Source organism: Nocardia sp. BMG51109 (assembly GCF_000526215.1).
GTDB lineage: Bacteria > Actinomycetota > Actinomycetes > Mycobacteriales > Mycobacteriaceae > Nocardia.
This window is the reverse complement of sequence record NZ_JAFQ01000004.1, coordinates 7,919,250-7,975,454: the sequence shown is the minus strand read 5'-3', so window position 1 is coordinate 7,975,454 and position 56,205 is coordinate 7,919,250. Positions and strand designations below refer to the sequence as shown.

The following is a 56,205-nucleotide window of genomic DNA, read 5'->3' as shown; positions in this document are numbered from 1 at the left end:
CGGCGGATCTTCCGCTCGCCGATGCCGGCGTGCGGCGCACCGTGCTACCCGGCGGGCTGCGGGTCGTGACCGAACACGTGCCGGGTGTGCGGTCGGCGTCGGTCGGCGTGTGGGTCGGTGTCGGTTCGCGCGACGAGGGCCCGACGGTGGCCGGTGCGGCGCACTTTCTCGAGCATCTGCTGTTCAAGCAGACCCCGACCCGGTCCGCGCTGGCCATCGCCCAGGCCATGGACGCGGTCGGGGGCGAGCTGAACGCGTTCACCGCGAAGGAACAGACCTGCTACTACGCGCACGTGCTGGACGAGGACCTGCCGCTGGCGGTGGATCTGGTGTCGGATGTGGTGCTCAACGGGCTGTGCCGGGCCGAGGACGTGAGCGTGGAGCGCCAGGTGGTGCTCGAGGAGATCTCGATGCGCGACGACGATCCCGAGGACATGGTCGGCGACGCCTTCCTCACCGCGCTGTTCGGCGATCATCCGATCGGGCGGCCGGTGATCGGCACGGTGGAATCGGTCGAGGGGATGACCGCGGCGCAGCTGCGCGGCTTCCATCTGCGCCGGTACCGTCCGGACCGGATGGTCGTCGCGGTGGCGGGCAATGTCGAACACGAGCACACGGTGGAGCTGATCCACCGCGCCTTCGCCGGCCGGCTGGACCCGGCGCGGGATCCGGCGCCGCGGCGCGAGGGGCATTTCCGGATGCGGACGCCGCCGCGGCTGCACCGCATCTACCGCGACAGCGAGCAGGCGCATCTGGTGTTCGGGGTGCGGGCGTTCGGGCGGCACGAGGGCGAGCGGCGCTGGCCGCTGTCGGTGCTGAACACGGTGCTCGGCGGCGGCCTGAGTTCCCGGCTGTTCCAGCGCATCCGGGAGGAGCGCGGCCTGGCCTACGCGGTGTACTCCAGCGTCGACACCTTCGCCGACACCGGCGCGTTCTCGGTGTATCTGGGCTGCCAGCCCGAAAACCTCGGACAGGTCGCGGGTTTGGCGCGCGGCGTGCTGGAAGAGGTTGCGGCGGGCGGCATCACCGACGCCGAATGCGCGCGGGCGAAGGGGTCGCTGCGCGGCGGGCTGGTGCTGGGCCTGGAGGATTCCGGCTCGCGGATGAACCGCATCGGCCGCAGCGAACTCAGCTACGGCAATCACCGCAGCGTATCGGACACCCTGGCGCGCATCGACGCGGTCACCACCGAGGAGGTCTCGGCCGTCGCGCGCAGGTTGCTGGCGCGGCCGATGGCGGTGTCGGTGGCGGGCCCGTATCGCCGGACCAGGGATCTGCCGTCGGCGGTGCGGCGGATGGTGGGCGACTGAGCGGTCGGCGAGCGCCGCGCCCGCGTGGAACCGGGCGCGGCGCCGGCCGATCACCCACCGGCCGTGGCGAATCCGCGTCCCGCGCGCCGGACCGACGGGTTGTGGCTCCGCTCAGGTCGGCGCCGGCGGGGTGGCTTCCGTGGATCCGGTTGCGGGGATGGGGGTTTCGTGGACCGACAGCCAGGAGTAGAGCTGGCCGTCGGTGCGCAGGACGGCGGTGACGCGGCGGCGGGTCACCGTGTCCCCGAGGTGATTCTCGGCCACGAACCGGGCGACGACGAGCCTCGGTGCGCGGACGATCTCCTCGACGTCGGTGATCTCGATCGACAGGCCGGGCTGCGCGTTGCCGGCCGACCACAGGCCGGCCAGCAGGGTGTCGCGGTCCACGGCGTCACCGGTGGTCACCACCGAGGAGAAATCGTCGGCCAGGGCGTTGGCGAAGCGGTCGAAGACCTTGGGGGGTGCGGCCGATCCCAGCCATTCGGCCAGGTCCGAGTGCAGTTCGACGACGACGTCGGTCAGTTCGGAGAGCGGTGACATCGGCCGGTGGTGTCAGTGCTCCGGCTCGGCCCGATTGGCCGCGCCCACAATGGCATTCAGCAGGCCGGGGAGTTCCCGCTCGACCTCGTCGGCCCGCAGCCGGGCGTAGGTGTGGCCGTCCTCGACGATCTTCTCGGTGAGCCCGGCCTGGCGCAGCGTCTTGAGGTGGTGGGTCGCGGTCGACTTGTTGATCGTGTCGTAGAGCAGCCCGCAACGGACCGCGGTGCCGGCATTGGCGAGCCGGCGCACCATCTCGAGGCGCACCGGATCGTGCAGCGCGTCGAGCACGGCCTGCACCGAGCCGACCGGATGCGCCTCCACGACTCGTTTGGTGTCGGTCATGATCTTCCTCACGGACGGTTTGATAGAAATCAAACCGAGGTTACGGTTGTTGAGTTCGATCGCAATCAAACCTACCCGATGGAGAGGGAACGATGGCAGCGACCGTGGCTGTTTCCCCGATCGAGCGCAGGACGCAACCCTGGGCTTACGCGTTGATCCTCGTGGCCAGCGGCGTCGCGCTCGGCGTGTCCGGCGCGCCGGCCCCGCTGTACGGCCTGTACCAGCAGCAATGGCATTTCTCGTCGCTGACCACGACCCTCGTGTTCGCGGTGTACGCGGTGGCCGCGCTGGGCGCGGTCCTGGTGTCCGGGAAGATCTCGGACGTGGTCGGCCGCAAGCCGGTGCTGCTCGGCGCGTTCGCCACGATGGTCGCCGGGCTGGTGGTGTTCCTGCTGGCCGACAACGTCGCGATGCTGCTGCTGGCCCGCGCGCTGCACGGCATCGCGGTCGGCGCGACCGTGGTGTCCGGCGCGGCCGCGCTGCTGGATCTGCGGCCCCGCAACGGCGCGCGGTCCGGGCAGCTGACGGGTGTGGCGTTCAATTTCGGTATGGCCGTGGCGATTCTGGGCTCGGCCCTGCTGGCGCAGTATGTGCCGCACCCGCTGCGCACGCCCTACGTGGTGATCACGATCCTGTGCCTGCTCATCGCGGGCGGCGTGGTGGCGATGCGGGAGACCCACACCAAGCGCGTCGCCGGCCCGATCCGGATCGCCAGACCGGCCGTGCCGCAGGAGATTCGCGCCGATTTCTGGTTCTCCGCGCTGGGGGTGATGGCGGCCTGGTCGGTGCTGGGCGTGCTGCTGTCGCTGTATCCGACGCTGGCGTCCGAGCAGACCGGGGTGCACAACCTGGTGTTCGGCGGGGCGGTGGTCGCCTCCACCGCGACCGCGGGCGCGCTGGCGCAGCTGTTCGCCACCCGTATTCCGGCCCGGTACGCGGCGATCGGCGGTGACACCGGCATGGCCGTCGCGCTGTTGCTGACGATTCCGGCGCTGGCCACCCACAGCTGGGTCGTGGTGCTGGTGGCGGGCGTGCTGCTCGGCGGCACCTTCGGCCTCGGCTTCGGCGGGTCGCTGCGGCATCTGGCCGACGTTGTGCCGCAACACAAGCGGGGCGAGACCATGTCGGCGTACTACCTGCTCGCCTACACGGCGATGGCGTTGCCGACGATTCTGGCGGGCTGGGCGGCGACCACCTGGGGGATGGGGACGGTGTTCCCGTGGTTCGTGTCGGTGGTCGCGCTGGCGTGCCTGGTGGCGGCGGGAATCGGGGTGCGGGGCGGCCGGGTGCGCGCCTGACGGTTCGCCGGTAGGTCGCGGCGTATTTGCCAAATCCGTCCACGCGGTGGCGAAAGCGGTGATGGGACAACGGAACTCCAGGTGGCCATGCGTTACCGCTGCTAACCGGATAACATTCGGCTATGCGTCATCGGGGGTGGTTCGGCGAACGGCTGAGCCGCAGGGTACAGCGGTCGGCGCTGCTGCTGTCGGTGGTGGCCGCGGTACTCGGTGGTCTGGCCGTCGCCGCGCTCACCTGGTGGTTGCTGTGGTGGCTGCTGGGTGCCAAGTCGGAGACGCCGAATCAGGTCGATCTCACGAAGATTGCCCTGTCGGTGACGGCCGGCATCGGCGGGGCCGTGGCCCTGGTCGTCGCGTATCGGCGGCAACGTGATTCCGAGCGGGCCCGGTTCGCGGAACTGTTCGGGGCGGCCGCGCGACAGCTCGGCGATGCCGACGTGGCGGTGCGGATCGCCGGGGTGTACGCGATGGCCGGTGTCGCGGACGAGTTCCGGGCCCCGGCGCGGCGGCAGCAGTGCATCGATGTGCTCTGCGGATATCTGCGGCTGCCGTATGAGCCGGACGCGGGTTCGAACCATCTCGTCTCGCGCATCGAGGAGGCGGCCTCGCAGCCGAAGGTCGAGCTGCACTACCAGTTTCGGCAGAACGATCGCGAGGTGCGGCGCGCCATCGTCGACGTGATCGTCGCGCATCTGCGCCCGTCGGCGGAGGTCTCGTGGTCGGACCGGGATTTCGACTTCGCCGACGCCGTGCTCGAGGACGCGGATTTCCGGTACGCGGTATTCGCCGGGGAACGCGCCTATTTCGCGCGATCGGTGTTCACCGGATCGCGCGCCACCACGTTCGAGTTCGCGAAGTTCGCCGCGCGCTACGTGTCGTTTCGCAAGGCGGTGTTCCGGGGCCGGGCCGCGTACTTCCGGCAGGTCGAATTCGCCCCGCGTGCCGGCGGCGGCAGTGAAGAACGCGGGACGGGCACGACATTCGAAGAGTCCCTGTTCGAGTCGCCGGTCTACTTCGACGATGCCACGTTCGGCGGTCGCAGTACGCGATTCACGAGCGCCACCTTCTCCGGCGGGAAGACCGGCTTCGCCGGCGTTCGCTTCGATGCCGAAACGACCGCCTTCGACGCTGTCACCTTCGACGGCGCCGGGGTCGGCTTCGACAACACGGACTTCGCCGGTACCCGAATCTCGTTCGCCGGTGCGCGGTTCTATTCCGCCCGCACCACCTTCGACGGCGCGAAACTGGGCGGTAAGCCGCGCTGGCGCCGGACCGGCACCGAGACGGTCGATTTCACCGGTGCCGAGTTCCACGGCACGGTCTCCTTCACCGGCGCCCGTTTCGAGGGCGCCGGCACCGACTTCTCGTCCGGCGACTTCTTCGGCGACATCTCCTTCCGTCGAACGAAATTCGCCGCCCGCGAAACCCGTTTCGACAATCCCCGGGCCTGGGTGGGCGTGGCCGTGGACTGGGACGAGGACCCCCTCCGCAGACCGGCCCACCTCTCCCCGCAGGCATGGCCCCCGATTCCGGCGGAACCACCGCCGGTGCCGACGGATTGACTCGCGGCCGGGCGCTCGCGAGTAGGCGGCGAGCGGCGGCGGGATCCTGGGGCTACCCGGACGGCGCCTGCACGAGGACCTCGCTGGTGAATCCCGTGACGAGTTCGGAATTCGGGCCGAACGCCACAGCGCGTGGTGCCGCGGGGGCCACACACAGTCGGTGAATGCGGTGGCGTGCACGGCAATCGAGGACCGCCCGGTCACGATCACCAGCAGCCCGGACGACACCTCAGGGTGCGGCCGAACGCCGTCCGGTGGTCGGTTGCCTGGAAGCGCGCGGCGTCGATGGCGAGTAGTTGGCGGCGCACACCCGGGGAAGATGCCGGTGGTCTGCCGCCGAGGACCGGTAGATGGATCGGATCAGGCGCCCGGATTCGGTGCCGGCGGCGTGCAGCGCGGCGAGCAGCGCGGTCGGTTCGGCGTGGACCAGGTAGTCGACGTCGGTGATCAGGTCATCGATGGCGCCGGCCGCCGCGGCGTGGGTGGCCGCGTGGGCGAGGCTGTAGGGATGAGCACGGGCCCAGTCGCGGCGGCCGTCGGCGGCAGCGGGGACCCGTGATCGCAGCACGTGCAGGAAGTCGGCATGGATGCGGGCGGGGTCGGTGTCCGTGCGCAGGTGTTCGGCGAGAGCGTGGTGGTAGAGCCGGTAGGCCGAGCGCCCGGCCTCGCCTTCGGCCGGAACCGTTGTCCATCGGAGGGCACCCGTAGGCGATCGGCGTCGCCGCCTGTCCCGAGCCGAATGCGGCGCCGGACGAGAGGATCCGCCCGCCCGCGGACCGTCGGGGTGACCTTCCTGTCCCTCCCCGCCCACGTGGCCGAAGTCATGGTGCACCGTACCGGTGCGGCCGCGCCACATCCCGGCGGTCGATCAGGCGTCGACGACCGCTGCGCGGGCCGTCGGCGGCGCGCGCGGTCGGGCCGGTGTCAGTGCTTGTGTCCCACGGTGATCACGTCGGGAATCAACCAGCGCGGGAGCGGCCGGATGATCGGGCGCTGCTCGTGGACCTCGAATCCCGCCTCGCGCACCATGTTTCGCACCTCAGTGGGGGACGGCGCGTGGTAGGGGCTGCGGATGTCGCGGGTGATCCGCCGGAACCCGCGCGCCAAGGGGCCGGTCGGGTTCATGGTGGAGACGGCGAGCAGGCCGCCCGGGGCGAGTACGCGGGCGAACTCGGTGAGCGCGGCGGGCTGATCGAAGAAATGGAACGCGCTGGTGGTGACCACCGCGTCGAGGGTCTCGTCGCCGAACGGCAGGCGTTCGGCGGGTGCCTGGAGCCAGGTCGCGCGGGTCGAGCGGGCGCGTGCCTGCGCCAGCATGCCGGGGGAGGCGTCGATCCCGAACACCCGATCCGGTGTCAGCTCGCGTTCGATACGGGTGGTGAGAATGCCGGTGCCGCAACCGATGTCGGCAATCCGGCGGGACTCGGCCGCGCGTAGCTCGGCGATCACCTGGTCCTGCGGCGCGCGGTAGATCGCGTGCTGTAGCAGGGGGCTGTCGTAGCCGCGGGCGATCAGGCCGAAGGAGTCGGTGATGAAGCGGTTGAGCCCGCGGGTCGGGGATGTCGTCATGGCTCGCCTCGTCGGAGGGTCGGTTCAGCGGAGATTATGCCCCGGTCGGCCGCGCGGCGCGACGGTCCGGATCCGTGCCGCGCGGGCAGGCGGTAGCGTCGGGTGAATGAGGATTCGTGGTGCTGTCCTGGAGCGAATCGGTGATCCGGCGCCGTACGCCGAGTCCGGGCCGCTGGCCGTCGACGAGCTGGATCTCGGCGAACCAGGCGCCGGGGAGTTGCTCGTGCGGATCGAGGCGGCCGGTCTGTGCCACTCGGACCTGTCGGTCGTCGACGGGAACCGGGTGCGGCCGGTGCCGATGTTGCTCGGGCACGAGGCGGCCGGGCGCGTGGAGCGGGTCGGTCCCGGCGGCAGCGACATCGCGGTCGGGCAGCGGATCGCGATGACCTTCCTGCCGCGCTGCGGCGACTGCGCGGGCTGCGCCACCGACGGCCGCACCCCGTGCGTGCCGGGCAGCGCCGCCAACAACGCCGGGGAACTGCTCGGCGGCGGGCGGCGGCTGTCGCGGGGCGGCGACGCGGTACACCATCACCTCGGCGTCTCCGGCTTCGCCACGCACGCGGTGGTGGACCGGCGCTCGGTGGTGCCCGTCGACGACGACGTGCCGCCCGAGGTGGCGGCCGTGCTGGGCTGCGCGGTGCTGACCGGCGGTGGGGCGCTGCTGAATTCGGCGCGGCCGGGCGCGGGTGATCGCATCATGGTCGTCGGCCTGGGCGGCGTGGGCATGGCAGCGGTGCTGGTGGCGGCGTCGCTGCGCAAGGAACTCGGCAGTGCGGTGATCGCCGTCGACACGCTGCCCGAAAAGCTCTCGCTGGCAACCGAACTCGGTGCCGATCAGACCTACACACCGGCGCAGGTCGCGGAGCGGGGGATCCTGGCCGACGTCGTGGTCGAGGCCGCCGGCAACGTCCGGGCGTTCGAGACCGCCGTATCGGCCACCGGTCCCGGTGGCACCACCGTGACCGTCGGCCTGCCCAATCCCGAAGCGCGGGCGAGTATTTCCCCTCTCGGCCTGGTGGCGCAGGGGCGTTCCATCGTCGGCAGCTACCTCGGCTCGGCCGTACCCGGCCGCGACATTCCGGAATACCTCCGGATGTGGCGCGAGGGCCGGTTGCCGGTCGAGCGCCTGGTGTCCTCGCGCATCCGGCTCGACGACATCAACGGTGCCATGGACGAACTGGCGGCGGGGCACGGGCTGCGCCAGGTCATCGTGTTCGACTGAGCGGGTCTGCCCACCGGCCGGTTACCCCGCCCGCACACAACCGGTGACCTGGTGTATTGCCAATTCTGACTACTTTGACTAGATTGGTCATCGGGAGGTGGTGCCGGTGACCGGAGATCCGGAGGTCGAGCGGGGGAATCATCGGCCGGGCAATCTGGCCGAGTTCTTCGCCGAATCGCCGCTTCGAGGTTCGGGGCTGGTGATCGAGCGCGAGCGCACTGTGTCCTGCAATCGAGACTATTTCGACGACCTGGATGACCTGGACGAGCAGTGAGCGATTCGAGCGTGTGATGGCGGAAAAGTCAGCCGACAGTGACGAGCAGCCGGGCCGAATGGATATCGCGTGGCCGTTGGCGGAGGCCAAGGCTCGGCTGTCCGAGCTGATCGACACGGTGGAAAGGGAGGGGCCACAAGTGATCAGCAAGCATGGGCGGGAGGTCGCCGTCGTCGTCGCGGTGGACGAGTGGCGGCGGAAGGCGCATCGGAAGGGGAATCTCGCCGAGTTCTTCGCCGAATCGCCGTTGCGGGGTGCCGATCTGGAGATCGAGCGCGCCGATGTCCGCCTGCGGGATATCGAGCTGTGAGGAACTATCTGCTCGATACGGTAGCGGTTTCCGAGTGGATGAAGGCCCGGCCCGACGCGGGCCTCGAGCGGTGGCAGGCGTCCGCAGACGAGGACAGACTCCATCTCAGCGTGATGACCCTTGCGGAGATCCGCAAGGGTGTCGAGCTGATGACGGAGTCGCGGCGTCGGAATCGGTTGACCGAGTGGTTGACCGGCCCGCTCGTCGATCGGTTCTCGGGGCGCGTCCTCCCGGTCGATACCGCCGTAGCCGACGCATGGGGACGCCTGGTGGCACGGGCGCGATCGAACGGAACCTCCGTGGCGGATGTCGACGCGCTGATCGCGGCGACAGCAAAGGTGCACAACCTGACGGTCGTGACGCGCAACGTCAGGCACTTCGAGCCGATGGGGGTGCCGGTGGTCGATCCGTGGGGCCAGTAGGCTCACCGGAGACGGTCGAACAGCATGTGAGGAGTTCAGGGTGACGGCGAACCGGATCCGGGTGGGTGTGCTCGGTGCGCACGGCAGGGTCGGGCAGGCGATCTGCGCGGCCGTCGAGGCGGCCGACGATCTGGAACTGGTCGCGCAGGTCGACAAGGACGACGAGCTGACGGCGTTCGCCGAGGCCGGCGCCCAGGCGGTCGTCGACTTCACCCATCCCGATGTGGTGATGCCGAACCTGCGATGGCTGGTGGAGCACGGTATTCACGCCGTGGTCGGCACCACCGGATTCGACGAGGCCCGGCTGGGCGAGGTGCGCGGCTGGCTGGCCGGGAAACCGGAGGTCGGGGTGCTGATCGCGCCGAACTTCGCGATCGGTGCGGTGCTGTCCATGCGGTTCGCCGAGCAGGCCGCGCGGTGGTTCGAGTCGGCGGAGGTCATCGAGCTGCATCATCCGAACAAGGCCGACGCGCCGTCGGGGACGGCGTACCGGACGGCCGGCGTCATCGCCGAGGCCCGCAAGGCGGCGGGCGCCGGCCCGAGCCCCGATGCCACCACCACCGAGCTGGACGGTGCCCGCGGCGCGAGCGTCGACGGGGTGCGGGTGCACTCCGTGCGGCTGGCCGGCCTCGTCGCGCATCAGGAGGTGCTGTTCGGAACCCAGGGGGAGACGCTGACCATCCGGCACGATTCGCTGGACCGCTCGTCCTTCGCGCCGGGTGTCCTGCTCGGCGTGCGGCAGATCGGCACCCGCCCGGGCCTCACGGTCGGCCTCGATCCGCTGCTGGACCTGTGAGCGGGCACCCGGGCAGATCGCTTGCGGCACAGACATTGTCGGGTGGGCGGGCGTCGTGAGCGAGCTTGCGAGCGAACCAATGACACAGCGCGCCTCGCGCACGGTGGCGGCGAGCGCCGGCGAGGTGACATCGTGAGCGGTGATGACACCCGGCGCCAGGTGCTCGTCAAGGTCGCCTTCGTCGCCTTCCTGGTCCTGGCGCTGGCCTTCTACTTCGTGCTGCTCGGCCGGATCGCGATCGAGCTGATCGGGTCCGGCGAGGTCGCGGCCGTGGCCATAGGAATCGGCGTGCTGATCCTGCCGATCCTCGGTGTCTGGATCGTCGCCACCAGCCTGCGGGCCGCCCTCGCCCACCAGCGGCTCGCCCGGCGCATGCACGAGGAAGGCAACGAACTCGACGTCTCCGACCTGCCGCGCCGCCCGTCCGGCCGCATCGAGAAGGCCGCCGCCGAGGCCCTGTTCGAGGAGGTCCGCAAGGAATGGGAGGCGGACCCCGAGAACTGGCGCACCAACTACCGAGCCGCCCGCGCCTACGACTACGCCGGCGACCGCACCCGCGCCCGCGAGTCCATGCGCCGGGCCGTGGCCCTGGAACGCCTGGAGCGCCAGGGATAGCGTGCGGTGAACGTGTCACGCCGCCCGATCGATACGATCCCGGCGGCGAGTACGTCCGCCGCCGGGTGCCGGAACTCGCGCATCTGCCGGGGCGCGCGGGTGCACCGCCCGTGGCGGGCCGGGTGCCGGCGGAGGTGTATCCGGCGCCGCTGGTCGAGCGCAACGGAATGTGAGCGCGGCGGTATGTGACAGCGGCGCACCGGCTTAACATGACCGCATGACATCGGACCTGTTCGCGGGCGTTCCCGTGCGCGACTACGCGAGATCGGCCTCCTGGTACGAGAGGTTCCTGGGTGCCCCGCCGTCGTTCCTGCCCAACGACATCGAGGCGGTGTGGCAGCTCGGCGAGCATCAGTACGTCTACATCGTCGTGCGGCCCGAGGACGCCGGGCACGCCGTCCATCTGCTGTTCGTGGACGATTTCGACACCCGGCTCGCCGAGATCGCCGAGCGGGGGCTGGAACCCGCCGAGCGCGAGACCCTCGACAACGGCGCGCGCAAGGCGATCTTCCGCGACCCGGACGGCAATTCGTTCGAATTCGGCGGCGGCCCGGCCTGATCGGACACGACGAACCCGCTTCGGTGGCCGCGCATCACCCGTGACGTACCGAGATTCCGCCGGACGTCTCGGTCTCCGGTGCAGCGGGACGTGCGGTCGACTCCGGCGCCGGTACTCAGTGCGGCGGATGCACTTTCGCCCAGTGCTCGGCGATATCGATGCGCCGGGCCAGCCACACCTTGTCGTGCGACTGCACGTAGTCGAGGAAACGGCCGAGTGCCGCCGCTCGCGCCGGGCGGCCCGCCAGACGGCAGTGCAGTCCCACCGACAGCATCTTCGGCGATCCCGCCGCGCCCTCGGCGTAGAGCAGGTCGAAGGCGTCCTTGAGATAGCCGAAGAACTCGTCGCCGTTGGCGAAGCCGGCGGGGGAGGAGAACCGCATGTCGTTGGCCTCCAACGTGTACGGCACCACCAGGTGGTCCCGGCCCCGCACCGTGACCCAGTACGGCAGGTCGTCGGCGTAGGAGTCGGCGTCGTAGGTGAAGCCGCCGTGTTCGACGACCAGCTCGCGGGTCTGCGGCGAATCGCGGCCGGTGTACCAGCCGCGCGGCGGCTCACCGAACAACTTGGTGATGATCCGCACCGCCTCGGCCATGTGCTGCCGCTCGGTCTCCGCGTCGACCATCTGATAGGAGAGCCAGCGTAGGCCGTGACAGGCGATCTCGTAGTCCAGCCGCCGGAACGCCGCCACCGCCTCCGGGTTACGTTCCAGCGCACGGGCGATGGCGAAGACGGTCAGCGGAATGCCGCGAGATTCGAACGCCCGCAGCACCCGCCACAACCCGGCCCGCGAACCGTACTCGTACAGCGTCTCCATGCTCATGTGCCGGTTCGGAAACGCCTGTGCCGGAACGATATCGGAGAGGAACGTCTCCGAGCCCTCGTCGCCGTCGAGGACGCAGTTCTCGCCGCCCTCCTCGTAGTTGAGCACGAACTGCACCGCGATGCGGGCCTCGCCGGGCCAGTGCGGGTGCGGCGGAGTGGGGCCGTAACCGACCATGTCGCGCGGGTACACGTCGAAGTCGCTCACCAGGGTGCCATCCCTGCTGCATCGAACAGCCCATCGCCGCACAGGGGTTGACTCAGGAAGCTCATGGTGTGTCCTTTCGAGGCATGTGGGGTCCTCCCCGGTGACGCTCCGCCGGTGCAGGACCGGATGGGAGCAGTCCGTGGTTACGCAGGCTGCCGCCGCCGAGCCCGTCGCTCGTGCCGCGGACCCGACCGCTCACGCCGTACCGGCGAGCGCGCCGGATCGACTGCCGCGCCGGAGGTTTCGTCCGGGCACGGTCACTCATGCCCGTCGCGCAACTGGTCCAGCGCCTCGTCGGCGAGGGCGCCGAACACCGGCTCGGCCCGTAGCGCGTCCCGGGCGGCGTCGGTCAGCGTCCCGAAGACCCGCAGCCGCGCGAACCCGCCGTCCGGGTACACGTCGAGCCGCACCTCGGTCACCGGTTCGGTCACCTCGACGGGGAACCGGTGCCGGGTGTCGGGCAACAGTTCGGTGCGCGCGAGCAGTTCGACCTCGCCGCCGTCGGCGCGGATGCCGGTCAGCCGCGCCGCGCCCGGGCTGTTGAACAGGAAGTAGGAGGTGTCGATCTCGACCATCGTGAGCACGCCCTCGCCGGCCAGCCGCACCCGCACCCAGTCGTTGCCGCCGCCGCGCCGCCGCGCGGTCTCCCAGCCCTCGCCCATGATCCGCGGACGGTCGGGCAGCAGCAGATTCTGCGGCGACGAGTAGAAGCGATCGGAGCAGTCCACCACGCGGCCGCCGTTCTCCAGCCCGGCCAGATCGAACGGGCCCGAATCGAGCCAGCGCAGATCGGGTTTCGCCTCGCCGTGCACGCGCAGGCGCGCCACGCCGCCGTCCGGGAACATGCGCAGCCGCACGTGGGTGAAGCGTTGCTCGGAATCGGCCGGAAAGGCGTTGGCGGTGTCGCCGTCGACCTTGGCGCGGCCGACGATCGTGGTCCAGCCGGTCGCGGCCGCGACCCGGTCGGCGGTCGGGTAGCCCGCGAGCGCGATCGCCTCCACCGACACCTCGGGCGGATAGTTGCCCTTGAACCACGCGGTATCGACGACCACGCCCCGGATGACGCCGGGCGCGCCGAGCCGCACGATCGCCGCGTCGCAGTCGTCGGCGGCGGGCGCGGCGCCACCGGGCCGTCGCCGTCGCCGCGTCTCCCAGCCGTCGTAGACCTTGCCCTTGTGACCGAAGGTCTCGGTCGAGAAGGTCGGCGCCTCCGGCCGGATCAGGTTCTCCTTCTCCGCGAACGACTCGTCGTCGGCCCAGACGACGGCGCCGCCCAGCGAGCGCACGGCGAGATCGGGCAGGAGGGTGAATTCGGCGGGCACAACGCTGTCCGAATCGCTTCCGGTACTCACAGTGTCGGTAGTTTCCTTTCTCTCAACTGGGTGAGGACGTCGACGGTGGCGGCCGGGGCCGTCGCCGTGACGTCGTCGGGTTCGAAGGCGCCGCAGTCGAGTCCGCGCAGCACGACCGTGGCCAGCGCCTGCGCGGTGGCCGGTTCGTCGACCACGGCGCCGCCCCGGCGTCGCAGGTAGCGGTCGATGCGCGGCGCGGCGGCGGCCAGCGCGCCGCGGAAGAAGGCGAACGTGGCCAGCCAGCGGGTGACCAGGTGTCCGGGATGCATGTCCCAGCCCTGGTAGTAGCCGTGTTCCAGCGACCGCGTGACCAGCCGGAAGTGCCGCGACACTGCCGCGGCGACCTCGGCGTCGGTGCCGACCGGCGCCACCTGGGTGGAGCCGTCGCACACCCAGACCCCGGTCTGCGCGGCCGCGGCCTGCATCACCGCCTTGGCGTGATCGGCGACCGGATGCTCCAGCGACTGGAACTGCGGGGCGATCCCGCACGCGGCGCTGTAATCGTAGGTGCCGTAATGCAATCCGCTGCATCGGCCGGCGGCGCGGTGGATCGCCCGCGCCACGGTGGCGGAGCCGTCGGCCGCCACCACCGCCTGCGGGCTCTCGATCTGTAACTCGAAACGTAAAGCACCGGAAGGCAATCCGTGTGCCGACTCGAGCGCCTCGCACAGTCCCACCGCGATGTCCACCTGCTCGGCGGCGCGAATCTTCGGCACCGTGAACACGAAACCGTGCGGCACGCCCCCGGCGCCCTCGAGGACCCGTTCCAGCGTGCCGATCGCGCGGCGGTGCTCGGCGCCGGTCAGGCCCTTGATCCGGATGCCGCGAGAGAACACCTCCGCGGGCAGTGCCGCGAGAACCTGCCCGGCGCGCAGCGCGTCCCGGTCCTCGGCCTCGTCGCCCCGGGTGCCGTAGCCGTCCTCGAAGTCCAGCCGCAGGTCCTGAATCGGCCGCTGCGCCAGGGTGTCCCGGACCCGGGCGAGCACATCGGCGCCGCCCAGTTCGGTCAGCACGCCGGCGTGGCGATCGGCGAGTTCCGCAGCCGCCGCACCCCATTCGTGCGGCAGATCCTTGCCGGCGTCGGCGGCGCACACGTACGCGGTGTGCACGGGCTGCCCGTGCCGGTCGCCCGGATAGTCGCGCGCCAGCTCGGCGTCGACGTCCCGCAGCCGCACCGTGACGGCGGCCAGGTACTCCGGTGGCAGGGTCACGCCCGCACCTCCTCGCTCATCGAGCCGATATGTTCCGTACCGGCATACCTTCGGCCGGGATTCATGCTGTGCCGAAGTCCGACAGTAGTCCGGTGTAGTGCTTGGGCAAGGGTGTCGCGAACTCGCCGCGGCCGGACTTGCGCAGGCCGAGGGTGACCAGGGACTGGACCGACAGCGTGGCCGCGGCGACGCCGTCGACGACCGGCACGCCGGTCTCGTCGGTCAGGTAGTCGCACAGGTCCGCCATGCCGGCGCAGCCGAGCACGATCGCGTCCGAGCCGTCGGCGGTCACCGCGGCGCGGCAGGCGTCGGCGATCGACGTGCGCACCTTCGGATCCTCCAGTTCCAGGACCGGGATGTCGGTGGCGTGGATGCCGAGGCAGAACCGTTGCATCCCATAGCGTTCCGTCAGATCTGTGGCCTGGCCGACGGTGCGGGCCAGCGTCGTGACGACGCTGAAGCCGCGCCCGAGGTGGCTCGCGGTATGCATGGCCGCCTCGGCGATGCCGATCACCGGACCGCGCGCCAGCTCGCGCGCGGCATACAAACCGGGATCGCCGAAGCAGGCGACGACGTAGCCGTCCGCGCCCTCGGCCTCGCCGCGCGCGATCTCGGCCAGCAGTCCGGGCACGGACAGCGCCTCGTCGTAATGGCTCTCGATCGAGGCCGGCCCCATGCTCGAGGTCACCGATTCGATCCGCGTGCCGGGGGCGGCCACGGACCGCGCGCACTCGTCGATGACCGCGGTCATGGCGGCGGTGGTGTTCGGGTTGATTACACGAATTCTCATATTCCTCAATGATTTTCGGAGGGCACGGAGGTTTCGGAGAGGGCGGGAATGCGCAGCGGCCCGGTGGTCGCCAGCACCCGATAACAGAGCAGGCCCAGCCCGCAGCCGATGAACCAGCTGTACTGCGCCGCGGTGTACATGCCGGTGAGATGGCCGGAGGTCACCACCGGGAACATCGCGAATACGGCGCCGACGGCGGTCGCGGCGATCGCGGCCGGATTGTAGCCCTTGCGGTACCAGTAGGTGCCGTCCGGGGACATCGTGAACAGGTCGTCGACCACCACGCGCTGCTTGCGCACCAGGTAGTAGTCGGCGATCAGCACGCCGAACAGCGGGCCGATGAAGGCGCCCAGCGTTTCCAGCGTGTAGTGGATGACGTCGGGGTTGTTGTAGAGGTTCCACGGCGTGATGACCAGCGAGCCGACCGCGGCGATCATGCCGCCGGCCCGCCAGCTGATCTTCTGCGGATTCACGTTCGAGAAGTCGAACGCGGGGGAGACGAAGTTCGCGACGATGTTGATGCCGATGGTGGCGATCGCGAATGTCAACGCGCCCAGCACTATCGCGAAGGTGTTGTCGATGCGGGCGACGGTCTGCACCGGATCGGTGATCAGCTCGCCGTATACCGGCAGCGTCAGCGACGCGGTGATCACCACCAGCAGCGAGAACACCAGGAAGTTGACCGGCAGCCCGAGCAGGTTGGCGCGCTTGACCGCGGCGAACGACCGGCCGTACCGGGAGAAGTCGCCGAAGTTCAGCATCGGCCCGGAGAAGTACGACACCACCAGCGCTATCGCGCCCAGCATCACCGGCACCGCCGACCAGCCGTGGTGCGTGACGGTGGACAGGTTCAGGTCGATCGCGCCCCATCCGGCCTCGGCGATGAGGTAGCCGCACAGCGCGAACATCACGACATACACTGCGGGACCGCAGAAGTCGATGAACTTGCGGATGGATTCCATGCCGCGCCAGAACACGCACGCCTGCAGTACCCACAGGATCAGGTAGCTGCCCCAGCCCAGCGCCGACAGCCCGAGGAATCCGTAATTGTCGACCTCCGCGTACGGAGCCAGTCCGGGAAACAGCTTGATCAGCACCACATCCAGCGCCGCCGAGGCCAGGAAGGTCTGAATGCCGTACCAGGCCACCGCGATCAGGCCGCGGATTATCGCCGGAATATTGGCGCCCAGCACCCCGAACGCGCTGCGGCAGATCACCGGATACGGCACGCCCGCGCGCTGGCTCGGCTTGGCGACCAGATTGCAGAACAGGTTGACGATGGCGATGCCCGCCACCAGCGCGACGAGCACCTGCCAGCTGGCCAGCCCGAGCGCGAACAAGCTGCCCGCGGTGACGTAGCCGCCGACGCTGTGCACGTCCGACATCCAGAACGCGAAGATGTTGTAGACGCCCCAGGTCTGCTTGCGCAGCGGCGCCAGGTCCTCGTTGGTGAGGCGGGGGTCGTAATCGGGGTTCGAGGTGCTGTCGGGGTTCGAGGTGCTGTCGGGGTTCGAGGCGGTGCTCGGCGGGGCGGCAGCCCCCGTCGCGAGCGCCGGTGCGGCGGTCTCGGTCATGTCGCACATCCGATCGATCGGTCCCGCGGCGGCGGGTGAAACGTGATTCGGACGACGTTAACGAGCCGGTATTGCCTGCTTGTTGCGAGAACTATATATCTTTCGAGGTGGGAGCCTCCGCGAAGAGCCCGGTATCGGTCGGCAGACCGGAGACGACGTGGTTGAGCCGGGCGTGATGCTGTTCGGTGGCCGCCAGCAGCGCCTCGGCATCCCCGGCGAGGAACGCCGCGAGCTGACGGCTGTGATCGGCGTGCAGCACGGCCCGCTCGGCAGCACTCACGTGCACCATCGGCTGCACGGGTTCGGTGATGTTCCAGGCGTATTCGAGCATGTGCACCAGCCGCGCCATCCCGGAGGGCCGGGTCAGCGCCAGGTGGAAGGTGCGCGTCTCGCGATGATAGGCCGCCGGGTCGTCGTCGAGCACTGCCTGTTCCAGCCGAGCGTGCGACTCGGCGGCGACGCGATGATCCTCGGCGGTGGCACTGCGAACGGCGGCCGCCAACGCGGTGGATTCCAGCCGTTCCCGCACCACATAGAGTTCACGCAGCTCGGCAGCGGTAAGCTGAGTAACGGTATAACCGAAGTTCGTCCGATGCTCGACCAGCCCCTCACCGATCAGCGTCTGCAACGACTCACGCACCGGAATGGCACTGACATCGAACCGCCGCGTGAATTCCCGCAACGGCAGCCCGGTCCCCGGCGGCAGATGCCCTTGCAGAATCAGCCGCCGCAATTCGTCCAGAATCTCTAGCTGCGTATAGCCCCGGCGAGGTTCGGCCGGCGGCGTCAGCTCCGGCAGCCGGGGTAGTCGTGGTCGGGGAGGCACGCCAGGTACGGTAGCCGCCCGAAGGGCCGGGACGAGTTGAGCGTTACGCTTCGTCCGCTGGCCACCTCTCCTGATCGCTTACTGTCTCCGCCGAGTCGGTGTCGGTCGGTGCTACGCTGCCCTGTTTGCCTGGGCGTATCAGTCTCGGCAGTTTACCCAGGGCGGCAACCATCAAGGTGAGGAAGCCGTACTCGCTGAGGGCATCATCCTGCCGGAGTTGGAAAGCGCCGACCACGGACACCAGCAACACCGCTCCGACGATGACCGCCGGTACCGCCCACACCGGTGCCAGCCGTGCGATCGCCAACAGCACAGCCAGCAGAATCAGAGCAGCGGCTAGGTAAAACGATCCCGAGGCCCAAGGCGATCTCCGCCTCGCAGCGTTCACCGTTGATCGGAACGCCCGCTCGTATGCTTTCTGGACTTCCTTCGGTGTCCCGCCGGTGACTTTCACCGTAACCCGCCGAAGGCGGCCTTTGTCGTCGAACTCCGCAACCCCCATGCCGCCACGGCCTTTCCTCGTGTACCGGTGTCTCCATCGTAGGCGGTAGCTCAGACGACCCGGGAGAGTTCGGTACACCAATCCCGTTGGTACCCGGGTCACCGCTCTGCGAGTGGCTATCCGACACGTAAGCCTTGCGGGCTTCGGGGCGGGCGCACCCACCCCGCGAGATCCCGATGCCGACCGCCTGCTGGTCCAGCGTCCGTGGCAAGGCCATGTGTCTCACCAAGCTCGACGGCCGCTATGTCCCGGCTGCCGGACCGAAGTCGACTCTGGTCGGTCCGGAAGACGTAGGCGGACACGGCCCGCCTGGATGTCGGCAACCAGAGCGTCGACGGCTTCGATCTGGTTACTCAAGTCGTGCTGGGCGCGGGAGACATCCGCCTTCCTGCTCTGCAACCACCACAACCGGACATACCGACATGCCAAGTCCACCACCATGTCCCCGTATGTGTCGGGGGCGTCCGGTGCGCCGGGTGCCGGATTCGGACCGTTGGCGAGAATGGCCTCAACCTCACGGTTGATCTGTAGGCACAACACGGCCAGAGCCTCATCCACCTCCCGCTGGACATCTCGGCCCGTCTCCAACATCTCGTAAAGATGCCGGTAGACGCCTATAGCCGAGAGTGCCAATCGCAGCACCACATTCGTTGGATTGTCGGCGCCGGCGAACACCCGCAGGAGCTGGCCCGCATCCGGCACCGGTCCCGGACCCGACACCGGTGGCCCAAGAACGTATACACCCATCAGTCGGCTCCGATGTTCACTGCGGGCTCTTGACCATGATGATGTTCATTCCTGTCCTGGGTTTCGTTGCAGCGCAGCCATTTCCCTGCGATCACTCCGTGATCCCGCTCTCCCCGGTGCCGCGGCTGTCAGCGGCCTGGTTATCCTGCCGCGCGATCAGGTCGTAGTCGCGGCGCGCATGGCTGAGCCGTTCCTCGGCCTGGGCCATCTCGGATCGGCGTGCGTGGCACCGAAATGTGCTCTGCCAGTGAGCAAAATCGATGGCCATCTGATCGATAGCCATCGCCAATGCGGAGTTGCCGGTCAGTTCTTCGGCGCGACTGATCACGGCGTCGCGCAGCAGCAGACCGAGGTCGAGTTCGAGCCGCTTCAGCACGGTGTCGGCGAATTCGCCTTGTTCGGTCATGACCGCACGCGGCGTGTACAACGCGCCAAGCCACGCCAACACGAACGCGCACGCCAGGATCCGCTCGTGCGGGTGGGCGGTAGGGATATCGCGGTCCATTGCGGCGAGCACTTGATCCGATGTCGGAAGTTCGACCATGGTTCTCCTGGTTCTATCGGTCGAGGAACAGTCGTTCGTTCGGGAGCCGCGGCAAACCCGCGGTATTGGTGTCGATGACGTCGACGGCTTCGAAGTAGCGGTACGTTTCCCAATCGTCGACGAATCCGCGCGCCGCCGTAACGCAGGCGGCGAAATCCAACTGCACATTGGCGAGATGGACACTCAAATGGATGTCGATCTCCCGGGGCCGCGGCGAGTACTGGGCATCCATGTGATCACTGCTGAGGTAGCGCATTGTGCCGCAGCGATTTCCGGTTCGTGCCCGGTTGCGTCAGGCGGCGGATCGAATCGACCACGATCAGACCGGAAGGACGGTAGCTGTCGGTAGGTCGCTCGACCCAGGTCCTGAACCCGTACTGGTGATCGGCGGGTGACGGTAGCGCGATCTCGCCGCCGGTCCGGACCACCGATACATTGAGCCGGAACAGTTCTGCGAACAACCGCACTTCGTCCGGTAGGTCAGGGCGAATGAGGTACGTCCACCGTTTCGATCGAGGGTGGGAAACGATCGGCCCAATCTCCACGTCCCGGCCCCGGAGATCGGTTTTCACCCGTTGCCCGAGCACCGACGGCATGGTCAGCCCCCACACCGTCTCGGCTGTCACGAAGATGCGCCCGAGTTCCGGTCTCAAGTGTGCTGGCAGATCGCATACTTTCCGGTAGTACACGCACCGGCCTACAGGTGTGTCCGACGGTGCTCGCTGGTCCATGGGTCCTCGCCTCACATCGGTGATGGGGGAGCACCGCGGCGCGGGGGGCGAGCCGAAGTCGGCCGGCGAACGGGCGTCAGGACCATCGATCATCCCCGGTCCCTGAGCTGCAAGGAACCAGACGCATCGGGTGCAGATTCGACGCTATGGGTCGAACGGGTGACCGGGAACCGTTTGCGCGTTGCCTAGGCGTTGCCTACCGCTCTATCAGCGGTGGAGACCTCGTTGTAGAGGCGGCGCAGGGCAACGCTGTGCCGGTCGGCGGGCAACTCTGCCAACGCCTCTCGTGCGTGTGCGACACCTTCGGTGCAGTCACCCGCTTTCGCGATCGCCAAACCCTGATGGATCTTCAGGTGGGTTGCGAACCGGGCGAACCGGGCGGGCATGGTTCGGGTGGCTTCGGCCTGCACGGCGTCGGCGTGGTGGTCGCCGAGCCTCGACAACACCAGCGAAGTGTCCACGTACATGCGCCATTCCGGCATCGTGTAGTCCGATACCGCATCGGTGGTACCGACTGTGTCGAACACGGTTCGTGCCTCATCCAGGGAGCTGCGAGCCGCCGATGCATTGCCTCCCAAGGCGTACGCGTTGGCCAGCGACACCAATGCCATGAGCCGGCCGACGCTCGGAGCGTCGGAGAGTTGGGCGGCCTCGGCGGCGTGCTGGCGGCAGGCGGACAGGGCCGAGGTCGGGTGAGCCATGCTCAGCGCGGACCGGCCGCGCACCCAAATCCGCGTTGGGGTGTCCAGGGATCGGTCGGCAGCGGTGACAGCGGCCTGATACCAGCGTGCCGTCTTGTCCGCGTCGGCGACGTCGATCAGCGGTGCGCCATGCAGCACCATCAACCGGGCGGCGACCGCCCACAGGCGCGGGTCGATCAGCTGGGGCCGGATCGCGATCAGGTCTGCGGCGATCCGCTGCTGCATCTCGGCGGCGCCGACGGTCATGCAGTCGGCAGCGTGCTGCTCCATCCGTTCCACCCACCCGTCCAAGGTGAGCGGCACTGCGTCTTCCTCGAACGTGCGCCGCACAGCGTCGGTCAGCAGGCCGGGCACGACAGTGCTCGCGGCCAAGCTACCCAGCAGGGTTCTACGGCGAATGTCCATACCCAGCTCGTCCTCGTACTTCTCGACAACATGCTCAGGTGGGCTGGCGGCCCGTTCGATTCTGCTCAGGTAACCCTTGTCGACGAAGATACGCCGAGCCATCTCGCGCAGTGAAACTCCCGCTCCCTCTCGGGCCGTTCTCAGCATTTCACCTGTCACAAGCATGACACCTTCGCCCCCATCCGTAACCCTGACCGGTTCGGCAACGCTTAGGCAACGCGATTCCTCTTCCCCGATTCTTCACCCCGTTCGACGCTGGTGTCTACGGAACCGCCTTCCCGCAACAATTTTCGAATCACGAGGAGTTCGTCATGACGAACATGGACGGCCCAACCTTGCCGTCAACGCTGACAATCCCCACCCCGGCACCCACATCGCTGCTGCGGTATGTGGAGATCGAGACCTCACGCAAGTGCAACCGAACGTGCACGTGGTGCCCGAACGGGGAGCATCCTGTACGGCGTACTCAAGACCTGATGCCGTGGCACGTGTACACCAGCATCGTCGATCAGCTCGGCGCCCTCGGATTCTCGGGCTGGCTGGCATTCCACAACTACAACGAACCTCTCCTGAACGGGCGCCTGACCGATGAAATCGACTACGCCGTCCGTCGCGTCCCGGATACCAAACCGGCGATATACAGCAACGGTGATGTGCTGCGGCGCGACCTGTTCGACCGCCTGGTCGACGTGGGTGTCGAATACCTCCGCATCACCCGGTACCCCCACCGCGCGGACACGCCGGCCTCGTTCGGCGCGATCCAGAAATGGCTGCGGCAAGCCGGGCTCACCGACCGGTACCCCTGGCAATTCCGAACCGTCCGCCAGGGGCTTGCGGCCGAGGCCGAAACCGGGAAACTCCGTATAGAGATCATCTCGCCGCAGATCCTCGACACCTACAACAACCGCGGCGGCTCGGTGACCACGTTGCCGTTGGCTGTGACAGTGCGGACCGCGCCGTGCTTGATGACGGCCACCAGTGCGACTATCGACTACCGCGGCCGAATGAAAATGTGTTGCTGCGTCTACCCGGAATCGGCAAGCCACGCCCGCTACGTGGTCGGCGATCTCGCCCGGTCGACATTCCGGCAGCTGTGGTCCTCGCCGCAGATGGACGCCTACCGCAGCGCGCACGCTTCAGCGGACTGGTCGCTGTCGCCTGCGTGCCGCTCCTGTACGCAACGGCTGCCGGAAACGAGGCTGTGATGCAGCACATCGGCCATTCAGTTACTGCGTCGGCACCGGGCCGAATCTGCCTTGCGGGGGAGTCGCTGGACTGGATGACCGGCGATCCATCGATCGTGTCGGCGATCCCGTTGCGTACCACCGTGACCGTGTACTCCAGCCAGCAGCCCGGCCCGGTCGAGCTGCGTGCCTGCGCACCGTTGTGGATGTCCCGCGCAACGACGGTGGAACAGCTCGGTGCCTACGTCGGCGACGAGTTGGATCACCTGCAAGCGTCCGTGCGGGTGGTGGAACGTCGCTGTGGTGGCCGACTTTCGGGCACACTGGTGGCATCGTCCACCGAACTGCCTATCGCCGCAGGTGTTTCCTCCAGTGCCGCAGTGACCGTCGCAGCGACCGCAGCTCTGTTGCTGACCGGAGATCGCGCCCTACCGCGTCCGGACGTGGTCGCTGCCATGGCATTTCGCGCTGAATCCATCGAATTGAAAACGGGTGCCGGGTGGATGGACTTCATGGCTTGCACGTACGGCGGCGTGCGGCAAGTGTTCCCCGGCCAGCGGCCTCACACTGCGAAACTGATCGACGCCATCAGCATCCCGATCGTGCTGATAGATACCGGTCAAAGGCACTCGACCGCACAGGTTTTGGCGTCCAAGCGTGAACGCTTCCAATCCGGTGACCCCGGTGTACGGGTATATGCGGACCGCGCCCCGGATATTGTGTTGGAAATGGCCGCCGCACTTCGCGCCGAAGACCCCGACTACCGGGCCATCGGCGATCTGATCAACGATGGCCACCGGCTGCTGCGGGACCGGGTGCGCTGCTCGACATCCCTGATCGAAGACTGCGTGTCACGCTGCCTGAATGCGGGCGCATACGGGGCGAAAGTTTCCGGCTCCGGTCACGGCGGATGCTTGTTTGCACTGGTCGGATGGGATGCTTTGGAACCCGTGCGTGCCGCGCTCGCCGAGTTGCCAGTGCGGGTATCGGTGTTCACTGCCAGTGATGCGCACGGTGTAGTTTTCCTTCCGGCCGACCACCAATCCGACAAGGGGGCACCACCATATGCGGGACCTGTCCAAGCTGATCAAGGCATACGACATTCGGGGACTCGTCGGTGAGGAGATCGACACCGACATCGTGCGCGAAGTCGGTGCGGCGTTCGCCAGGCTGGTCGGTACCACGGTTGCGGTCGTGCACGACATGCGGCCGTCGTCCGAACCGTTCTCGCAGGCGTTCGCCGAAGGCGTCACCAGCCAAGGGCACGACGTCATCGACTGCGGACTGGGCTCCACCGACTTGGTGTACTTCGCCGCCGGCCGCCTGAACGTGGCCGGTGCGGTAATCACCGCCAGCCACAACCCGGCCCGCTACAACGGGATCAAGCTGTGCCGTCCCGGCGCTACTCCGGTCGGCCAGGACACCGGGCTGGCCGACATCCGCACCATGTTGGAGAACGGGATCCCCGCCTACACAGGGACACCCGGGACTGTCACCCACCGCGATCTCGCGCACGCGTACGCGGACTATCTGCGGGATCTGGTGGACCTGTCCGGGATCAGGCCGCTGAAGGTCGCGGTGGACGCGGCCAATGGCATGGGTGGCCACATGGTGCCGATCGTGTTCGACGGGCTCCCCCTCGAGGTAGTCCCCCTGTACTTCGAACTCGATGGCACGTTCCCCAATCACGAAGCGAATCCACTGGATCCGGCGAACCTGGTCGATCTCCAGAACAAGGTCCGCGAAATCGGCGCGGACATCGGGCTGGCATTCGACGGCGACGCCGACCGCTGCTTCTTCGTGGACGAGACGGGGATACCGGTACCGCCCTCGGCCATCGTTGCCCTGATCGCCACCCGGGAACTGGCGAAGGTTTCCGGTTCGGCGATCGTCTACAACGTGATCACCTCCCGCGCGGTGTCGGAAATCGTCACCGAACGCGGCGGTGTTCCGGCTCGCGCCCGCGTCGGGCACACCTTCATGAAAGCCCTTATGGCCGAACGAGATGCAGTGTTCGGAGGTGAGCACTCCGGCCACTACTACTTCCGCGACTTCTGGCGTGCCGACACCGGGACGCTGGCGGCGATGCATATGCTGGCCGCGCTCGGCACCACCGACAAACCCTTGTCCGCACTGGTCGCCGAATACACTCGCTACGTCGCCAGTGGTGAGATCAACTCCGAAGTCGCCGACGTGCCGGGCACTCTCGCCGAGATCGAAGAGAAGTACGTCGGCGCCGAAACCGACCGCCTCGACGGGCTGACCGTGAGCCTGGACGGCGGAGCCTGGTTCAACCTCCGCCCCTCCAACACCGAGCCACTACTCCGGCTGAACGTCGAAGCCCCGGACGCCGACACCATGGCCAGGATCCGCGATGACGTGCTGGCGCTGGTACGCCGCTGACTGGATACAAACCGGAATAAGCCCGGTTCGATGTCGTGGAGTCAGCGCCTGCGCCGGGCACAACTGCGTCACCGGCAGCTGAACTTCATCAGCCTGCACCTAACCCAGCGCCGAATCGCCGCCGATGCGCCGGGTGAATTCTCACAGTGGCAGCCCTGCGCCCGGCGGGAGGTGCCCCTGCAGGACCAGCCGCCGCAGTTCGGCCAGGAACTTCTGCTGCGTGTACCCGCGGCGGGGTTCGGCCGACGGCGTCAGTTCGGGGGCGGGGAGGCACGCCGGGTACGGTAGCCGCCCGCAGGGCCGGGACGAGCGGAAACGGGCGTTAGGCTCGGGATATGCCCACGTTGTTGATCATCCACCACACGCCTTCGCCGTTTCTGCAGGACATGTTCGAGGCAGTGCTGAAGGGGGCCACCGATCCCGAGATCGAGGGGGTCGAGGTGGTGCGTCGCGCTGCCCTGGCGGTCACCGCGAACGATGTGCTGGAGGCGGACGGGTATCTGCTCGGCACCCCGGCGAACCTCGGTTACATGTCGGGTGCGCTCAAGCATGCCTTCGACACCTTCTATTATCCGTGCCTGGATTCCACCCGCGGCCGGCCGTTCGGCTACTACGTGCACGGCAATCAGGGGACCGAGGGGGCCGAGCGCGGGATCGACAGCATCGCCACGGGGCTCGGGTGGGAGCAGGCTGCGGCGTCGGTGATCGTGTCCGGGCCGGTCACAAAAGCGGATCGGGAGCGGTGCCAGGAATTGGGCGCGACGGTATCCGCGCAGGTCATGGGCTGAGAGCGGGAAGTACGGAGAACACCCCCGTTAACCCCCGATTTCTGGTGTCTGACCCGAACGGTTCGGTTCCCGGCATACTCGACACGAACACGAGGACGTTCCGGTGCCCGTATCGACAAGGGGCCGGGGTGCCGGTCGAGGGTGGTTCGGGATTCTGGGAAGAGGTGAGAGGGCCGTGGAGCCGACACATCAGGGGGCGCTCGACCAGCCGGGGCCGATACGGTCGCGCCGGATCGGTCTCGTCGAGGATCACGAGTCCGTCGCGTTGGGCCTGGCGTCCATGCTGGCCGGGGAATCCGATCTCGAACTCGTCATCACCGCCGGCACCGTGGGCGAATTACTCTCGGCCGCACCGCAATTGGATTTGGTGGTGCTGGATCTGCGGCTGGCCGACGGGTCCACCCCGCAGGACAACGTGCGGGCGCTGCGCGATCGCGGGCTGGAGGTGCTGGTGTTCACCGGCGCCGACAATCCGTTCCTGGTGCGCTCGGCCGCGCGTGCCGGGGTGCTCGGCGTGGTGCGAAAATCCGAGGACGTGCAGACCGTGGTGTCCGCGGTGCGCGCCGCCGCATCGGGCGAGCAGGTGGTCACCACCGACTGGGCGGCGGCCATCGACGGTGATCCGCAGTTGCCCGACGTCGGGCTGAGCAAGCGCCAGCAAGAGGTGTTGACGCTGTATGCGTCGGGAGAGAAGGCGTCGCGGGTGGCGCGGCTGACCGGGTTGTCCGAACAGACCGTGAACGATTATCTGGGTCGCATCCGCCAGAAGTACGCCGATGCCGGGCGGCCCGCCCCGACCAAGACCGACCTGTACAAGCGGGCGGTGGAGGATGGTTGGCTACCCGTGCCCGAGCGTCCACCCCACGCATGACCGCTGCCGGAACCTCGGTCGTACCGATCACTCGAGTGAAACCCCTGGTGCGCGCCGGGACTTGGTGGCGCGGACACCCGGTGAGCGAGGATGCGGGCGTCGTGGCGGTCGATCGGATCATTCGCCGGCTGGGCCTGTCGATGGGGATCGGCGGGATGATCATGGCGCTGGTCGACATCCCCGAGATCGTCGCCCAGAGCCGGGTCGCGCCCGCCTGGTGGGCGCCCGTGGCGTCGCTGCTGGTCTTCGGCGGCTTCCCGGTGCTGGCCCTGGTATCGATTCGATTGCGCCCCAAGACGATTCGGGCGGTCTCCGGCGCCGCCGCGGTGGGCTACCTGGCCGCCGTGGCCACCTTGCCGTTCGCCTTGGACACGCACACCGTGGACGCGACCTCGGTGTGGCTGTACCGCATGCTGCCGCTGGGCATGCTGGCCGCCGCGCTGGCCTGGCCGGTCCGGTGGTCGGCCGGCTACCTGCTGGCCGGTTCGCTGGCCGTGGCGGCGAGCAATATCTACCTCGTCGAGGATTTCACGGCGATGTCGGTGCTCAGCGCGTTCGCCCGCGCCTTCGGGCTGTCGACGCTGCTGCTGTGGTGCGTGGCGAGCGCGCTGGAGGCCGCCGCGCGGGTGGACCGGGAATCGGCGCGATCCAGCAGGCAGGCCGCCTCGTCGGCCGCGTCCGCCGCCCGCGACCACGAGCGGGCCCGGTTCGCCGCGCTGATCCACGACGCGGTGCTGTCCACCCTGCTCGATGCCTCCCGCGGCAACGAGCAGTCGGCCGTGCTGCGCCGGCAGGCCGAGCACACCCTGGAGCAGCTCGACGAGATCCGGGTCGCCGCGCGCGAACCGGATGTGCTCGACGCGCGCGCGGCCGTCATCTTCCTGCGTTCGGCGGTGCACGACATCAATCCCGGTGTCCGGTTCGCGACCCGGACCTGGCCCGGCTTCGACGATCTGCGGATGCCGGTGCACGCGGCTACCACCATCGCCTCGGCGCTCGGTGAGGCGGTGCGCAACAGCCTGCGTCACGCCGCCGTGCCCGGGAAGACGGTGCACCGCACCGTCACCTGCACCATCAGCGCCGGTGGCATCCGGCTGGTGTTCACCGACGACGGTCCCGGATTCGACGTGCGGCGGGTGCCGGAGGACCGGCTGGGCATCTCGGTGAGCATTCTCGGCCGGATGCGGCAGCTGGCCGGCGGCGCCGGATTCGTGGAGTCGCAACCGGGGGAGGGGACGACCGTGACGTTGGTGTGGGGCGGCGATGGCTCGCACTGACCTGTGGGAATCCGATACCGCCCTGGAGGATTCGGATATCGGCGCGGGATTCGGACTCCGGGAGTTGTTGGGGCTGCGGGGCGGCACGGGTGGGTTGTTCCTGCTGATCCTGGAGCTGACCATCGTGCTGTACATGCTGCGGAACCTGTCCGCGTCGCCGGCGTGGGCGGTCCTGCTCGCGCTGCTGCTCCAGGCGATCGCCGGTGCGCTGGTACTGGTGGTGGCGGCCGATCCGCTGCCGTGGCCGGTGACGGCGTTCGTGGTGGCGGCCGGGCCGGCGGCGACCGTGCTGACCGTGGTGACGCTGGACAAGGACCAGGCCGGCCACATGGTCTGGACGACGTTCGCCACGTCCTATGTGATGGCGGTGCTGGCGCTGCGCGGGCGGATGGCCGCGGCCTGGCTGGGCGTGGTCGCGGTGGTGGCGGTCGACGCCGCCACCGGCATCCGGATCGGCGCCACCGACGGCGCCATCTCGGCCGCACTCGTTCCGCTGGGCACGGTCACGGCCATCTCGGTATTCGTGGTGATCATGCGCCCGACCCAGCGCCTGCTGCGAATACTGCGGGAGGAGGCGACGATTCGGGCCACCGCGGAGGCGACGATGGCGGCCGCCGACAGCGAGCGCATCCGGCAGCTGTCCCGGCTGGACCGGGTGGCGCGGCCGATCCTGGAGCGGATCGCCGACGGGGCCGAGCTCAGCCCCGCCGAACGCGAGGAATGCCGGTTGCTGGAGGCCGAGCTGCGTGACGGCCTGCGCGCGCCCCAGCTGATGACCGACGAACTCGGCGGCGCCGCCCGGGGAGCCCGGTCGCGCGGCGTCGAGGTGGTCCTGCTCGACGACGGCGGTTTCGCCGGCGCCCCGAAATGGGTGCGCCAGCGCGTGATCGACGCGGCGACCAGGGAACTCGACGCCGCCAACGCCGGCTCGGTGACCGTCCGGGTGCTGCCGGTGGGCCGCCGGGTGCTGGCGACGGTGCTGGCCAACGCGCCCGACCACGATCAGCGCACCGAGATCGACACCGACGGGAACGTCTCGGTCTCGACCTGATCCGGACGGTGCGCGCTCAGTTGTCGCAGCGGCCCGGCCCGCCCTTGCGCATCTGGTCGCGCAGGGCGTCTTGAACGGTGCTGGACAGCCAGGAGTTCAGCGACATGTTGCTCTGTGCCGCCGCCTGTTCGGCCCGGGACTTGATCTGGTCGACCAGGCGGAGGGTGACGCGGCTGATGTCGCCGGTCAGGTCCTCGAAGCTCGGCTGGTCCGTCTCGGGCTCGGGTTCGGCGCCCGGGTCCGGCTCGTTCGGCCGGACGTCGATGCGGGCGTCCGTGCCGTCGACCGAGACGTGCACGGTGCGGTCCCCGAGCGTCTCGCTGACCTCGGCCGCCAATTCGGACAGCGCCGCGAGGAGGGTCAGCCGCGCGGCGTTCTCGGTGGCCGCGGCGAGGGCCGCGGCGGTGGCCTGGGTCGTCTCGTCGCCGAGGGCGGCGGCCGCGACCAGATCGTCGCGCAGGCGCTGGGCATAGGTGTTCAGATCCATGACACCATCATGGCGTCATGGATGGCGTCTTACAAGCAGCAAAATGATGTCAGAGATGCCGTCGGGGTGCCGCCCGGGCCATCGGACCCGGCCGTGAGGCGGACGACGGTCCCCTCTCGTTTGTGCGACCGGGTAGCCTTGCTGACCATGACGAACGGTGAATCGACGCGAACAGACCTGCACGCGTCCGGCACGGTGGGTGTCGCGTTGGTGACCCCCTTTACCGCCGAGGGCAAGCTGGATGTCGATGCCGGCGTCGCCCTGGCCGGTCGCCTGGTCGACCGGGGTGTCGACCTGCTCGCCGTCTCCGGGACCACCGGCGAATCGCCGACCACCACCGAGTCCGAGAAGTTCGATCTGCTGCATGCCGTCGTCGACGCGGTGGGTGACCGCGCCACCGTGATCGCCGGTGCCGGCACCTACGACACCGCGCACAGCATCGAGCTGGCGCGCAACGCCCAGCGCGCGGGTGCGCAGGGCCTGCTGCTGGTGACTCCGTATTATTCGCGGCCCTCGCAGGAGGGTCTGCTCGCCCACTTCCTCGGGGTCGCGGATGCCACCGATCTGCCGGTGACCCTCTACGACATCCCGCCCCGTTCGGTGGTGCCGATCCTGCCCGAGACGATCCGCCGCCTCGCCGAGCATCCGCAGATCGTCGCGGTGAAGGACGCCAAGGGCGATCTGGGCGTCGGCGCCGAGTTGATCGCCGAGACCGGCCTCGAGTGGTACTCGGGCGACGATGTGCTGAATCTGCCGTGGCTGTCGGTGGGCGCGGTCGGATTCATCAGCGTGATCGGCCATCTCGTCCCGGAGCGGCTGGTGGCCTTGCGCGACGCCTACCTGGCCGGCGACGTGGCGGGCGCCCGGGAGATCCACGTGAGCATGCTGCCGCTGATGCGGGCGATGGCCCGGGTGGGCGGCGTGTCGATGACCAAGGCCGGGCTGCGCCTGCTCGGCATCGAGGTGGGTGAGCCGCGGCTGCCGCAACTGATGCCCGATGGGGAACTGCTGCGCGCGATCGCCGCCGACCTGGAGGCCGCGGGGGTCTACGCGTGAGCGGGCCTGAAGACGCAGCGGAGCGTAACCACGCAGGTTCCCCGGTCACGCCCGATGAACACGGCGTGAGCGGGTCAGGGCCGGAGGAGGGAGCGGAGCGTAACCACGCAGGCTCCCCGGTCGCGCCCGATCAGCACAGCGCGAGCGGGTCCGGGGGCGGCCGCCCACGCCGGAGGTCGGCGAGCCGGGGCGCGGGTGCCCCCGAGCCCGCGCCGCCGGCGGCCGATCCGGTCACGCAGCAGGCGAAGGCCGCCGCGCAGCGGGAACAGCAGCTGGCCAAGGTCGCCGAGCAGGATCTCGACGATGCGGAAAAGGCCGCGCCGCAGGAGGTTTCGGCCGAACCGGAGCGGCCCGACCGGCAGCGCCGCAGCCGCGGCCGGCAGGGCGGTCGCGGCAATCGCGCCGAACAGGCCCGCGCCCGTTCCGAGCAGCCCCGCGCCGAACGGGCCGCGCCGCCGGAACCCGCCGAAACGCAGCCCGCGGGCCTGCCGCCCGCTTCGCCGCGCCACGGCCTGCGCGTGTTCGCGCTCGGCGGCATCGGCGAAATCGGCCGCAACATGACCGTTTTCGAGTTCGACGGCGCGCTGCTGATCGTCGACTGCGGCGTGTTGTTCCCGGAGGACCAGCAGCCGGGTGTCGATCTCATCCTGCCCGACTTCCGGCCGATCGAGGACCGGATCGACGAGGTGGCGGCGCTGGTGCTCACGCACGGCCACGAGGACCACATCGGCGCCGTCCCGTTCCTGCTGCGCCTGCGCCCCGACATTCCGGTGATCGGGTCGAAGTTCACCCTCGCGCTGGTGGCCGCCAAGTGCCGCGAGCACCGGCTGCAACCCAGGCTGATCGAGGTCACCGAGGGCGAGCGGACCACGCACGGCCCGTTCGACTGCGAATACTTCGCGGTCAACCACTCGATCCCGGACGCGCTCGCGGTCGCGGTGCGCACCCCGGCCGGTCTGGCCCTGCACACCGGCGACATCAAGCTCGACCAGCTGCCGCTCGACGGCCGGCTGACCGACCTGGCCGGCTTCTCCCGGCTCGGCGACGAGGGCGTGGACATGTTCCTCGTCGACTCCACCAATGCCGAGGTGCCGGGCTTCGTGACGCCCGAACGCGAGATCGGCCCGGTGCTCGACAACGTCATCGGCAAGGCCACGGGCCGGGTGATCGTCGCATCGTTCGCCAGCCACGTGCACCGCATCCAGCAGGTGATCGATGTCGCGCAGCGCTACGACCGGCGGGTGTGCTTCGTCGGCCGGTCGATGGTGCGCAATATGCAGATCGCGCAGGACCTGGGCTATCTCGAGCTGCCCGACGGGCTGGTGGTGGATCTGGACCAGGCGGCCAACCTGCCGGTGCACAAGCTGGTGCTGATCTCGACCGGATCGCAGGGCGAGCCACTGTCGGCGCTGTCGCGGATGGCGCGGGGCGACCACCGGCAGATCAACATTCGCGCCGACGATCTGGTGGTGCTGGCCTCCTCGCTCATCCCGGGCAACGAGAACGCCGTGTTCACGGTCGTGAACGGGCTGGCCCGGCTCGGGGCCACGGTGATCACCCAGCAGAGCGCGAAGGTGCACGTCTCCGGCCATGCCTCGGCCGGCGAGCTGCTGTACCTGTACAACGCGGTGCGCCCGACCAACGCCATGCCGGTGCACGGCGAATGGCGCCATCTGCGCGCCAACGCCGCGCTCGCCGTCGCCACGGGCGTCCCCGAGGACCGGGTGATGCTGGCCGAGAACGGCGTGGTGGTTGACCTGGTGGACGGGATCGCCTCGATCGCCGGCCGGTATCCGGTCGGCCAGGTGTACGTCGACGGCCTCTCGGTCGGCGACGTGGGCGAATCGACGCTGTCCGATCGCCTGATCCTGGGTGAGGGCGGCTTCATCGCGATCACGGTGGTGGTCGACGAGACCACCGGAAAGGCGGTCAGCGCACCGGAGGTCAGCGGTCGCGGCTTCTCCGACGATCCGGGCGCGCTCGTCGCGGCGCAGGAACTGGTGGAGGCGGAACTGGTGCGGCTGGCCGGGGAGGGCGTCACCGAGACGCACCGCATCGCGCAGAGCGTGCGGCGGGTGGTCGGGCGCTGGGTTGCGGAAACCTACCGCCGCCGGCCGATGATCGTGCCGACCGTCATCGGGGTGTAGGGCGCCGGTTCACGGGTGTGGTGGCGGCCACACGGCAGACGGAGGGGACTGCATTAGGCTCGCACGTATGAGTTTGGCTCAACGGGAGCGGCGCGCACTGGTCGTGACGATGACCGCAGCGGGCCCCGACGCGCCGACCCTGTGCGGGACATGGACGGTGCGCGAACTGGCGGCGCATCTGGTGGTGCGCGAGCGGCGGCCCGACGCCGCCCCCGGCATCCTGCTGAAACCGCTTGCCGGGTACCTGGATTCGGTGCAGGAGCGGGCCGCGCGCCGGCCGTTCACCGAGCTGCTGGAGGAGATCCGCACCGGCCCGCCGTGGTGGTCGCCGCTGTACCCGGTGGACGCGGTGGTCAATCTCACCGAGATGTTCGTCCACCACGAGGACGTGCGCCGCGGCGAACCCGGCTGGGAGCCACGGGCATTGAGCGAAGCGGACGACGCGAAGCTGTGGCAGTCGGTGCGCCGGATGGCGCGCATGGCCTACCGCAAGTCGCCCGTGACGGTGGTGCTGACGACGCCGCAGGGCGAGCGCGTCGCCGCACACAACGCCGGCGGCGACGCGGTCGTGCTCACCGGCCCGCCCTCGGAACTGCTGCTGCACGCGTTCGGCCGCAACGAGGTTCGGCTCGACACCTCCGGCTCCCAGGAGGACGTGCGGGCCGTATTCGACACCGACCGCAGCGTCTGATCGGGCGACGCGAGGCATCGGTGGCGACGGTGCCGCCCGAATTCTCCGTGGTCGACGCTGAGGATTCTCCGTGGTCGACACCGAGGGCGCCGACGCCGATCGGGAAGCTCGGGTGCCGATCTCGCCACAGGGTGTCGGACCCGAATACGGGCGTTACGTAGATACCGATGCCACCGCGGGTGGGATTGCTCGTGCGACGCGGGTGATCGGACGTCGCCCGGATACGCGGAGATGTCGGGGCGCACCGGATTGTCGCTCCCTCCGGTTCCTCCGTGCGCCGACAACGGAGGTCGTGCCCCTCCTGCCTCGATGACCGGTTCAGATGACCGGTTCTTCGGTGCGATCGGGCCGACGACACGGCGGTGCGATCGGGCCGACGACACGGCGGTGCGATCCGGTCGGCGACACGGCCGGAGGGAATCGAGATTCGCCCCGCGTCGAACGGCTCAGAATCGGCCCGATATCAGACCGGTCGGTCCTGTCAAAGCGTCGCCGGGAGAGTTGTTTTCCGCTGATGGCATAGCATTTCCGCGCTGCCGTGGCGTGTGTGCGCCGGCCTTCCCGGCCGGTCACGGCGATGATGGATCGTGTATGTGATGTCCGTGGTATGGGTGTTGCGGATGGTCTGGATGGGGCCATTGCGGCTAGCCTGAAGCCATGGCAGGTAAGTCCCGCGGCACCACGACCTCACGTGCGCGGGCGGGATCGACCCGGGGGAGGGCTCCGGCACGGTCTCGTTCCGCCGGTTCGCGGACGAGGTCGACGCCGCGCGGGCGCACCACTCCGGCCCGCCGTCCGGCCCGCCGCCGGTCCGAGACCGCCCCGCTGGCCGTGCTGGGGCGCGGCATCGGCGGCGGCTGGTCCATGATCGCGCGCGGGGTCGGTGCCACCACCCGCACGCTGAGCCGGGCGGGGGAGATCGAGCACGGGCACCGCCGCGACGGAATCGCGCTGGCGCTCATCGCCTTCAGCGTCGTCATCGCCGCGGCGGTGTGGCTGGCCGCGGGCGGGCCGGTCGGGCACGCCGTCGATACCGCGATCCGGTGGATCACCGGCTCCGCCTCCGCCACCTTGCCGTTCGTGGCCGCCGGCATCGCCGTGATCCTCATGCGCACCGAGCCCCGTCCCGAGATCCGGCCGCGGCTGGTGCTGGGCGGGCTGCTGGTCGGCCTGCCCGCGCTGGGGCTGTGGCATATCGCCGCGGGCGCGCCCACCGATCCGGACGGCCGCGCCCATGCCGCCGGGTTCGCCGGATTCGTCGTGGGCGGGCCGCTGCGCGACGGGCTGACCGCCTGGCTGGCGGTGCCGCTGCTGTTGATCGCCATCGTGTTCGGCGTGCTGCTGGTGACCGGCACGACGGTGCGCGAGGTGCCCGAGCGGGTCCGGGAGCTGTTCGGCTTCGGCGAAAACGACGGCTACGACGAACGTTACGGGCCCTACGATCCGGAAAACTATGACGCCGACGGCTTCCCGGTGCACCGGAGCAAGTCCCGGCGGCGCGGCCGCACGCCCGAGGAGAACTACCCGACCGACGAATTCGGCGACGCCGACGCGGTCACCGAGGTCATCGGGGAACCGCCGCTGCGCGAGGCCAAGGACATCGCCAAGGACGACGCGGCCGCGGGCTCCTCGGCCACGCCGCCCGCGGCGGCCGAGAAGCCCGCGGCCAAGCCGAAACCCAAGAAGACACCCAAGGTGGTCGACCAGACCCCCGAACCGCCCGCGCAGCAGCAACTGGAATTCGTCACCGAGCGCCAGGTCGAGGGCGACTATCAGCTGCCGCCGCTGACGTTGCTCGTCGACGGCGATCCGCCCAAGCGCCGCAGCGCCGCCAACGAATCCATGATCGAGGCCATCACCGAGGTCATGGTGCAGTTCAAGATCGACGCCGCGGTCACCGGATTCGTCCGCGGCCCGACGGTCACCCGGTACGAGGTGGAGCTCGGGCCCGGTGTGAAGGTCGAGAAGATCACCGCGCTGGCCCGCAACATCGCGTATGCCGTTGCGACGGAGAACGTCCGGCTGCTGGCGCCGATCCCGGGCAAGTCGGCGGTCGGCATCGAGGTGCCCAACTCCGACCGCGAACTGGTGCGCCTGGCCGACGTGCTCAAGGCGCCCTCGACGCGAAACGACCACCACCCGTTGGTGATCGGGCTCGGCAAGAACATCGAGGGCGAGTTCCTCGCCGCCAACCTGTCGAAGATGCCGCATCTGCTGGTGGCCGGCTCCACCGGTTCGGGTAAGTCGAGCTTCGTCAACTCGATGCTGGTGTCGCTGCTGCAACGCGCGACGCCCGACGAGGTGCGGATGATCCTCATCGACCCCAAGATGGTGGAACTCACGCCCTACGAGGGCATTCCGCATCTGATCACGCCCATCATCACGCAGCCGAAGAAGGCCGCCGCCGCGCTGGCCTGGCTGGTGGAGGAGATGGAGCAGCGGTACCAGGACATGCAGGCCACCCGGGTCCGCCACATCGACGACTTCAACAAGAAGGTGAAGTCGGGGGAGATCACCACGCCGCTGGGCAGCGAACGGGTCTACCGGCCGTACCCGTACATCCTCGCCATCGTCGACGAGCTGGCCGACCTGATGATGACCGCGCCGCGCGACGTCGAGGACGCGATCGTGCGCATCACCCAGAAGGCCCGCGCCGCGGGCATCCACCTGGTGCTGGCGACCCAGCGGCCGTCGGTGGACGTGGTCACCGGCCTGATCAAGACCAATGTGCCCTCCCGGCTGGCCTTCGCCACCTCGTCGCTGACCGACTCGCGGGTCATCCTCGACCAGCCGGGCGCGGAGAAGCTGATCGGCATGGGCGACGGGCTGTTCCTGCCGATGGGCGCGAACAAGCCGACCCGCCTGCAGGGCGCGTACATCTCCGACGAGGAGATCCACGCGGTCGTCGACTTCACCAAGAACCAGGCCGAACCGGAGTACCAGGAGGGCGTCACCAGCGCCAAGGCGGGCGAGAAGAAGGAGGTCGACCCGGACATCGGCGACGATCTCGATCTGTTCGTGCAGGCCGTGGAGCTGGTGGTGACCTCGCAGTTCGGCTCCACCTCGATGTTGCAGCGCAAGCTGCGCGTGGGCTTCGCCAAGGCCGGGCGCCTGATGGACCTGATGGAGACGCGCAACGTGGTCGGGCCGAGCGAGGGGTCCAAGGCGCGCGACGTGCTGGTGAAACCCGATGAGCTGGAAGGGCTGCTGTACACGATCAAGGGCGGCGGCGAGCCGGTGGAGGTCGGGGACCCCGAGGGCGAGGGCTGAGCGCTCGGCCGGCGCCGAGTGCGGCGGTATGAACAAGCTCACCCTTGCCGCGACGGCCGTGCCGGGCGGTGACCTGCCCGCCACCGAAAAGACCCCGGTAGTGGAGACGATCGCTGCCCGCACATCGGTAGGGGGTGGCCGATCCGGCCGACGGTGGCCTTGCCACGCCGTTATGTAAATGTAGCGTTGGCAGCGGAGCACCCGAACCGCGCGTGGCAAGGAGTTGGACGTCTTGGAGGAGGTACTGCGCCCGCTGATCGTCTTCACCGGCACACTCTTGGTTACCGTGGCCGTCGGCCTCCTGGTGGACCGGTTGCTGCGATACAGCGCGAGCAAGCATCCGCGGACCCGGCTGCCCGGCCTGCTGCGCCGGGTGCAGTTGCCGCTGCAGATCCTGCTGGCGGCGACCGGGGTGCATTCGACCTACTCCCTGGCCCAGCTGGATCTGCGCCAGGACGAGGTGATCCTCAACGTGCTGGCGACGGTGGCGATCCTGGCCGCCGCCTGGCTCACCATCCGCATCGTCGACGCCTTCGCCGAGAACACGCTGGACCAATACGCCGGCCGGACCGCCGACGCCGCGCGGGTGCGCCGCCTGCACACCCAGCTCACCCTGGTGCGCCGGATCGTGACCGCGCTGCTCGCGGTGACCACGGCGGCCGTGGTGATGCTGCTGCTGTTCCCGAACCTGCGCACGCTGGGCACCTCGCTGCTGGCGTCGGCCGGTGTCATCGGCATCATCGCCGGCGTGGCCGCGCAGTCGACGCTCGGCAACCTCATGGCGGGCCTGCAGATCGCCTTCGGCGATTCGGTGCGGATCGGTGACACGGTGGTGGTCGAGGGGGAGTGGGGCACGGTCGAGGAGATCACGCTGTCCTACCTCACCGTGCGGATCTGGGACGACCGCCGGCTGACCATGCCGGTCTCGTACTTCAACAGCAAGCCGTACGAGAACTGGTCCAAGGGCGGCACGCAGATCACCGGCACCGTATTCCTCTATCTGGACCACAACACCCCGGTACCGCAGCTGCGCGAGCACCTATACGACTATCTGCGGCAGCGCGAGGACTGGGACGGCCGCAACTGGAACCTCCTGGTCACCGACAGCACCCCGACCAGCATCGTGGTGCGGGCGTCCATGTCGGCGCGCAATGCCGACGACGTGTGGACGCTGCGCTGCGCGGTCCGCGAGGAACTGCTCGGCTGGCTCGTGGCCAACCATCCCCAGGCGCTGCCCAGGATCCCGACCGCGCTGGTAGAGAGCGATTCGCCCGCTATGGCGGAGTGACCGGTCCGGATGGACTCACGGGTAACTGCCGTCAATATCCTTCGGGCACTATAATTTTCGAGGCAGGTTCGAGCTGGTTTCACCGACTTCGAAATGAGTAGTGCATGATCATCGCGGCGGTCCACGACACCCTCCTCGCTCAGATCGGCAATCCGACTCCCGAAACTCCCCCCGCCGCAGACAAGTTGATGCAACTGGTGCGGTACTTCACCTGGTTCGTGATCCTGTCCGGCGTCCTCGCCATCACCTACGCCGGTGGACATTTCGCCTGGGAGAAGTGGGCCGGCGGCGGCATCTCGCAGTCCCCGAAGATGGTGGCGGGGGCCATGATCGGCGGCATCCTCGCCACCAGCGCGGGCACCATCATGAACGCGGTGATCGGCTGAGGCCCGCCGTCGTTCGCGCGTCGCCGATGAAGGCGTTACGGCGCAAGAAAATCCGCGAGTAGCGGGTGCAGGTCGGCGGCGCCGTCGATCGGAATGATGTGCCCGCAGCGGGGAATCACGCGGCCGGTCAGGTCGTCGGTATGCGGCGCGAGCTGGCGGGCGAGGGCATTGCCCACCGGATGTGCGCCGATCGCCAGTGTCGGTACGCGCAGGCGGGTCTCGGCGACGGCGCGTTCGATCCGGCGGGCGCTCTCGGGCATGGCGCGGTAGTGCGCGAAGGCGGCACGCAGCGCGTCGGGGCCGGTGTAGGCCTCGACGAAGGCGTCGCGCAACTCCGGCGGCACGCCGCGGCCTCGCGTTCCCGCGGTCAGAAACCAGTCGACGTAGGCGGATTCGTGGTCGGACAGGACGCGTTCGGCCAGACCGGGTACGGCGTGGAAGCCGAACCACCACGGTGGACCGTCGCGCAGGAAGTCCTCGGCGCCCGGCAGCCGGCCCAGCAGCGACTCCATCACCACGAGCCGCCGGACCCGCTCCGGCCGGCGCATCGCCAGCAGGAAGGCCGGGGGTGTGCCGAGGTCGATGCCGACGACCGCGGCATTCCGCTCGCCCAGGGCGTCGAGCAGCCCGGCGGCGTCGGCGGCCAGGGTCTCGGCGTCGTAGCCGTCGTCGGGGCGGGCGCTGGCACCGAGCCCGCGCAGATCCGGCGCGATGACCCGATGCGACGGAGCGAGGGCGCCGATCACGTCGGACCACAGCCGCCAGGTGTGCGGAAAGCCGTGCAGCAGTAGGACGGCCGGGCCGGTGCCCGCGACGGCGACGTTGATATCGATACCGTTCGCCGCTACCCGCCGCACCGGGATCTCGGCTGCCGAGAGGACCATGACCAACCCCTATGTGGTAACTATCAGTGACCACATGAACATAGGGAACCTATGATCATCGGTACAGACGGCACTTTCGACTCAGGCGGTGAGGTCCAGGTGACTACCCTGCGCGGCGACGTATTCGATCCGGCCTGCCCCACTCGCCGATTGCTGGACCGGATCGGCACGAAATGGGTGTCCATGGTGGTCAAGCTGCTCGCCGAGGCCGATCCGGGCGAGGTGCGGTTCGCCGAACTGCGGCGTCGCATGCCGGGTGTCTCCCAGAAGATGCTGTCGGTGACCCTGCAGAACCTGACGCGCGACGGTCTGGTCGCCCGCCGGGTCGAGCCGACGGTCCCGCCGAAGGTGTACTACCGGCTCACCGATCTCGGTCTGTCCCTCGAGGTTCCGCTGGCCGCGCTGCGGGCGTGGGCCGAGGAGCATATGGTCGTCATCGACGGTGTCGCGGCGGCAGGTGGCGACCGGATGTCCGCGGGCGATCGCCCGGCGGAGTAGCCGAGTCCACAGACGCGGGGCAAGGCCCGTGCGACCGAACGGCTGTCTGCGGCTCAGTCCGGAACGACCAGCCGGTGACGGCATTGGCGGCGATCACCCCGGGTGGTGGAGGCCACGCGCGTGTGCCGCCCGGGCCGTCGGTGGCTCAGTCGCGGGACGATCAGCCGGTGGCGGGGTTGGCGGGCGATCGTTCGGGGTAGTGGAGGCCACGTGCGTGTGCTGCCCCCGGCCGTCGGTGGCTCAGTTGCGGAACGATCAGCCGGTGGCGGGGTTGGCGGGCGATCGTTCGGGGTAGTGGAGGCCACGTGCGTGTGCTGCCCCCGGCCGTCGGTGGCTCAGTCGCGGAACGACCAGCCGGTGACGATATCGGCGGCGATCCGAATCACCGGCCCGTGCGGTGGATTCCCTTGGTACTGGGAGTATTTGGCGGTGAGCCAGGCGATCGGTCCGGCGCGGTCGGGCTCGGCGGTGAGGATGTGCGCGGTGCCGTCCAGGCGCACCCACCACAGCCGCGTCCAGTCCTCGTCGTATTCGTCGGCGAGCAGGCAGACGCGGTCGTTCGCCGCGATATTGCGAAGCCGCCGCAGGTCGGTCGTGGTCTTCGGTTTGTGATCGATCGCGATCACCACCACCGGCGCGTCCGGGGCCACGGCGAACGTGACCGGGACCAGGTGCGGCTGCCCGGCCGCGTCGGCCGTGGCGAGCCGGGCCACGCGGGCCGCGCGGAACCGTCGCAGCGCCTCGCGTTCGTCCAATCGCACTCGTCCACCCTAGGCGTACCTCCGCATTCGCTCCGGCCGTGCGCGGTCTGAGGGCGGCTGCGCCGACTGTGCCTGTGGAGGCGTACCTCCGCATTCGCTCCGGCCATGCGCGGTCCGAGGGCGGCTGCGCCGACCGTGCTTGTGGAGGCGTACCTCCGCATTCGCTCCGGCCATGCGCGGTCCGAGGGCGGCTGCGCCGACCGTGCCTGTGGAGGCGTACCTCCGCATTCGCTCCGGCCGTGCGTGGCTGGAGGTGGCGGTTTCTCAGGCGTCGGCGGACTCGCGCCGGAGTTGCTCGGTGGCCTCCTGCTGGATTCGGTCGAACTGCGTGCCCATCGCCTCGGCGAGCGCGGTTGCCGCCGAGAGCGGGCGCACCATCACCGTCAGGTCGTCGACCTTGCCCTCGTCGTCGAGGTGTATGAAGTCGCAGCCGGTCAGCTTTTTACCGGCCACGGTCGCCTCGAAGACGAGCGCCGCGTCCCGCTCGTTCGGATCGGCGATCTCGCGGACATACCGGAAGTCCTCGAACACCCGGATCACGCCGCGCAGGATCGCGGCGGTGAGGGCCTTCCCCGGATAGGGCTTGAACGCCACGGGGCTCGTGAACACGACATCGTCGGCCAGCAGCGCCTCGATGGCCGCCGCGTCCTGGGATTCGACGGCCTGCCGGAACGGATGCATCTCGACCTCGCATATGCAACTGGTTGTATAGGGTCGCCGAAAGCCTGACCGCCGGGCGCGTTTCGATGCCAGGGGCAGGTCACGGGCACGGGGCCCGCGCGCGGTGTCTCCGCTGACACCCGACTCGCCGTCGAGCCGCGCGGGCCCCGCAACCATGGTTTCCCGGACCGGTTTCGAACTCGCACCGATCCGGCTCTCGGCCGCGGCGCGAGGCGTGCGCGCCCGCGGGCCGGTTACTCCGCGAAGGCCCCCATCACCGGCTGCCATTCCACGAATCGCTGGGCGTCGATCAGGTTCTGCTGCGCGAACGGGTCCTCGGCCAGCAGCTTCGCCATCGCCGCACCGTCGTCGGCGCGGAACAGGATCAGCGCGCCCGAGCCGTCGGGGTAGGGGCCCGAGGACAGCACGACACCGCGGTCGACCAGTCCGGACAGCCACGCGCGGTGGGCGGGCCGGTGCTCGTCGCGGCCCGGCGCCGTCGCCTCGGAATAGGTGTAGTGGACGGCGAAGATCGGCACGGCAGCTCCCTAACGTCTACAGGTTCAACAGCATTCGAGTATTGCCGAGGGTGTTCGGCTTGACGTAGCTGAGGTCGAGGAACTCCGCCACACCGGTGTCGTAGGAGCGGCACATCTCCGCGAACACCTCCGCGGTCACCGGGGTGCCGTCGATCTCGGTGAAGCCGTGCCGCTCGAAGAAATCCACCTCGAAGGTGAGTACGAACAGCCGCCGCAGTTCCAGCTCGCGGGCGGTCGCGATGAGCTTGTCGACGAGCAGTCGGCCGATGCCCATGCCCTTCACCCGCGGATGCACCGCCACCGTGCGCACCTCGCCGAGATCGGCCCACAGCACGTGCAGCGCGCCGCAGCCGACCACCCGGCCGTCCAGTTCGGCCACCCAGAACTCCTGCACCGCCTCGTAGAGGGTGACCAGGTTCTTCTCCAGCAGGATCCGGCCCGCGTACACGTCGACCAAGGTCTTGATATCGGGCACGTCCGAGGTCCGGGCACGGCGCACGATCGGCGTGCCCGAGGCGGGCCCTTCGGTGCCGTCCTCGGGCACAGCGCCGCCGACCGGATCACTGTGGGGTGCCCGTGTTGTCATGGGGTGCACAGTAGTCGGCCGGGTTACCGATAGTCTGGTGGAGTGCCGCACTCCCCGCCCGCCCGCCCGCCCCGAGTTCCGGGGATCCGGTGCGGTGTTCGGGTTCGGCCGTCGGCCGTCCGGAGCCACCGTGACGGGCACGGTCCGCGCGCAGGGGGGTGCCGGTGAGCGTGCAGAGCGACGATATGGACAGCGCCTGGGTCGAGGCGGGCCGGGCGCGGGCGAATCTGGTCTCGGTTCCGGCCCGCGCCGCCGAGCCGGCCGCGGTGCCGCTGTTGAACGTCGCCAACGTGCTGACCGTGGCCCGGATTCTGGTCGTACCGCTGTTCCTGCTGGCGCTGTTCGCCGGCGGCGGGCACGAGACCGGCTGGCGGATCGCGGCGACGGTCCTGTTCGCGGTCGCGGCCGTCACCGACCGCATCGATGGGCAGCTGGCCCGTAAGTACGGCCTGGTCACCGATTTCGGCAAGCTGGCAGACCCGATCGCGGACAAGGCGCTGATCGGCTCGGCGCTGATCGGACTGTCGGTCCTGGGCGATCTGGCCTGGTGGATCACCCTGGTGATCTGCGCCCGGGAGATCGGGGTGACGCTGCTGCGGATGGCGGTGGTGCGCCGCGGGGTGATCCCGGCCGGGCGCGGCGGCAAGCTGAAGACGCTGGTGCAGTCGCTGGCCATCGGGGTGTTGCTGCTGCCGCTGTCGGGTGCGTTCGAAACGGCCGGGCTGGTGCTGATGTACGTGGCGGTGGCGTTGACCGTGGTCACCGGCTTGGATTACGTGGTGCAGGCGGCCCGGCTGCGGTTCGGCCCGGTCCGGCGGTGAGTCCGGCGGATCCGCTCACCGCGGTCGTTCCCGCGGCCGCTCTCGTCTCCCTGCTGAAACAGGAGAATCTGACCGTGGCGACGGCCGAGTCGCTGACGGCGGGACTGCTGGCGGCGACCATCGCCGGCGTACCGGGTGCCAGCGCGGTGCTGCGCGGCGGCCTGATCGTCTACGCCACCGAGCTGAAGCGCAGCCTGGCCGGGGTGAGCGAGGACACACTGGCCGCCGACGGCCCGGTCGCCGCGAGTACCGCCGGACAGCTCGCGGTCGGCGCGCGCACGGTCTGCGGTGCCGACTGGGGCGTCGGCCTCACCGGCGTCGCGGGACCGGACGAGCAGGACGGGTGGCCGGTCGGCACGGTGTTCCTCGGGCTGGCGGGGCCGGAGAGTACCGAGGTGTTGCGGTTGAAACTGTCCGGCGACCGGTGGACGATCAGGATGGAAGCGGTGCGTTCGGCCGTGGCCGAACTCGTCCGGGGCCTGGGACGGCGGATATCCGGGAACCAACCGGGCGACGTGTGACGTTGTCACAGAAGATGCTCGGGTCTGGCTTGCCGGGTCTGGCGAGGAACAGAACGTGAGGAGAACGAGATGACGCTGCTGCGAGAGGCCATCGGGGAAAGTCTGCGGCGTGCTCGGGTCGCTCAGAGCCGGACCCTGCGGGAGGTGTCGACGTCGGCTCGGGTGAGTCTCGGTTATCTGTCCGAGGTGGAGCGCGGCCGCAAGGAGGCCTCCAGCGAACTGCTGGCGGCCATCTGCCAGGCGCTGGACGTGCCGCTGGCCCGGGTGCTGTCGGATGTGAGCGCGGCGATGACCGATGCCGACGAGGCGGCCGCCGTGCCCGCTCGGCCGGTGTCCGCGCCGGAGGCCGATCAGGCGCCGGCCACCGCGTCCACCGCGTCCACGGCGGTGCCGCTGGGCGCCATCGCCGAGGACACCCGGATCGTGATCCCGGCGCCGCGGGCGGAAAAGCTGGTACTGGTACAGGCGAAGTGACCGGTGTTGCCGGTGCCGACCATCGATCGGCACCGGCAACGCTGTACTACGGAGCGGAAACGGATAGATTCTCTATAAGCGTCGGTTACCGACGGGGCCTCCCCGCATCGGTGCCGCGCGGTGGACGATAGGGACAACGGGGTGCGTGACGGTCGCGCACTACAGCCGCTGGAGCGCGGCGCGTCAGATGGAGGCGGGATCAATCGATGGCTAATCCGTTCGTCAAGGCCTGGAAGTACCTCATGGCCCTCTTCGATTCCAAGATCGAGGAGAACGCGGATCCTAAGGTCCAGATTCAGCAGGCTATCGAGGAGGCCCAGCGCCAGCATCAGGCCCTGTCGCAGCAGGCGGCGTCGGTGATCGGCAACCAGCGTCAGCTGGAGATGAAGCTGAACCGCCAGCTCGACGAGGTGGAGAAACTCAACGCCAACGCCCGGCAGGCGGTTCAGCTGGCCGATCAGGCGCAGGCCGCGGGCGATACCGACAAGGCGATCCAGTACACCAACGCGGCCGAGGCCTTCGCCGCGCAGCTGGTTACCGCCGAGCAGTCGATCGAGGACCTGAAGGTGCTGCACGACCAGTCGCTGCAGGCCGCCGCGCAGGCCAAGAAGGCGGTCGAGCAGAACGCGATGACCTTGCAGCAGAAGGTCGCCGAGCGCACGAAGCTGCTGAGCCAGCTCGAGCAGGCGAAGATGCAGGAGCAGGTCAGCGCCTCGCTGCAGTCGATGGACTCCACGCTGTCCGCGCCCGGCAGCACGCCGAGCCTGGATTCGGTGCGCGAGAAGATCGAGCGCCGCTACGCCAACGCGCTCGGCGCCGCGGAGCTGGCGGGCAACTCGGTGCAGGGCCGCATGGCGGAGGTCCAGCAGGCCAGCGTGCAGATGGCCGGCCACAACCGCCTCGAGCAGATCCGCGCGTCCATGCGGGGCGACTCGCTGCCGGCCGGCGACGCTTCCCAGCAGTCCCTGTCGGCGCCGACCCCGCAGCCGCAGCCCCAGGTCAACCCGCAGCAGGCCAACAAGGACCAGGCCGCGCAGCAGTAGCGGTTCTCCGCCGGGAAGGTACTGGGTGTGATGGGCAGAGCGCGGGCCCGCGACGAGTCCGCGGTCGGCCGTGCCCGGTTCCGGCGCCGTGGTGTGTCGCGCCCGGCCGAGCCCGGTACCGAGGTGATGTCCCGCAGGGCCGGCCGTCCGCACGAGTCGTTGTTCCCGTCCCCGTTCCCGCCCTCGCCGACCGTCGGCGAGGGCGGATCGCGCGATACGGCGGATGTGCCCGCCGTCTCGCCGTCCGAGGTGTGGACGGGGGAGCGGGGCACCGAGGAGATCGGCCGGGGCGCCGAGGAGTCCGCGGTGCCGGGCAATCGCGGTGCCGACCGTCGAGGTGGGGTGGTTCCGGGGCGTTCTCGTGGGGACGTGCCGGACGATTCCGAGAAGAAGGTGACGGCGCCGGACGCTGGGCGTCGAGGGGGATCCTTCCTCGGTCGCTCTCCGACGGCGGAGGATTCCGTGGAGAAGTCGGCGCCGGATGCCGGGCGTCGGGTTCGGTTGTGGCCCGGTCGTTCTCGTGGTGACGGGCCGGGTAATTCCGCGGAGGGCAGGGCGGTGTTCGGTGACGGCGGCCGGGTCGCCGTGCGGCGCGGTGGTTCTCGTGCGGTGGAGCCGGAAGAGGCTGCCGAGAATGTCGCGGCGCCGGATGCCGGGCGTCGGGTTCGGTTGTGGCCCGGTCGTTCTCGTGGTGACGGGCCGGATAACTCCGCGGGGGGCAGGGCGGCGTTCGATGACGCCGGTCGGGTCGATGTGCGGCCCGGTGGTTCCACGTCGCGGGCACAGGGTGAGCGAGCCGCCGGCCCGTACGGTGGGGCCGATCCGCGTGGTTCGCGGTCGGGGCGGTTCGTGCGGGATGTGTTGGTGCAGTCCGGGGTTCAGGACGCGCAGGTCGAGCAGGTACGGCGGTTGCCCGACACGCTGCGGGAGGCCGGGGAACATGCGCTGCATGCGGTGCGCAAGTGGTCCGATCCCCGGGAACGGGAATTGCGGCGGCGCCGGCGGGTGCGGCGGCGGAGCCTGCGGCTCGGGACCGCCTCGGGGCTGACCGCGCTGGGCACGGCCGGGCTGGTGATCATTTCGGCCCCGGCATGGGCCGTCATCGTCGTCGGCGGGGGTGCCGCGGCGCTGGTGACCGGCGCGGCCGTTACCACTCGGCGCTATCTCGAACTGCGGCGGAACCCGTTGCCGGAGGCCGCGTTCGTGCCGCGCAAGCTGCCGCCGGTCCGGTCGGCGGCGCGGGTGCCCATCGCCCGGCTGGTCCGCGCCGAGCGGGCCTTCCATACGGTGGGACAGCAGATCGTGCGTGGTGGCCGCCTGCCCGGCGAGGAACTGGACGACACGCTCGAGACCGCCGGTTCCGGCGCCGCTGCGCTGCATGCGCTGGCCGCGGACCTGGTCGCGATGGAGAAGGCGGCCGAACTTGTCGGCCAGGTGAACTCGGTGTCCGGCCCCGCCCTCGGCACCCACATCCGCGCCGCCGCGAGCCGCCTCGAGGACGGCGTCGCCGAATACGAGGAACTCGTCGCCGCGGCCGGCCGTATCCTCGCCGTCCCCGAAAGCCCCGCCCTCCCCGACGACCTCGGCTGGGCGATGACCGATCTCCGCGGCGCCGCCGACCGGCTGGATGGCTGGGCACAAGCGCTGGCAGATCTCGCCGAGCGCTAGATGCCGGCCGCGAACGCGCTCGTCTCGGTAGGTCGCTCCTCCGACAGCCTGCTCGGTTCCGATCGCCCCCTTCATTGTTGATGTCCTTCTCGGCCCGCAACTCATAGAAAACGCACGACCTTGCATCCTCGTCCTGCCCTCGCATTCCTGTCTGTTCGTCGTCCAGGTCGCTGATCCCAGTCCATATGTGGCCGAGACGGACCAGCAACGGATACGGAGCGTGCGGCTGCTCTTCGGGTCGGTGCGCACGCTCCGGGACAACCCTGATCTTTCCCGGATATCGGTGACGACCTGGTGATTTTCCGGGTTCGGGCGGTCAGTATGGAGGTGTCGGATCGCGGTGACGGCGGTTCGGAAACCTTCGGGAGGAAGTGGACATGTTCTGGAAGATCCTGGGCGTCGTCGCGCTGATCTGGCTGGCGCTGATCGTGATCGGCGCGCTGGTCAAGGCGCTGGTCCCGATCCTGATCATCAGCCTCGTGGTGTTCGGGCTGTACCTGCTGTACAAGGCGGTGTCGGGGTCGAACAAGTCGACGGTGAACAAGTTGTAGACATCCCTGTGCGTCAGGGGCCGCGCGGGCCGTTCGATGTAGTCACCGAACGGCCCGCCGGTGTGTTTCGGGGTGCTTGAATATGGGTATGGAGCAGCTTCCCGAGGACTGGCAGCGCGGGCTGGTGATCGTCGCCCATCCCGACGATATCGAGTACGGCGGGTCCGCGGCGGTCGCGCGCTGGACCCGGCAGGGTAAGGACATTCGATATGTGCTGGTCACCAGCGGTGAGGCCGGTATCGCGGGCCTGCCGCCGGCGCAGACCGGACCGCTGCGCCAGTCCGAGGAGATCGCCTCGGCGAAGGTGGTCGGGGTCGACTCCGTGGAGTTCCTCGGCTATCCGGACGGCCGCATCGAGGCATCGCTCCCGCTGCGCCGGGATCTGGCCCGCGCCATCCGCCGGCATCGGCCGGACATGGTGGTGCTGGGATTCTTCGGCGACACGTGGGCGCCCGGCTTCGCCAACAGCGCCGATCACCGGGCCGCGGGGCGGGCGGGCCTGGACGCCATATCCGATGCGGGCAACGAGTGGATCTTCCCCGAACTGTCCGGCCTGCCGATCTGGTCGCCGCGCTGGGCGGCGGTCATCGGCCCCGATGCCACGCACGCGGTGGACGTCACCGACACGGTCGAGGTCGCGGTGGAATCCCTTGCCGCACACACCCGATACCTCTCCGCGCTGAGCCGCGACCCCGTCATCGACCAGGCCCGCGCCGTCATCGAGACGACCACCGCCCCGAAGGACGGCTTCCCCGCCGCCCGCGCGGTCGGCTTCGAGCTGTACCAGTTCGGCTGAGTCGGGCCGGGGCACAGCCCGTTCGAGACCGGTGGGCCGGCCGAATGCACACGGCCGGCAGTTCCGTGCCCGGCTGCCTCCGGTGCCGGGCGCTGCGGATTCCGGGCGGTCAGGAGAGGCGCGCGGCAGTGGCGACGCGCTCGACGACCGGACGCCAGGTATCGAGGGGAGCGACGGCGAGTCCGACGACCTTTCCCGCGTCGTCGGCGCGGCGCAGGGCGATCGCGGCGGCGCAGTCCGGATCGGCCTCGAACTCCGCGATCTCGTCGGCGGTCATCGGGCCGCCCTGGGCCACCAGGGTGCGCCGGCTGGTTGCCGACAGGCTCGCGGCGTGGACCGAATCCGTCGCCGCCAGATAGCGTTTCGCGGGCACGTGCAGTTCCACCAGGCGGGCGACGCGGGGGCCGAGCAGATCGCGCACCGCGTTCGCGCCGTGCCGTCCGTGCCCGGCGTCGTCGCCGAGGACCAGCGTGTGCCCGATGTCGTGCACCAACCCGGCTACCTGTAGTTGCTCGTCGTCGGGGTGGTCGCGGCGCAGCAGCTCGGCGCATTGGCGGTCGTGGTCGAGAATGTCCACGGGATCGCCGCCGCGGCGGGGAGCGTCCTCGGCGTCCGCGCACTCCGCCAGCGCGGTCATCAGCTCGTCTACCGTAGTGATCGGTCGGTTCGTCATGGCGGGGACGCTAAGCCGGACAGCTGAACACGACGTTACGGTGCGGAATGCCGCGGCCGTCCTACGGGACGATCTTCGCATCCGGTTGTCGGCCGGAACGACCCGCGCGCCCGCTGGCGCCGGCCGGGTGGGCTCGATCGTGCCGACCGCGGGCACCGATCGGGGTGATGGCCCGCACCGGGGCCCGGGCCCGGTGTGGCACTCTGGGGCGCATGCGAGTGGCTGTCGTCGCGGGACCGGATCCGGGGCATGCGTTTCCTGCCATCGCGCTGTGCCTGCGCTTTCTGGCGGCGGGCGACGAGCCGGTGTTGTTCACCGCGCCGGTCTGGTTCGACGCCGCGCGCGACGCGGGCATCGGGGTGCGGCGGCTCAAGGGGCTGGCGCCGCGGCCGAACGACGACGACCGCGACGCCGGGAATCGGATACATCAGCGTGCCGCGTACATCTCCTCCGAGATCCTGCCCGAGATGAGCGCGATGCTGCCCGAACTGGTGGTATCCGACGTCCTCACCGCGGGCGGCGGGATGGCCGCCGAACGCCTGGGCGTGCCGTGGGTGGAGCTGTCGCCGCATCCGCTCTATCTGCCGTCGAAGGGCTTGCCGCCCATCGGGAGTGGGCTCGCCCCGGGGGCGGGTCTGCGGGGCCGCGCCCGGGACGCGCTGTTGCGCGGCATGACCGCGCGGGCCATCCACCGCGGCGCCCGGCAGCGCGCCGACGCCCGCGTCGACGTCGGGCTGCCCGGTCCGGACCCCGGCCCGCAGGCGCGGCTGATCGCCACCCTGCCCGCGCTGGAGGTGCCGCGACCGGACTGGCCGGACGACGCGCACCTGGTCGGGCCGCTGCTGTGGGAGCCGACCGCCGACGTGCTGCCGCTGCCGCCCGGCGACGAACCGCTCGTCATGGTGGCCCCGTCGACGGCGCACACCGGGGTGTCGGGAATGGCCGAGGGCATGCTGGCCGCGCTCGACGGCGCCGGTGTGCGCGTGGCGGTGTCGATGATCCACACGCCACCGGCCGACGTTCCGCCCTGGGCGACAGCGGGTTTGGGACGGCAGGACGAACTGCTGCGGCACGCCGCGCTGGTTGTCGGCGGCGGCGGGCACGGCCTGCTGGCGAAATCGCTGCTGGCCGGGGTGCCGATCGTCACCGTGCCCGGCGGCGGCGATCAGTGGGAGCTGTCGAATCGTGCCGCCCGGCAAGGGAGTTCGATCGTGGTCCGGCCGTTCACCGAGGAGGCGGTGCGGGAGGCGGTACTGCGGATGCTCGACGATCCGTCATACCGCGACGCCGCCGCCGTGGCGGCCGCCACCGCGGCCGATACCGCCGATCCGGTCGAGATCTGCCACCGCGTGCTGGATACGGCCCGCGCGCACTGACGGTCCACCGCCGGTGCGGGCGACGGCATCGGCCACCGCGGCCGAGCGGTGGGGCGGCCACGACGAGTGCCCTTGCTGCTGCCCCGGGTTACCGAGACCCGCAAGGGCGGGGGTGAGTCGGCACCGCGGCATCCGGGCCCGGTGCGTGCGGAGGCGGGATCGGTATCGAGAGTGCCGAGGGGACATCGCATTCGATCGTGCCCGCCACGGTCGGGGCGGGCGCGGGTGACCGGTACCCTCGGCACGTGCGATTGACTGACTTCCGGGAGCTGGTGCATACCGAGTTCGGGGCGGTCCGTGGTGATGCGCTGTTGACCGACCACGTGCTGCCCGCCATGGACGGCCGCACCGGCGCGCAGGCCATCGAGGCGGGTATCGACCCCCGCGATGTGTGGCGAGCGCTGTGCGCCGAATTCGACGTCCCGCGCTCGCGCTGGTAGCGCCGTTGCGGTGACGGGAAAGCCGGCCCGGCTCCGCGCGGCCGCGGCGGCGGGTACCGGCGATCGTCCACCGCGGTGCCAGATCGTGCAGCATCCGGCCGAACGCGCCCGACACCACGAACGCGGTCGCGGCCAGCGGCAGCATCGACAGACCGGCCTGCAGCGGGGGCAACCGCAGCTGCTGCTGCAACCACAGCGACAGCAGTAGGCTGCACGCGAAGGCCGCGAAGCTGAGGCCGCCCGCCGCGCTCAGCGTGGCACCGAACTCGCCGTTGCGCAGCAGGGTCAGCGGGAATATCGGTGCCGCCGTGCGGTACTCGATCACCGCGAACACCGCCGACGAGACCGCGCCGGCCACCAGCGCCGCGACCGCCCGGGCAGCGGTCCAGCCGTGCTCGCCGCCGCGGATGATGACCTCGGTCGTCTGCCGGGTATCGCGCATCTGTATCGCTTCGTCACCGAGCGGCCGGGGCCGCTGGAGGCCGTCACCGATATCGAGATCACGCCCGCCCTGCGGGTGTTCAAGCAGGCCCAGGCGCTGCTGCACGCCGACCATGTCACCCTGGTGCCGTAGCCGGGCGACGGATGGCGGACGGGGTTCGCGTGTCGCTCCTTGCCTCGAACATCTGTTCGTCTAAGCTGTCCGGCGGAACTTGTCGGTGCCGCCCTCTAACGTGGGCGCCAACCACACAACGAGACTTACCCGTCGAGAAGGGGAACCAGACGATGGCACCACAGGCTTACGACCGCGACAAGGCGCTCGAGCTCGCGCTGGCGCAGGTCGAGAAGAGCTTCGGCAAGGGCGCGGTGATGCGCCTGGGCGAGGAGGCGCGCCAGCCCATCGCGGTGATCCCGACGGGCTCGATCGCGCTGGACGTGGCGCTGGGCCTCGGCGGCCTGCCGCGCGGCCGGATAGTGGAGATCTACGGCCCGGAGTCCTCGGGTAAGACCACGGTCGCCCTGCACGCCGTGGCCAATGCCCAGGCCGCCGGTGGCGTCGCGGCGTTCATCGATGCCGAACACGCGCTCGATCCGGAGTACGCGAAGAAGCTGGGCGTCGATACCGATGCCCTGCTGGTATCCCAGCCCGATACCGGTGAGCAGGCGCTCGAAATCGCCGATATGCTGATCCGCTCCGGCGCCCTGGATGTGATAGTCGTCGACTCGGTCGCCGCCCTTGTTCCCCGCGCGGAAATCGAGGGCGAAATGGGTGACAGCCATGTGGGCCTGCAGGCCCGCCTGATGAGCCAGGCACTCCGCAAGATGACCAGCGGGTTGAACAATTCCGGCACCACCGCAATTTTCATCAACCAGCTCCGCGAAAAAATCGGGGTGATGTTCGGATGTTTCAACTACAGCACCCGGGTTCGATTGGCGGACGGCACCGCCGAGAAAATCGGCAAGATCGTCAACCAGAAAATGGATGTCGAGGTCATGTCCTACGATCCTGAGACGAATCGGATCGTACCCAGGCGCATTGTGAACTGGTTCGACAACGGCCCCGCGGAGCAGTTCCTGCAGTTCACAGTGGAAAAGTCCGGTGGTAACGGCCGCGCGCAGTTCGCCGCGACTCCGAATCATCTCATCCGCACACCCGGCGGTTGGCGTGAGGCCGGTGAGATCATCGCGGGTGATCGAGTCCTGTCGATGGAGAAGTTCCGCCTGAGCGATCAGCAGTTCCAAGTGGTTCTCGGTGCCCTGATGGGTGACGGCAACCTGTCGCCGAATCGGCGCGACCGCAACGGAGTTCGTTTCCGGATGGGGCACGGTGCCCGCCAGCACGAGTACCTCGACTGGAAGGTGTCTCTGCTGGGCAATATCGGGCACTCCGTGCGGGTGAACGACAAGGGTGCCAAGTTTGCCGACTTCACACCGCTGCCGGAGCTCGGCGAGTTGCAGCGCGCGGTGTACCTGGGTGGCGGCAAGAAGTTCCTCTCCGAGGAATATCTGAAGTCGCTGACGCCGCTCGCGCTCGCGGTCTGGTACATGGATGACGGCTCGTTCACTCTGCGGTCCAAGGGCTTGCAGGAGCGGTCCGCAGGGGGGAGTGGTCGCATCGAGATCTGTGTCGAGGCGATGAGCGAGGGCTCTCGCACTCGACTGCGTGACCACCTGCGCGATACCTATCAGCTCGACGTGCGCCTGCGCTCAGCCGGAGCGGCCGGCGTGGCCGTGCTATCCTTCTCCACGAAGGCCACCGCGGAATTCCAGGAGCTGATTGCACCGTATATGGCACCGTCGATGGAATACAAGCTGCTGCCACGATTCCGGGGTCTGAGTAATGTCGTGCCCGAATTCACCGAGCCGGTGCACAAGCTGGTTGCGTCCCGTGTGCTGGATGTTCACGTGAAGCCGGAGACTCGTTCGATGCATCGGTTCGACATCGAAGTCGAGGGCAATCACAATTACTTCGTCGATGGCGTCATGGTGCACAATTCACCCGAAACCACTACGGGTGGTAAGGCTTTGAAGTTCTATGCCTCGGTGCGGTTGGACGTGCGGCGGATCGAGACATTGAAGGACGGTAGCGATGCGGTCGGTAACCGCACTCGCGTCAAGGTTGTGAAGAACAAGGTTTCGCCGCCTTTCAAACAAGCAGAGTTCGATATTATTTATGGTGCGGGGATTTCCAAGGAGGGCTCGATCATCGATATGGGTGTCGAGCAGGGCTTCGTTCGTAAGTCCGGCTCCTGGTACACCTACGAGGGGGATCAGCTCGGCCAGGGTAAGGAGAACGCGCGCAAGTTCCTGCTGGAGAACACCGACGTGCGTGACGAGATCGAGAAGAAGATCAAGGAGAAGCTCGGCATCGGGGCAGACGTCACCGCAGACGCGGGCGCCGAGGCGCCCGTCGACTTCTAGCCGATGCCCGACCGGGACGCGCCGGAGTCCGAATCTGTGCAGGACTCCGGCGCGACTCGGCTCGAGGCGGTGGAACGCCTGCGCCGGCAACTGGAGCAGGGGGAGCCCCGGGCCTCAGCCGGCGATCCGGGGGACGATTGGGCGGAACCCGCCCGAGGGCAGCGCCGTTCGATTCGGCGCAAGCGGCCCAAAACGGGAGGCGCCGAGCCGCAGGGGGTATGGCGCTCGGACGGGGGACCCGCCGCCGACGAGGAAGCTTGGGCGGACCGGTCCGATGGTGAGTTTCCAGATAGCGGTCCGATGCGAAGCGTCGGCAGACGGCGCCGTTCGGCGCAGGGGTCCGAGTCGTGCGAGGGCGCCGGGCGGCGCGGTGCAGACGCGCGTTCCGCGGGAACAGGTTCCGATCGACGCGGCGGTGCCGAGGCGCAGGCGAAGGACGTCTGCGTGCGGTTGATGGTGACCGAGCGGTTGCGCAGCCGTGCCGAACTATCCGAGGCGTTGATCGCCCAGGGGTTTGCGACCGAGGTGGTCCGGCGGGCGCTCGATCAACTCGCGGAGACGGGGCTGATCGACGGCGGTGCCGGTGCCGTTCGAGGCCGTGGGCGCCGGGCCGTTCCGGAGGCGGTCACAGACCCTGGCCTCGCGGGAAGCGGTGGGCCGCACCGTGCTCGGCGGCCCGCGGCGGCCGAGTCCACCGATGTCCCGGACAGGCGGGATCGGCGGCGCGGTCGAGGGCGACAGGCGGGGCGCTCCGACGGCGAGCCCCAGGGCGGTGGGGCCGAGGGCGGTGAGACCGAGAGTGGTGAGACCGAGGGCAGTGGGGCCGAGGGCGGTGGGACCGAGGCGCAGGCGAAGGATGTCTGCCTGCGGTTGCTCACCGACCGCGCACGCAGCCGGGCCGAGCTGGCGGACAAGTTGGCGGCCAAGGGATTCGCCCCCGAGGTGGCGAAGCGGACGCTGGACCGGCTCGCCCAGGTCGGGCTCGTCGACGATGCCGCCTTCGCCGAGCAGTGGGTGCATTCCCGCCACGCTTACTCGGGCAGGGGCAAGAAGGTGATCGCCCAGGAGCTTCGCCGCAAAGGGGTAGCACCGGCCGACGCCGAGCCCGCCCTGGCCGCGGTCACCGCCGCAGACGAGGAGAACCGCGCCGCCGACCTGGTCCGGCGCAAACTCGCCTCGCTACCCGCGGACCTGGACCGCGACAAGGCAGTCCGCCGCCTGGTCGGCATGCTGGCCCGCCGCGGCTACCACCAGAACACTGCCTACGCGGTCGTGAAGGCGGAGATGGCCGCCGCCGGTTCGGCCGCCACATCGTCCACGGGCACAATTACGGGCGAGCATGTGGTCGACGGAAAGCGCAGCAACGCCGATGGTTACAGCGATACCGGTGAATATCCGGACGCTGAACCGCACAGCGACATCGGTGCGCGCATCGGTGCCGGAAAGTATCGGCGTATCGGAAGGCGCGGTGGCCTCGACAAGCATGGTGCCGGTGATCAGGACAGTTCAGGTGCACCTGGCAGCGTCGATCGCACAGGTAGCACCGGTGCGTGCGGCGCGATCGACGACACCGGCGACAGCGATCCTGCGGACGAATACGACCGCGCCACCGATCTGGTCCGTCGCAAACTTCGCACCTTGTCCCCGAACCTCGACCGTGACAAGGCATTTCGGCGGTTGGTCGGCATGCTGGCCCGTCGTGGAATCAGGCAGCTCACCGCCTACGAGGTAGTGAAAACGGAACTGTCGGCCGCCAATTCCGAGTGATCGACGGTACGGCCGATGGGTGCCGCATACCGGTTCGCCCTGGTTCCCGGGGTTGTCTTCGTTTCCCGGCGAACGGTTCTGCGGGATTCCTTCGCTATCGGTCCGGACCTCATCGACCGACGGTGACGAGGAGCTTGCCTCGTACGTGGGCCTCCACGAGCTCGGTGTATGCCCTCGACGCCTGCTCCAGTGAGAATACTCGGCTGATGGTGGACGGCAGGGCGCCGGTCATCGCTTGTGCGGCGAGACGGTCCAGGTCTCCTGGTCCCGCGTGGCTGAAGACCGTCTCCACGGTGACGTCCGCACGTTCGAAAGCAGCCGGGTCGGGGCTGGGGAACGCCGCGTTCAGGAGGCGACCTCCCGGCTTGATCGCCTCGCAGACTCCGGCGAGCGCAGAACCGGGCAGGGCCAGATTCACCACGGCGTCCACACCGCGCGGGTATCGCTGCAGCGTTTCGGCGACGACATCGACGGCCCGGTAGTCGATCACCTCGGCGGCACCCAGCCCGCGGACGTAGTCCTCGTCGTCGGGGAGCGCGGTCGCGATGACATGTAGCCGTGCCGCGGTCAGCAACGGAACCGCCGCGCCGCCGACACCGCCTGCGGCGCCGATCACCAGCACGCGCTCACCGGGTGAAAACCGGCCTTTCCGCACCAAGGCCAATGCGGTCAGCCCGGGGATCGGCAACGTGGCCGCATGTTCGGGAGCCAGTCCGGACGGCCGATGCGCGAGTGCCGGGGTGACCGCTTCGAACACCGCGTATTCGGCCATCGCGCCCGTAGTCAGCGACGGTGGGGTGGACAACAGTGCCGCCATCGCCTCCGTCGCACGGGGGACGCCCACACCGAACACCTCGTCACCGACCGCGAACCGGGTGACACCCGCACCGACCTCGGCGACCTCGCCCGCGAAGTCGCTGCCCGGCACGTGCGGAAACGTCAGTGCCACCGACTCCCTCATCACACCGCTCAGACTCCGCAGATCGGCTGGGTTGAGTGCCGCCGCACTCACCCGGATCAGCACCTGCCCCGCCCCTGGGCGCGGCACCGGAACGTCTTCGACCGACAAGACCGACGGCGATCCGTACTCCCGGGCAACAACAGCTCGCATCAAGTTGACCATGTGGTCATTTTGCCCCGAAAATGACCGGACG

The 56,205-nt window shown here is 69.3% G+C and carries 60 protein-coding genes and 2 pseudogenes (1 of these 62 cut by a window edge); 37 read left to right on the top strand and 25 right to left on the bottom strand.

The window, feature by feature from the left end:
• Positions 1-1,310, top strand: partial view of a pitrilysin family protein gene (locus tag D892_RS0137600; protein ID WP_051500072.1) — the 3' portion only. It extends 13 nt beyond the left edge of the window; only the last 1,310 of its 1,323 coding nucleotides appear in the window; the start codon falls outside the window, past its left edge; the stop codon is at positions 1,308-1,310.
• A 111-nt stretch (positions 1,311-1,421) separates the two neighbouring features.
• Here the strand turns inward: D892_RS0137600 and D892_RS0137595 are convergent, their stop codons facing one another.
• A complete protein-coding gene (locus D892_RS0137595) occupies positions 1,422-1,850 on the bottom strand; it encodes a hypothetical protein (protein WP_024806188.1) in 429 nt (142 codons plus the stop codon).
• A 12-nt stretch (positions 1,851-1,862) separates the two neighbouring features.
• The gene (locus tag D892_RS0137590; protein ID WP_024806187.1) at positions 1,863-2,192 is read right to left on the bottom strand and encodes a helix-turn-helix transcriptional regulator; all 330 of its coding nucleotides are present in this window, start codon (positions 2,190-2,192) and stop codon (positions 1,863-1,865) included.
• 92 nt (positions 2,193-2,284) lie between these two features.
• On the opposite strand from D892_RS0137590, the gene D892_RS0137585 reads away from it, so the two are divergent.
• Both D892_RS0137585 and D892_RS0137580 read left to right on the top strand, forming a co-directional pair.
• Positions 2,285-3,490, top strand: a complete 1,206-nt coding sequence (locus D892_RS0137585) for an MFS transporter (protein ID WP_051499358.1) — start codon at positions 2,285-2,287, stop codon at positions 3,488-3,490.
• 122 nt (positions 3,491-3,612) lie between these two features.
• Positions 3,613-5,052: a pentapeptide repeat-containing protein gene (locus D892_RS0137580; protein ID WP_024806185.1), complete on the top strand. Its 1,440-nt coding sequence runs from the start codon at positions 3,613-3,615 to the stop codon at positions 5,050-5,052.
• A 229-nt stretch (positions 5,053-5,281) separates the two neighbouring features.
• On the opposite strand, the gene D892_RS0137575 is transcribed toward D892_RS0137580, so the two are convergent.
• Entirely contained in the window at positions 5,282-5,908 is a 627-nt protein-coding gene (locus tag D892_RS0137575) for a hypothetical protein (protein WP_024806184.1), read from the bottom strand.
• 68 nt (positions 5,909-5,976) lie between these two features.
• Positions 5,977-6,621 (bottom strand): class I SAM-dependent methyltransferase, encoded by a 645-nt coding sequence (locus D892_RS0137570; RefSeq protein WP_024806183.1) that lies wholly within the window; start codon positions 6,619-6,621, stop codon positions 5,977-5,979.
• A 106-nt stretch (positions 6,622-6,727) separates the two neighbouring features.
• Between D892_RS0137570 and D892_RS0137565 the strand changes: the two genes are divergently transcribed.
• The 7 genes from D892_RS0137565 (at position 6,728) to D892_RS0137530 (ending at position 10,819) form a co-directional block, all read left to right on the top strand.
• A complete protein-coding gene (locus tag D892_RS0137565) occupies positions 6,728-7,843 on the top strand; it encodes an alcohol dehydrogenase catalytic domain-containing protein (RefSeq protein ID WP_024806182.1) in 1,116 nt (371 codons plus the stop codon).
• Between the two features lie 106 nt (positions 7,844-7,949).
• The gene (locus D892_RS47370) at positions 7,950-8,117 is read left to right on the top strand and encodes a hypothetical protein (protein WP_156959874.1); all 168 of its coding nucleotides are present in this window, start codon (positions 7,950-7,952) and stop codon (positions 8,115-8,117) included.
• A gap of 16 nt (positions 8,118-8,133) precedes the next feature.
• A complete protein-coding gene (locus tag D892_RS0137555) occupies positions 8,134-8,427 on the top strand; it encodes a type II toxin-antitoxin system prevent-host-death family antitoxin (protein WP_024806181.1) in 294 nt (97 codons plus the stop codon).
• Positions 8,424-8,849: a type II toxin-antitoxin system VapC family toxin gene (locus D892_RS0137550; protein ID WP_024806180.1), complete on the top strand. Its 426-nt coding sequence runs from the start codon at positions 8,424-8,426 to the stop codon at positions 8,847-8,849. The genes D892_RS0137555 and D892_RS0137550 overlap by 4 nt, the downstream gene beginning before the upstream one ends.
• Positions 8,850-8,889: 40 nt before the next feature.
• Positions 8,890-9,645, top strand: coding sequence for a 4-hydroxy-tetrahydrodipicolinate reductase (gene dapB, locus D892_RS0137545; RefSeq protein ID WP_024806179.1), 756 nt, complete (start codon positions 8,890-8,892; stop codon positions 9,643-9,645).
• A 132-nt stretch (positions 9,646-9,777) separates the two neighbouring features.
• Positions 9,778-10,260 carry a hypothetical protein gene (locus D892_RS0137540; protein ID WP_024806178.1) on the top strand — a complete coding sequence of 161 codons (483 nt, stop codon included), beginning with the start codon at positions 9,778-9,780 and terminating at the stop codon, positions 10,258-10,260.
• Between the two features lie 217 nt (positions 10,261-10,477).
• Positions 10,478-10,819 (top strand): VOC family protein, encoded by a 342-nt coding sequence (locus D892_RS0137530; RefSeq protein WP_024806177.1) that lies wholly within the window; start codon positions 10,478-10,480, stop codon positions 10,817-10,819.
• Positions 10,820-10,934: 115 nt separating this feature from the next.
• Here the strand turns inward: D892_RS0137530 and puuE are convergent, their stop codons facing one another.
• The 13 genes and pseudogenes from puuE to D892_RS49900 all read right to left on the bottom strand — a co-directional run.
• Positions 10,935-11,819 (bottom strand): allantoinase PuuE, encoded by an 885-nt coding sequence (gene puuE, locus D892_RS0137525; RefSeq protein ID WP_036571289.1) that lies wholly within the window; start codon positions 11,817-11,819, stop codon positions 10,935-10,937.
• A gap of 287 nt (positions 11,820-12,106) precedes the next feature.
• Positions 12,107-13,201, bottom strand: a complete 1,095-nt coding sequence (gene alc, locus D892_RS45965) for an allantoicase (protein ID WP_156959873.1) — start codon at positions 13,199-13,201, stop codon at positions 12,107-12,109.
• Positions 13,198-14,412, bottom strand: a complete 1,215-nt coding sequence (locus D892_RS47365) for an aldolase/citrate lyase family protein (protein ID WP_024806174.1) — start codon at positions 14,410-14,412, stop codon at positions 13,198-13,200. The genes alc and D892_RS47365 overlap by 4 nt, the downstream gene beginning before the upstream one ends.
• Positions 14,413-14,473: 61 nt before the next feature.
• Positions 14,474-15,202, bottom strand: coding sequence for an aspartate/glutamate racemase family protein (locus D892_RS0137510; protein ID WP_024806173.1), 729 nt, complete (start codon positions 15,200-15,202; stop codon positions 14,474-14,476).
• Between the two features lie 5 nt (positions 15,203-15,207).
• Positions 15,208-16,776: an NCS1 family nucleobase:cation symporter-1 gene (locus D892_RS0137505; protein WP_024806172.1), complete on the bottom strand. Its 1,569-nt coding sequence runs from the start codon at positions 16,774-16,776 to the stop codon at positions 15,208-15,210.
• A gap of 91 nt (positions 16,777-16,867) precedes the next feature.
• A complete protein-coding gene (locus D892_RS0137500; RefSeq protein WP_024806171.1) occupies positions 16,868-17,602 on the bottom strand; it encodes a GntR family transcriptional regulator in 735 nt (244 codons plus the stop codon).
• 43 nt (positions 17,603-17,645) lie between these two features.
• Positions 17,646-18,104: a hypothetical protein gene (locus D892_RS47360; protein WP_156959871.1), complete on the bottom strand. Its 459-nt coding sequence runs from the start codon at positions 18,102-18,104 to the stop codon at positions 17,646-17,648.
• Positions 18,105-18,326: 222 nt separating this feature from the next.
• Positions 18,327-18,851, bottom strand: a complete 525-nt coding sequence (locus tag D892_RS0137490) for a hypothetical protein (protein ID WP_156959870.1) — start codon at positions 18,849-18,851, stop codon at positions 18,327-18,329.
• 91 nt (positions 18,852-18,942) lie between these two features.
• Positions 18,943-19,395, bottom strand: coding sequence for a hypothetical protein (locus D892_RS0137485; RefSeq protein WP_024806168.1), 453 nt, complete (start codon positions 19,393-19,395; stop codon positions 18,943-18,945).
• A 13-nt stretch (positions 19,396-19,408) separates the two neighbouring features.
• On the bottom strand, positions 19,409-19,627 hold the full coding sequence (locus tag D892_RS0137480) for a hypothetical protein (RefSeq protein WP_024806167.1): 219 nt from the start codon (positions 19,625-19,627) through the stop codon (positions 19,409-19,411).
• A gap of 4 nt (positions 19,628-19,631) precedes the next feature.
• Positions 19,632-20,006 (bottom strand): DNA-directed RNA polymerase subunit beta, encoded by a 375-nt coding sequence (locus tag D892_RS0137475; protein WP_232236262.1) that lies wholly within the window; start codon positions 20,004-20,006, stop codon positions 19,632-19,634.
• Between the two features lie 305 nt (positions 20,007-20,311).
• Entirely contained in the window at positions 20,312-21,181 is an 870-nt protein-coding gene (locus D892_RS0137470) for a DNA-binding protein (RefSeq protein WP_232236261.1), read from the bottom strand.
• A 54-nt stretch (positions 21,182-21,235) separates the two neighbouring features.
• Positions 21,236-21,379: pseudogene (locus D892_RS49900) on the bottom strand (helix-turn-helix domain-containing protein); the annotation flags it as partial.
• 164 nt (positions 21,380-21,543) lie between these two features.
• On the opposite strand from D892_RS49900, the gene D892_RS0137460 reads away from it, so the two are divergent.
• The 7 genes from D892_RS0137460 to D892_RS0137425 all read left to right on the top strand — a co-directional run bounded on the left by D892_RS0137460 (position 21,544) and on the right by D892_RS0137425 (position 28,806).
• The gene (locus D892_RS0137460) at positions 21,544-22,437 is read left to right on the top strand and encodes a radical SAM/SPASM domain-containing protein (RefSeq protein ID WP_084161384.1); all 894 of its coding nucleotides are present in this window, start codon (positions 21,544-21,546) and stop codon (positions 22,435-22,437) included.
• On the top strand, positions 22,437-23,537 hold the full coding sequence (locus D892_RS0137455; RefSeq protein WP_084161383.1) for a mevalonate kinase: 1,101 nt from the start codon (positions 22,437-22,439) through the stop codon (positions 23,535-23,537). The genes D892_RS0137460 and D892_RS0137455 overlap by 1 nt, the downstream gene beginning before the upstream one ends.
• The gene (locus D892_RS0137450) at positions 23,482-24,819 is read left to right on the top strand and encodes a phosphomannomutase/phosphoglucomutase (protein WP_024806162.1); all 1,338 of its coding nucleotides are present in this window, start codon (positions 23,482-23,484) and stop codon (positions 24,817-24,819) included. The genes D892_RS0137455 and D892_RS0137450 overlap by 56 nt, the downstream gene beginning before the upstream one ends.
• A gap of 335 nt (positions 24,820-25,154) precedes the next feature.
• Positions 25,155-25,607: a flavodoxin family protein gene (locus D892_RS0137440; protein WP_024806160.1), complete on the top strand. Its 453-nt coding sequence runs from the start codon at positions 25,155-25,157 to the stop codon at positions 25,605-25,607.
• Between the two features lie 175 nt (positions 25,608-25,782).
• Positions 25,783-26,478, top strand: coding sequence for a response regulator transcription factor (locus tag D892_RS0137435; RefSeq protein WP_024806159.1), 696 nt, complete (start codon positions 25,783-25,785; stop codon positions 26,476-26,478).
• 80 nt (positions 26,479-26,558) lie between these two features.
• Positions 26,559-27,755, top strand: a complete 1,197-nt coding sequence (locus D892_RS0137430; protein ID WP_232236260.1) for a sensor histidine kinase — start codon at positions 26,559-26,561, stop codon at positions 27,753-27,755.
• On the top strand, positions 27,742-28,806 hold the full coding sequence (locus D892_RS0137425) for a hypothetical protein (RefSeq protein ID WP_051499357.1): 1,065 nt from the start codon (positions 27,742-27,744) through the stop codon (positions 28,804-28,806). The genes D892_RS0137430 and D892_RS0137425 overlap by 14 nt, the downstream gene beginning before the upstream one ends.
• Positions 28,807-28,822: 16 nt before the next feature.
• Here the strand turns inward: D892_RS0137425 and D892_RS0137420 are convergent, their stop codons facing one another.
• The gene (locus D892_RS0137420) at positions 28,823-29,293 is read right to left on the bottom strand and encodes a hypothetical protein (RefSeq protein ID WP_024806156.1); all 471 of its coding nucleotides are present in this window, start codon (positions 29,291-29,293) and stop codon (positions 28,823-28,825) included.
• A 147-nt stretch (positions 29,294-29,440) separates the two neighbouring features.
• Between D892_RS0137420 and dapA the strand changes: the two genes are divergently transcribed.
• From dapA to D892_RS0137385, 6 genes are all read left to right on the top strand, one after another.
• The gene (gene dapA, locus D892_RS0137415) at positions 29,441-30,349 is read left to right on the top strand and encodes a 4-hydroxy-tetrahydrodipicolinate synthase (protein ID WP_024806155.1); all 909 of its coding nucleotides are present in this window, start codon (positions 29,441-29,443) and stop codon (positions 30,347-30,349) included.
• Between the two features lie 65 nt (positions 30,350-30,414).
• Complete coding sequence (locus D892_RS0137410; protein WP_024806154.1) at positions 30,415-32,496, top strand: ribonuclease J; 2,082 nt, start codon at positions 30,415-30,417, stop codon at positions 32,494-32,496.
• Between the two features lie 67 nt (positions 32,497-32,563).
• The gene (locus D892_RS0137405) at positions 32,564-33,187 is read left to right on the top strand and encodes a TIGR03085 family metal-binding protein (RefSeq protein WP_024806153.1); all 624 of its coding nucleotides are present in this window, start codon (positions 32,564-32,566) and stop codon (positions 33,185-33,187) included.
• Between the two features lie 657 nt (positions 33,188-33,844).
• Positions 33,845-36,457, top strand: coding sequence for a DNA translocase FtsK (locus D892_RS0137395; protein WP_024806152.1), 2,613 nt, complete (start codon positions 33,845-33,847; stop codon positions 36,455-36,457).
• A 223-nt stretch (positions 36,458-36,680) separates the two neighbouring features.
• On the top strand, positions 36,681-37,745 hold the full coding sequence (locus D892_RS0137390) for a mechanosensitive ion channel family protein (protein WP_232236259.1): 1,065 nt from the start codon (positions 36,681-36,683) through the stop codon (positions 37,743-37,745).
• Positions 37,746-37,849: 104 nt separating this feature from the next.
• Positions 37,850-38,131 (top strand): hypothetical protein, encoded by a 282-nt coding sequence (locus tag D892_RS0137385; protein ID WP_024806150.1) that lies wholly within the window; start codon positions 37,850-37,852, stop codon positions 38,129-38,131.
• A 35-nt stretch (positions 38,132-38,166) separates the two neighbouring features.
• On the opposite strand, the gene D892_RS0137380 is transcribed toward D892_RS0137385, so the two are convergent.
• Positions 38,167-39,015, bottom strand: a complete 849-nt coding sequence (locus D892_RS0137380) for an alpha/beta fold hydrolase (protein WP_036567769.1) — start codon at positions 39,013-39,015, stop codon at positions 38,167-38,169.
• Between the two features lie 99 nt (positions 39,016-39,114).
• On the opposite strand from D892_RS0137380, the gene D892_RS0137375 reads away from it, so the two are divergent.
• Complete coding sequence (locus D892_RS0137375; RefSeq protein WP_024806148.1) at positions 39,115-39,513, top strand: helix-turn-helix domain-containing protein; 399 nt, start codon at positions 39,115-39,117, stop codon at positions 39,511-39,513.
• A gap of 335 nt (positions 39,514-39,848) precedes the next feature.
• On the opposite strand, the gene D892_RS0137370 is transcribed toward D892_RS0137375, so the two are convergent.
• The 4 genes from D892_RS0137370 to D892_RS0137355 all read right to left on the bottom strand — a co-directional run bounded on the left by D892_RS0137370 (position 39,849) and on the right by D892_RS0137355 (position 41,972).
• Positions 39,849-40,274, bottom strand: coding sequence for a TIGR03668 family PPOX class F420-dependent oxidoreductase (locus tag D892_RS0137370; protein ID WP_024806147.1), 426 nt, complete (start codon positions 40,272-40,274; stop codon positions 39,849-39,851).
• A gap of 264 nt (positions 40,275-40,538) precedes the next feature.
• Complete coding sequence (locus tag D892_RS0137365; protein WP_024806146.1) at positions 40,539-40,955, bottom strand: nuclear transport factor 2 family protein; 417 nt, start codon at positions 40,953-40,955, stop codon at positions 40,539-40,541.
• Positions 40,956-41,188: 233 nt separating this feature from the next.
• A complete protein-coding gene (locus D892_RS0137360; RefSeq protein WP_024806145.1) occupies positions 41,189-41,473 on the bottom strand; it encodes a YciI family protein in 285 nt (94 codons plus the stop codon).
• A gap of 16 nt (positions 41,474-41,489) precedes the next feature.
• The gene (locus D892_RS0137355) at positions 41,490-41,972 is read right to left on the bottom strand and encodes an amino-acid N-acetyltransferase (protein WP_024806144.1); all 483 of its coding nucleotides are present in this window, start codon (positions 41,970-41,972) and stop codon (positions 41,490-41,492) included.
• 251 nt (positions 41,973-42,223) lie between these two features.
• Between D892_RS0137355 and pgsA the strand changes: the two genes are divergently transcribed.
• The 7 genes from pgsA to D892_RS0137320 all read left to right on the top strand — a co-directional run bounded on the left by pgsA (position 42,224) and on the right by D892_RS0137320 (position 47,933).
• The gene (gene pgsA, locus D892_RS0137350) at positions 42,224-42,880 is read left to right on the top strand and encodes a CDP-diacylglycerol--glycerol-3-phosphate 3-phosphatidyltransferase (protein WP_024806143.1); all 657 of its coding nucleotides are present in this window, start codon (positions 42,224-42,226) and stop codon (positions 42,878-42,880) included.
• Entirely contained in the window at positions 42,877-43,401 is a 525-nt protein-coding gene (locus D892_RS0137345; RefSeq protein WP_024806142.1) for a CinA family protein, read from the top strand. The genes pgsA and D892_RS0137345 overlap by 4 nt, the downstream gene beginning before the upstream one ends.
• Positions 43,402-43,470: 69 nt before the next feature.
• Positions 43,471-43,875, top strand: coding sequence for a helix-turn-helix domain-containing protein (locus tag D892_RS0137340; protein ID WP_024806141.1), 405 nt, complete (start codon positions 43,471-43,473; stop codon positions 43,873-43,875).
• A gap of 206 nt (positions 43,876-44,081) precedes the next feature.
• Complete coding sequence (locus tag D892_RS0137335) at positions 44,082-44,918, top strand: PspA/IM30 family protein (protein ID WP_024806140.1); 837 nt, start codon at positions 44,082-44,084, stop codon at positions 44,916-44,918.
• Positions 44,919-44,948: 30 nt separating this feature from the next.
• Positions 44,949-46,586 (top strand): hypothetical protein, encoded by a 1,638-nt coding sequence (locus D892_RS49025; protein ID WP_232236257.1) that lies wholly within the window; start codon positions 44,949-44,951, stop codon positions 46,584-46,586.
• A 377-nt stretch (positions 46,587-46,963) separates the two neighbouring features.
• Positions 46,964-47,137, top strand: a complete 174-nt coding sequence (locus D892_RS48115; RefSeq protein WP_024806139.1) for a hypothetical protein — start codon at positions 46,964-46,966, stop codon at positions 47,135-47,137.
• Positions 47,138-47,225: 88 nt separating this feature from the next.
• Positions 47,226-47,933, top strand: coding sequence for a PIG-L deacetylase family protein (locus tag D892_RS0137320; protein WP_024806138.1), 708 nt, complete (start codon positions 47,226-47,228; stop codon positions 47,931-47,933).
• A 109-nt stretch (positions 47,934-48,042) separates the two neighbouring features.
• On the opposite strand, the gene D892_RS0137315 is transcribed toward D892_RS0137320, so the two are convergent.
• Complete coding sequence (locus D892_RS0137315; RefSeq protein WP_051499349.1) at positions 48,043-48,606, bottom strand: HD domain-containing protein; 564 nt, start codon at positions 48,604-48,606, stop codon at positions 48,043-48,045.
• Positions 48,607-48,818: 212 nt separating this feature from the next.
• On the opposite strand from D892_RS0137315, the gene D892_RS0137310 reads away from it, so the two are divergent.
• The 6 genes and pseudogenes from D892_RS0137310 to recX all read left to right on the top strand — a co-directional run.
• Positions 48,819-49,982 carry a glycosyltransferase gene (locus D892_RS0137310; protein WP_024806136.1) on the top strand — a complete coding sequence of 388 codons (1,164 nt, stop codon included), beginning with the start codon at positions 48,819-48,821 and terminating at the stop codon, positions 49,980-49,982.
• 245 nt (positions 49,983-50,227) lie between these two features.
• Entirely contained in the window at positions 50,228-50,422 is a 195-nt protein-coding gene (locus tag D892_RS0137305; protein WP_024806135.1) for a DUF3046 domain-containing protein, read from the top strand.
• Between the two features lie 10 nt (positions 50,423-50,432).
• Positions 50,433-50,630, top strand: a complete 198-nt coding sequence (locus D892_RS0137300; RefSeq protein ID WP_024806134.1) for a hypothetical protein — start codon at positions 50,433-50,435, stop codon at positions 50,628-50,630.
• A gap of 183 nt (positions 50,631-50,813) precedes the next feature.
• Positions 50,814-50,996, top strand: a complete 183-nt coding sequence (locus tag D892_RS0137295) for a hypothetical protein (protein ID WP_024806133.1) — start codon at positions 50,814-50,816, stop codon at positions 50,994-50,996.
• A gap of 152 nt (positions 50,997-51,148) precedes the next feature.
• Entirely contained in the window at positions 51,149-53,284 is a 2,136-nt protein-coding gene (gene recA / locus D892_RS43100) for an intein-containing recombinase RecA (protein ID WP_036567761.1), read from the top strand.
• Positions 53,285-54,073: 789 nt separating this feature from the next.
• Positions 54,074-54,586 (top strand): annotated as a pseudogene (gene recX, locus D892_RS49020) (recombination regulator RecX); the annotation flags it as partial.
• 574 nt (positions 54,587-55,160) lie between these two features.
• On the opposite strand, the gene D892_RS0137270 reads toward recX, so the two are convergent.
• Complete coding sequence (locus tag D892_RS0137270; RefSeq protein WP_024806131.1) at positions 55,161-56,162, bottom strand: NADP-dependent oxidoreductase; 1,002 nt, start codon at positions 56,160-56,162, stop codon at positions 55,161-55,163.
• Positions 56,163-56,205: the final 43 nt, after the last annotated feature.

Coding starts and splice junctions, on each gene's coding strand:
- recA (WP_036567761.1), top strand. CDS start 51,149: ATGGCACCACAGGCTTACGACCGCGACAAGGCGCTCGAGCTCGCGCTG.
- D892_RS0137320 (WP_024806138.1), top strand. CDS start 47,226: ATGGAGCAGCTTCCCGAGGACTGGCAGCGCGGGCTGGTGATCGTCGCC.
- D892_RS49025 (WP_232236257.1), top strand. CDS start 44,949: ATGGGCAGAGCGCGGGCCCGCGACGAGTCCGCGGTCGGCCGTGCCCGG.
- D892_RS0137310 (WP_024806136.1), top strand. CDS start 48,819: ATGCGAGTGGCTGTCGTCGCGGGACCGGATCCGGGGCATGCGTTTCCT.
- D892_RS0137425 (WP_051499357.1), top strand. CDS start 27,742: ATGGCTCGCACTGACCTGTGGGAATCCGATACCGCCCTGGAGGATTCG.
- D892_RS0137315 (WP_051499349.1), bottom strand. CDS start 48,606: ATGACGAACCGACCGATCACTACGGTAGACGAGCTGATGACCGCGCTG.
- D892_RS0137505 (WP_024806172.1), bottom strand. CDS start 16,776: ATGACCGAGACCGCCGCACCGGCGCTCGCGACGGGGGCTGCCGCCCCG.
- D892_RS0137480 (WP_024806167.1), bottom strand. CDS start 19,627: ATGGATGCCCAGTACTCGCCGCGGCCCCGGGAGATCGACATCCATTTG.
- D892_RS0137380 (WP_036567769.1), bottom strand. CDS start 39,015: ATGGTCCTCTCGGCAGCCGAGATCCCGGTGCGGCGGGTAGCGGCGAAC.
- D892_RS0137335 (WP_024806140.1), top strand. CDS start 44,082: ATGGCTAATCCGTTCGTCAAGGCCTGGAAGTACCTCATGGCCCTCTTC.
- D892_RS0137455 (WP_084161383.1), top strand. CDS start 22,437: ATGCAGCACATCGGCCATTCAGTTACTGCGTCGGCACCGGGCCGAATC.
- dapA (WP_024806155.1), top strand. CDS start 29,441: ATGACGAACGGTGAATCGACGCGAACAGACCTGCACGCGTCCGGCACG.
- D892_RS0137450 (WP_024806162.1), top strand. CDS start 23,482: ATGCGGGACCTGTCCAAGCTGATCAAGGCATACGACATTCGGGGACTC.
- puuE (WP_036571289.1), bottom strand. CDS start 11,819: ATGGTCGGTTACGGCCCCACTCCGCCGCACCCGCACTGGCCCGGCGAG.
- D892_RS0137590 (WP_024806187.1), bottom strand. CDS start 2,192: ATGACCGACACCAAACGAGTCGTGGAGGCGCATCCGGTCGGCTCGGTG.
- D892_RS0137510 (WP_024806173.1), bottom strand. CDS start 15,202: ATGAGAATTCGTGTAATCAACCCGAACACCACCGCCGCCATGACCGCG.
- D892_RS0137340 (WP_024806141.1), top strand. CDS start 43,471: ATGACGCTGCTGCGAGAGGCCATCGGGGAAAGTCTGCGGCGTGCTCGG.
- D892_RS0137565 (WP_024806182.1), top strand. CDS start 6,728: ATGAGGATTCGTGGTGCTGTCCTGGAGCGAATCGGTGATCCGGCGCCG.
- D892_RS0137440 (WP_024806160.1), top strand. CDS start 25,155: ATGCCCACGTTGTTGATCATCCACCACACGCCTTCGCCGTTTCTGCAG.
- D892_RS0137385 (WP_024806150.1), top strand. CDS start 37,850: ATGATCATCGCGGCGGTCCACGACACCCTCCTCGCTCAGATCGGCAAT.
- D892_RS0137365 (WP_024806146.1), bottom strand. CDS start 40,955: ATGCATCCGTTCCGGCAGGCCGTCGAATCCCAGGACGCGGCGGCCATC.
- D892_RS0137570 (WP_024806183.1), bottom strand. CDS start 6,621: ATGACGACATCCCCGACCCGCGGGCTCAACCGCTTCATCACCGACTCC.
- D892_RS0137595 (WP_024806188.1), bottom strand. CDS start 1,850: ATGTCACCGCTCTCCGAACTGACCGACGTCGTCGTCGAACTGCACTCG.
- D892_RS0137555 (WP_024806181.1), top strand. CDS start 8,134: ATGGCGGAAAAGTCAGCCGACAGTGACGAGCAGCCGGGCCGAATGGAT.
- D892_RS0137395 (WP_024806152.1), top strand. CDS start 33,845: ATGGCAGGTAAGTCCCGCGGCACCACGACCTCACGTGCGCGGGCGGGA.
- D892_RS0137405 (WP_024806153.1), top strand. CDS start 32,564: ATGAGTTTGGCTCAACGGGAGCGGCGCGCACTGGTCGTGACGATGACC.
- D892_RS0137485 (WP_024806168.1), bottom strand. CDS start 19,395: ATGGTCGAACTTCCGACATCGGATCAAGTGCTCGCCGCAATGGACCGC.
- D892_RS0137490 (WP_156959870.1), bottom strand. CDS start 18,851: ATGGGTGTATACGTTCTTGGGCCACCGGTGTCGGGTCCGGGACCGGTG.
- D892_RS0137270 (WP_024806131.1), bottom strand. CDS start 56,162: ATGCGAGCTGTTGTTGCCCGGGAGTACGGATCGCCGTCGGTCTTGTCG.
- D892_RS0137575 (WP_024806184.1), bottom strand. CDS start 5,908: ATGTGGCGCGGCCGCACCGGTACGGTGCACCATGACTTCGGCCACGTG.
- D892_RS0137420 (WP_024806156.1), bottom strand. CDS start 29,293: ATGGATCTGAACACCTATGCCCAGCGCCTGCGCGACGATCTGGTCGCG.
- D892_RS0137580 (WP_024806185.1), top strand. CDS start 3,613: ATGCGTCATCGGGGGTGGTTCGGCGAACGGCTGAGCCGCAGGGTACAG.
- D892_RS0137460 (WP_084161384.1), top strand. CDS start 21,544: ATGACGAACATGGACGGCCCAACCTTGCCGTCAACGCTGACAATCCCC.
- D892_RS47360 (WP_156959871.1), bottom strand. CDS start 18,104: ATGGGGGTTGCGGAGTTCGACGACAAAGGCCGCCTTCGGCGGGTTACG.
- D892_RS48115 (WP_024806139.1), top strand. CDS start 46,964: ATGTTCTGGAAGATCCTGGGCGTCGTCGCGCTGATCTGGCTGGCGCTG.
- D892_RS0137585 (WP_051499358.1), top strand. CDS start 2,285: ATGGCAGCGACCGTGGCTGTTTCCCCGATCGAGCGCAGGACGCAACCC.
- D892_RS0137530 (WP_024806177.1), top strand. CDS start 10,478: ATGACATCGGACCTGTTCGCGGGCGTTCCCGTGCGCGACTACGCGAGA.